The organism is Streptomyces sp. OR43 (assembly GCF_008042275.1).
Taxonomy (GTDB): Bacteria; Actinomycetota; Actinomycetes; order Streptomycetales; family Streptomycetaceae; genus Streptomyces.
Window position 1 is genome coordinate 607,426 of the sequence record NZ_RDBK01000043.1, and the last position, 56,497, is coordinate 663,922.

At 70.5% G+C, this 56,497-nt stretch carries 54 protein-coding genes, 2 tRNA genes, 1 pseudogene and 1 riboswitch (1 of these 58 cut by a window edge); of the genes and pseudogenes, 20 read left to right on the forward strand and 37 right to left on the reverse strand.

Translation table 11 applies throughout. From position 1 onward, the window contains the following. Positions 1-223, forward strand: a 223-nt coding sequence (locus tag EAO72_RS42095) for a hypothetical protein (RefSeq protein ID WP_187285160.1), incomplete at its 5' end; no start/stop codon positions are given. A 22-nt stretch (positions 224-245) separates the two neighbouring features. Here EAO72_RS42095 and EAO72_RS21075 read toward each other — a convergent pair. The 3 genes from EAO72_RS21075 to EAO72_RS21085 form a co-directional block, all read right to left on the reverse strand. Continuing rightward, positions 246-566, reverse strand: a complete 321-nt coding sequence (locus tag EAO72_RS21075; RefSeq protein ID WP_018555875.1) for a DMT family transporter — start codon at positions 564-566, stop codon at positions 246-248. A 37-nt stretch (positions 567-603) separates the two neighbouring features. After that, positions 604-669: riboswitch (guanidine-III (ykkC-III) riboswitch) on the reverse strand. A gap of 53 nt (positions 670-722) precedes the next feature. Beyond that, a complete protein-coding gene (locus EAO72_RS21080) occupies positions 723-1,061 on the reverse strand; it encodes a GroES family chaperonin (protein WP_136325477.1) in 339 nt (112 codons plus the stop codon). A gap of 46 nt (positions 1,062-1,107) precedes the next feature. Beyond that, positions 1,108-1,428: a DUF3618 domain-containing protein gene (locus EAO72_RS21085; RefSeq protein WP_148018874.1), complete on the reverse strand. Its 321-nt coding sequence runs from the start codon at positions 1,426-1,428 to the stop codon at positions 1,108-1,110. A 127-nt stretch (positions 1,429-1,555) separates the two neighbouring features. Here EAO72_RS21085 and bcp point away from each other — a divergent pair, with 127 nt between their 5' ends. From bcp to EAO72_RS21110, 5 genes are all read left to right on the forward strand, one after another. Further along, positions 1,556-2,023: a thioredoxin-dependent thiol peroxidase gene (gene bcp / locus EAO72_RS21090; RefSeq protein WP_148018875.1), complete on the forward strand. Its 468-nt coding sequence runs from the start codon at positions 1,556-1,558 to the stop codon at positions 2,021-2,023. Positions 2,024-2,176: 153 nt separating this feature from the next. After that, positions 2,177-3,673, forward strand: coding sequence for a glycine betaine/L-proline transporter ProP (gene proP / locus EAO72_RS21095; RefSeq protein ID WP_148018876.1), 1,497 nt, complete (start codon positions 2,177-2,179; stop codon positions 3,671-3,673). Between the two features lie 170 nt (positions 3,674-3,843). Then, positions 3,844-4,470, forward strand: a complete 627-nt coding sequence (locus EAO72_RS21100) for an HNH endonuclease signature motif containing protein (RefSeq protein ID WP_148018877.1) — start codon at positions 3,844-3,846, stop codon at positions 4,468-4,470. After that, positions 4,467-5,300: an HNH endonuclease signature motif containing protein gene (locus EAO72_RS21105; RefSeq protein ID WP_148018878.1), complete on the forward strand. Its 834-nt coding sequence runs from the start codon at positions 4,467-4,469 to the stop codon at positions 5,298-5,300. Before EAO72_RS21100 ends, EAO72_RS21105 begins: the two co-directional genes overlap by 4 nt. A gap of 12 nt (positions 5,301-5,312) precedes the next feature. Further along, a tRNA-Leu gene (locus EAO72_RS21110) sits at positions 5,313-5,387 on the forward strand. A gap of 52 nt (positions 5,388-5,439) precedes the next feature. On the opposite strand, the gene rdgB is transcribed toward EAO72_RS21110, so the two are convergent. From rdgB to EAO72_RS21130, 4 genes are all read right to left on the reverse strand, one after another. Beyond that, entirely contained in the window at positions 5,440-6,042 is a 603-nt protein-coding gene (gene rdgB, locus EAO72_RS21115; RefSeq protein ID WP_148018879.1) for an RdgB/HAM1 family non-canonical purine NTP pyrophosphatase, read from the reverse strand. 32 nt (positions 6,043-6,074) lie between these two features. Then, positions 6,075-6,470: a hypothetical protein gene (locus EAO72_RS21120; RefSeq protein ID WP_148018880.1), complete on the reverse strand. Its 396-nt coding sequence runs from the start codon at positions 6,468-6,470 to the stop codon at positions 6,075-6,077. 110 nt (positions 6,471-6,580) lie between these two features. Then, a complete protein-coding gene (gene rph / locus EAO72_RS21125) occupies positions 6,581-7,318 on the reverse strand; it encodes a ribonuclease PH (protein WP_148018881.1) in 738 nt (245 codons plus the stop codon). 131 nt (positions 7,319-7,449) lie between these two features. Next, positions 7,450-7,683: a glucose PTS transporter subunit EIIB gene (locus EAO72_RS21130; RefSeq protein WP_018517946.1), complete on the reverse strand. Its 234-nt coding sequence runs from the start codon at positions 7,681-7,683 to the stop codon at positions 7,450-7,452. Positions 7,684-7,905: 222 nt separating this feature from the next. On the opposite strand from EAO72_RS21130, the gene EAO72_RS21135 reads away from it, so the two are divergent. Both EAO72_RS21135 and EAO72_RS21140 read left to right on the forward strand, forming a co-directional pair. After that, positions 7,906-9,216, forward strand: coding sequence for a PTS transporter subunit EIIC (locus EAO72_RS21135; protein ID WP_148018882.1), 1,311 nt, complete (start codon positions 7,906-7,908; stop codon positions 9,214-9,216). Between the two features lie 264 nt (positions 9,217-9,480). Then, on the forward strand, positions 9,481-10,731 hold the full coding sequence (locus EAO72_RS21140) for a PTS transporter subunit EIIC (protein WP_148018883.1): 1,251 nt from the start codon (positions 9,481-9,483) through the stop codon (positions 10,729-10,731). Positions 10,732-10,814: 83 nt separating this feature from the next. Here EAO72_RS21140 and EAO72_RS21145 read toward each other — a convergent pair whose 3' ends face one another. The 8 genes from EAO72_RS21145 to clpS all read right to left on the reverse strand — a co-directional run bounded on the left by EAO72_RS21145 (position 10,815) and on the right by clpS (position 16,744). Then, the gene (locus tag EAO72_RS21145; RefSeq protein WP_148018884.1) at positions 10,815-11,567 is read right to left on the reverse strand and encodes an MBL fold metallo-hydrolase; all 753 of its coding nucleotides are present in this window, start codon (positions 11,565-11,567) and stop codon (positions 10,815-10,817) included. 331 nt (positions 11,568-11,898) lie between these two features. Continuing rightward, positions 11,899-12,849 carry a PLP-dependent cysteine synthase family protein gene (locus EAO72_RS21160; protein WP_148018886.1) on the reverse strand — a complete coding sequence of 317 codons (951 nt, stop codon included), beginning with the start codon at positions 12,847-12,849 and terminating at the stop codon, positions 11,899-11,901. Further along, positions 12,849-13,127 (reverse strand): MoaD family protein, encoded by a 279-nt coding sequence (locus EAO72_RS21165; protein WP_148018887.1) that lies wholly within the window; start codon positions 13,125-13,127, stop codon positions 12,849-12,851. Before EAO72_RS21165 ends, EAO72_RS21160 begins: the two co-directional genes overlap by 1 nt. Before the next feature lie 122 nt (positions 13,128-13,249). Further along, a complete protein-coding gene (locus tag EAO72_RS43195) occupies positions 13,250-13,375 on the reverse strand; it encodes a putative leader peptide (protein WP_261991849.1) in 126 nt (41 codons plus the stop codon). A 132-nt stretch (positions 13,376-13,507) separates the two neighbouring features. Beyond that, a complete protein-coding gene (locus tag EAO72_RS21175) occupies positions 13,508-13,939 on the reverse strand; it encodes a M67 family metallopeptidase (protein WP_148018889.1) in 432 nt (143 codons plus the stop codon). 90 nt (positions 13,940-14,029) lie between these two features. Further along, positions 14,030-15,466, reverse strand: coding sequence for an amino acid permease (locus EAO72_RS21180; protein ID WP_148018890.1), 1,437 nt, complete (start codon positions 15,464-15,466; stop codon positions 14,030-14,032). 334 nt (positions 15,467-15,800) lie between these two features. Then, positions 15,801-16,385, reverse strand: a complete 585-nt coding sequence (locus EAO72_RS21185; protein WP_148018891.1) for a DUF2017 domain-containing protein — start codon at positions 16,383-16,385, stop codon at positions 15,801-15,803. 44 nt (positions 16,386-16,429) lie between these two features. Next, positions 16,430-16,744 carry an ATP-dependent Clp protease adapter ClpS gene (clpS, locus tag EAO72_RS21190; RefSeq protein WP_148018892.1) on the reverse strand — a complete coding sequence of 105 codons (315 nt, stop codon included), beginning with the start codon at positions 16,742-16,744 and terminating at the stop codon, positions 16,430-16,432. Positions 16,745-16,846: 102 nt separating this feature from the next. Between clpS and EAO72_RS21195 the strand changes: the two genes are divergently transcribed. Both EAO72_RS21195 and EAO72_RS21200 read left to right on the forward strand, forming a co-directional pair. Continuing rightward, complete coding sequence (locus EAO72_RS21195; protein WP_148018893.1) at positions 16,847-18,181, forward strand: nicotinate phosphoribosyltransferase; 1,335 nt, start codon at positions 16,847-16,849, stop codon at positions 18,179-18,181. Positions 18,182-18,429: 248 nt separating this feature from the next. Then, a complete protein-coding gene (locus EAO72_RS21200) occupies positions 18,430-19,017 on the forward strand; it encodes an isochorismatase family protein (protein WP_148018894.1) in 588 nt (195 codons plus the stop codon). Between the two features lie 4 nt (positions 19,018-19,021). Here the strand turns inward: EAO72_RS21200 and EAO72_RS21205 are convergent, their stop codons facing one another. Continuing rightward, positions 19,022-19,354 (reverse strand): hypothetical protein, encoded by a 333-nt coding sequence (locus tag EAO72_RS21205; protein ID WP_187285161.1) that lies wholly within the window; start codon positions 19,352-19,354, stop codon positions 19,022-19,024. Positions 19,355-19,480: 126 nt separating this feature from the next. Further along, on the reverse strand, positions 19,481-21,877 hold the full coding sequence (locus EAO72_RS21210; protein WP_187285162.1) for an immune inhibitor A domain-containing protein: 2,397 nt from the start codon (positions 21,875-21,877) through the stop codon (positions 19,481-19,483). A gap of 370 nt (positions 21,878-22,247) precedes the next feature. On the opposite strand from EAO72_RS21210, the gene EAO72_RS21215 reads away from it, so the two are divergent. Further along, complete coding sequence (locus EAO72_RS21215) at positions 22,248-22,589, forward strand: hypothetical protein (RefSeq protein WP_148018895.1); 342 nt, start codon at positions 22,248-22,250, stop codon at positions 22,587-22,589. A gap of 45 nt (positions 22,590-22,634) precedes the next feature. Here EAO72_RS21215 and EAO72_RS21220 read toward each other — a convergent pair whose 3' ends face one another. Both EAO72_RS21220 and EAO72_RS21225 read right to left on the reverse strand, forming a co-directional pair. Then, positions 22,635-23,297: an RDD family protein gene (locus tag EAO72_RS21220; protein ID WP_148018896.1), complete on the reverse strand. Its 663-nt coding sequence runs from the start codon at positions 23,295-23,297 to the stop codon at positions 22,635-22,637. 133 nt (positions 23,298-23,430) lie between these two features. Then, positions 23,431-24,373, reverse strand: a pseudogene (locus EAO72_RS21225) (RDD family protein). A 245-nt stretch (positions 24,374-24,618) separates the two neighbouring features. Here EAO72_RS21225 and EAO72_RS21230 point away from each other — a divergent pair. Next, entirely contained in the window at positions 24,619-25,095 is a 477-nt protein-coding gene (locus EAO72_RS21230; RefSeq protein WP_148018897.1) for an SsgA family sporulation/cell division regulator, read from the forward strand. A gap of 24 nt (positions 25,096-25,119) precedes the next feature. Here EAO72_RS21230 and EAO72_RS21235 read toward each other — a convergent pair whose 3' ends face one another. Next, positions 25,120-26,487 (reverse strand): FAD-binding oxidoreductase, encoded by a 1,368-nt coding sequence (locus EAO72_RS21235; protein ID WP_148018898.1) that lies wholly within the window; start codon positions 26,485-26,487, stop codon positions 25,120-25,122. Positions 26,488-26,584: 97 nt separating this feature from the next. Here EAO72_RS21235 and EAO72_RS21240 point away from each other — a divergent pair, with 97 nt between their 5' ends. Further along, a complete protein-coding gene (locus EAO72_RS21240; protein ID WP_148018899.1) occupies positions 26,585-28,321 on the forward strand; it encodes a tetratricopeptide repeat protein in 1,737 nt (578 codons plus the stop codon). A gap of 71 nt (positions 28,322-28,392) precedes the next feature. Here the strand turns inward: EAO72_RS21240 and hppD are convergent, their stop codons facing one another. Further along, positions 28,393-29,538, reverse strand: coding sequence for a 4-hydroxyphenylpyruvate dioxygenase (gene hppD, locus EAO72_RS21245; protein WP_148018900.1), 1,146 nt, complete (start codon positions 29,536-29,538; stop codon positions 28,393-28,395). 133 nt (positions 29,539-29,671) lie between these two features. On the opposite strand from hppD, the gene EAO72_RS21250 reads away from it, so the two are divergent. From EAO72_RS21250 to EAO72_RS21270, 5 genes are read left to right on the forward strand one after another with little or no spacing between them, the layout of a single operon-like run. After that, positions 29,672-30,145: an Lrp/AsnC family transcriptional regulator gene (locus EAO72_RS21250; RefSeq protein ID WP_026241547.1), complete on the forward strand. Its 474-nt coding sequence runs from the start codon at positions 29,672-29,674 to the stop codon at positions 30,143-30,145. 15 nt (positions 30,146-30,160) lie between these two features. Next, positions 30,161-30,808, forward strand: coding sequence for an ABC transporter permease (locus tag EAO72_RS21255; RefSeq protein WP_148018901.1), 648 nt, complete (start codon positions 30,161-30,163; stop codon positions 30,806-30,808). Continuing rightward, positions 30,801-32,063 (forward strand): ABC transporter ATP-binding protein, encoded by a 1,263-nt coding sequence (locus tag EAO72_RS21260; RefSeq protein WP_148018902.1) that lies wholly within the window; start codon positions 30,801-30,803, stop codon positions 32,061-32,063. The genes EAO72_RS21255 and EAO72_RS21260 overlap by 8 nt, the downstream gene beginning before the upstream one ends. Continuing rightward, positions 32,060-32,944: an ABC transporter permease gene (locus tag EAO72_RS21265; protein ID WP_148018903.1), complete on the forward strand. Its 885-nt coding sequence runs from the start codon at positions 32,060-32,062 to the stop codon at positions 32,942-32,944. The genes EAO72_RS21260 and EAO72_RS21265 overlap by 4 nt, the downstream gene beginning before the upstream one ends. Continuing rightward, complete coding sequence (locus EAO72_RS21270; protein ID WP_148018904.1) at positions 32,941-33,921, forward strand: glycine betaine ABC transporter substrate-binding protein; 981 nt, start codon at positions 32,941-32,943, stop codon at positions 33,919-33,921. Before EAO72_RS21265 ends, EAO72_RS21270 begins: the two co-directional genes overlap by 4 nt. Before the next feature lie 41 nt (positions 33,922-33,962). Here EAO72_RS21270 and EAO72_RS21275 read toward each other — a convergent pair whose 3' ends face one another. The 4 genes from EAO72_RS21275 to EAO72_RS21290 all read right to left on the reverse strand — a co-directional run bounded on the left by EAO72_RS21275 (position 33,963) and on the right by EAO72_RS21290 (position 39,913). After that, positions 33,963-34,751: a S16 family serine protease gene (locus tag EAO72_RS21275; RefSeq protein ID WP_148018905.1), complete on the reverse strand. Its 789-nt coding sequence runs from the start codon at positions 34,749-34,751 to the stop codon at positions 33,963-33,965. Positions 34,752-35,170: 419 nt separating this feature from the next. After that, positions 35,171-35,812: an IclR family transcriptional regulator gene (locus EAO72_RS21280; RefSeq protein ID WP_148018906.1), complete on the reverse strand. Its 642-nt coding sequence runs from the start codon at positions 35,810-35,812 to the stop codon at positions 35,171-35,173. Positions 35,813-36,148: 336 nt separating this feature from the next. Next, positions 36,149-38,161, reverse strand: coding sequence for a hypothetical protein (locus tag EAO72_RS21285; protein WP_148018907.1), 2,013 nt, complete (start codon positions 38,159-38,161; stop codon positions 36,149-36,151). A gap of 120 nt (positions 38,162-38,281) precedes the next feature. Continuing rightward, a complete protein-coding gene (locus EAO72_RS21290) occupies positions 38,282-39,913 on the reverse strand; it encodes a WxL domain-containing protein (RefSeq protein WP_148018908.1) in 1,632 nt (543 codons plus the stop codon). A 292-nt stretch (positions 39,914-40,205) separates the two neighbouring features. Here EAO72_RS21290 and EAO72_RS21295 point away from each other — a divergent pair, with 292 nt between their 5' ends. Next, positions 40,206-40,757 (forward strand): hypothetical protein, encoded by a 552-nt coding sequence (locus tag EAO72_RS21295; RefSeq protein WP_261991592.1) that lies wholly within the window; start codon positions 40,206-40,208, stop codon positions 40,755-40,757. An 81-nt stretch (positions 40,758-40,838) separates the two neighbouring features. Here EAO72_RS21295 and EAO72_RS21300 read toward each other — a convergent pair whose 3' ends face one another. From EAO72_RS21300 to EAO72_RS21315, 4 genes are all read right to left on the reverse strand, one after another. Next, positions 40,839-42,620, reverse strand: coding sequence for a DEAD/DEAH box helicase (locus EAO72_RS21300; RefSeq protein WP_148018909.1), 1,782 nt, complete (start codon positions 42,618-42,620; stop codon positions 40,839-40,841). 151 nt (positions 42,621-42,771) lie between these two features. Next, complete coding sequence (locus EAO72_RS21305; protein ID WP_148018910.1) at positions 42,772-43,161, reverse strand: type II toxin-antitoxin system death-on-curing family toxin; 390 nt, start codon at positions 43,159-43,161, stop codon at positions 42,772-42,774. Then, complete coding sequence (locus EAO72_RS21310) at positions 43,158-43,358, reverse strand: ribbon-helix-helix protein, CopG family (protein WP_026290595.1); 201 nt, start codon at positions 43,356-43,358, stop codon at positions 43,158-43,160. Before EAO72_RS21310 ends, EAO72_RS21305 begins: the two co-directional genes overlap by 4 nt. A gap of 40 nt (positions 43,359-43,398) precedes the next feature. Then, entirely contained in the window at positions 43,399-44,928 is a 1,530-nt protein-coding gene (locus EAO72_RS21315; RefSeq protein ID WP_148018911.1) for an MFS transporter, read from the reverse strand. Positions 44,929-45,125: 197 nt separating this feature from the next. Here EAO72_RS21315 and EAO72_RS21320 point away from each other — a divergent pair. Further along, positions 45,126-45,197, forward strand: a tRNA-Cys gene (locus EAO72_RS21320). A gap of 58 nt (positions 45,198-45,255) precedes the next feature. Here the strand turns inward: EAO72_RS21320 and EAO72_RS21325 are convergent. The 8 genes from EAO72_RS21325 to EAO72_RS21360 form a co-directional block, all read right to left on the reverse strand. After that, on the reverse strand, positions 45,256-46,707 hold the full coding sequence (locus EAO72_RS21325; protein WP_222724116.1) for an amino acid permease: 1,452 nt from the start codon (positions 46,705-46,707) through the stop codon (positions 45,256-45,258). Positions 46,708-46,819: 112 nt separating this feature from the next. Beyond that, positions 46,820-47,653 carry a M55 family metallopeptidase gene (locus tag EAO72_RS21330; protein WP_148018912.1) on the reverse strand — a complete coding sequence of 278 codons (834 nt, stop codon included), beginning with the start codon at positions 47,651-47,653 and terminating at the stop codon, positions 46,820-46,822. After that, positions 47,650-49,017, reverse strand: a complete 1,368-nt coding sequence (locus EAO72_RS21335; protein ID WP_148018913.1) for a type III PLP-dependent enzyme domain-containing protein — start codon at positions 49,015-49,017, stop codon at positions 47,650-47,652. Before EAO72_RS21335 ends, EAO72_RS21330 begins: the two co-directional genes overlap by 4 nt. Before the next feature lie 180 nt (positions 49,018-49,197). After that, on the reverse strand, positions 49,198-50,844 hold the full coding sequence (locus EAO72_RS21340; RefSeq protein ID WP_148018914.1) for a PucR family transcriptional regulator: 1,647 nt from the start codon (positions 50,842-50,844) through the stop codon (positions 49,198-49,200). Positions 50,845-50,912: 68 nt separating this feature from the next. Continuing rightward, the gene (locus EAO72_RS21345; protein WP_148018915.1) at positions 50,913-53,258 is read right to left on the reverse strand and encodes a xanthine dehydrogenase family protein molybdopterin-binding subunit; all 2,346 of its coding nucleotides are present in this window, start codon (positions 53,256-53,258) and stop codon (positions 50,913-50,915) included. After that, entirely contained in the window at positions 53,255-54,910 is a 1,656-nt protein-coding gene (locus tag EAO72_RS21350) for a 2Fe-2S iron-sulfur cluster-binding protein (protein ID WP_148018916.1), read from the reverse strand. Before EAO72_RS21350 ends, EAO72_RS21345 begins: the two co-directional genes overlap by 4 nt. Then, the gene (locus EAO72_RS21355) at positions 54,907-55,803 is read right to left on the reverse strand and encodes an FAD binding domain-containing protein (RefSeq protein ID WP_148018917.1); all 897 of its coding nucleotides are present in this window, start codon (positions 55,801-55,803) and stop codon (positions 54,907-54,909) included. Before EAO72_RS21355 ends, EAO72_RS21350 begins: the two co-directional genes overlap by 4 nt. Before the next feature lie 323 nt (positions 55,804-56,126). Further along, positions 56,127-56,497 carry the final stretch of a beta-N-acetylhexosaminidase gene (locus EAO72_RS21360; protein WP_148018918.1) on the reverse strand. The gene runs 1,261 nt beyond the window's last position, so only the last 371 of its 1,632 coding nucleotides appear in the window; its start codon lies off the right edge, out of view — the gene reads right to left on this strand; it ends in the stop codon at positions 56,127-56,129.

Here is a 56,497-nt window from a genome sequence, read left to right on the forward strand (position 1 = left end):
CTTCGGTGCCGCCCCCGAGACCACGCCCGGCACCACCGACAATCCCATCGGCGGCTTCACGAACGGCGGCACGGACAGCGGAGGCGGCGACGGGGGCGGCACCGAAGGCGGCACAGGCGGCGGGGACGACGGCGGCGGGAACAACGGCGGAAACGACAACGGCGGCGGAGGCATCCTCGAAGGCGCCCGCGGCACCCGCGCCCCCGCCGCCGTCCGCCCCTGACCTCAACAGGGGCCGGCGGGCCTCAGTGGCCCGAGGTCGCCTTCAGCCCCACCACGGCCACCAACAACAGACACACGAAGAAGATCCGGGCCGCCGTCACCGGCTCATGCAGCACCACCATGCCCAGCACCGCCGCACCCGCCGCGCCGATACCGACCCACACCCCGTACGCCGTACCGATCGGCAGCGTCCGCGCCGCATGCGACAGCAACAGCATGCTCGCCACGATCCCCAGCCCCGTGAACACACTCGGCCACAGCCGCGTGAACCCCTCGGTGTACTTCATCCCGATCGACCAGGCCACTTCCAGCAGACCCGCGACCACCAACAGAACCCACGCCATGACGGCACCTCCGACGACAGAACACACGAACAACACGGGTGCGTCGTCTTTACGGAAACCCGGTACGGCGCGTCTCGTCGGGGTCCCACCACCGTAGCAAAGAACAGGCAAAAGGCCTGGTGACCATGGTCACCAGGCCTCGCACACGCCACCTGCCTACAAATACAGACCCGTCGAATCCACCGAACCCTCGAACCGGTCCGCGGCCACCGCATGCAGATCCCGCTCCCGCATCAGCACATACGCCACGCCCCGCACCTCGACCTCGGCACGGTCCTCCGGGTCGTACAGCACCCGGTCCCCCGGCTCCACCGTCCGCACGTTCTGCCCCACCGCAACCACCACGGCCCACCCCAGCCGGCGCCCGACCGCAGCCGTCGCCGGAATCAGAATGCCGCCGCCGGAACGCCGCTCACCCTCGGGCGAATCGGACCGGACCAGCACACGGTCGTGCAGCATCCGGATGGGCAGCTTGTCGTCGCTGTTCTCACTCACGCCCCGCAACCTACCCGGCCGCGAGGCGCGCGCACGCCCTCGGGGGTCAACGCTTCCTGCGCCGCCCCGACACGACGACCAGACCCACCACACCCACCGCGAGCAACGCCACCGGAATCACCCGCTCCAGACGCGGCGCACCGTCCTCCGACACGAACTGCGCCTTCACATCCGACACCGTCCGGTTCACCGCGACGAACGCCCGCCCGGCCGTCCGGTCCACGGCCTCGGCAGCCTTCGCCTTCGCGTCACCGATGATCGTCTTCGGGTGCACCCGCACCCCGATCTCATCGAGCACCACCGCGAGCTGCTCGCGCCTGCTGATGATGTCCGCCTCGATCTGCGCAGGGCTCCTGGCATCCGACACTGCGCCGCCTCCGTGGTCCTCGTCCGGTAAACCTTCATCGACAGTCTGTCAGCTCGACCGCTCCCGCACCCGGCGGCACCCCTATTACCCTCGGTCCCGTACACCCCACGTACCAACGAGGAGAACCATGAGCGAGCGACTCAAGCCCGGCGACACCGCCCCCGCCTTCACCCTCCCCGACGCCGACGGGAACGACGTCTCGCTCGCGGACCACAAGGGCCGCAAGGTCATCGTCTACTTCTACCCGCGCGCCCTCACCCCCGGCTGCACCAAGCAGGCCTGCGACTTCACCGACAACCTCGACCTCCTGGCCGCCGCCGGATACGACGTCATCGGCGTCTCCCCCGACAAGCCCGAGAAGCTCGCGAAGTTCCGCGACGAGGAGAACCTCAAGGTCACCCTGGTCGGCGACCCCGCCAAGGAGACCCTGGAGGCCTACGGCGCCTTCGGCGAGAAGCAGAACTACGGCAAAACGGTGATGGGCGTCATCCGCTCCACGATCGTCGTCGACGAGAACGGCAAGGTCGAACACGCCTTCTACAACGTGCGCGCCACCGGCCACGTCGCCAAGATCATCAAGGACCTCGGCATCTGACCGCAGACCAAATCGGCCGGAAAGCACCCACGGATTGGGCCGAACGGCCGAAAACATGTGATGGACATCCCAATCCCCGGCCGATTCGGTTTGCACCCGCCATGTCCGCGCAGAAGCCTTTCCTGGAACACCCACCGAGGAAAGGACACGGCCATGGCGGCCTCCGACCCCCACCAGGCGGCCGACCCCGAAGCGGTCAAACGCCACCCGGCCCTCTTCCGTGCCATCCGAAAGCGCCAGAACCCCAAGCTGCGCCGGACGGACATCACCATCACGGACGACCAGGCGGTCAAGCGCGCCGTCAAGGCGGCGTCGCTCGGTAACGCCATGGAGTGGTTCGACTTCGGCATCTACTCCTACCTGGCGGCCACCCTGGGCCATGTCTTCTTCCCGTCCGGGAACGACACCACCCAGCTCCTCTCCTCCTTCGCCACCTTCGCCGTCGCCTTCCTCGTACGCCCCCTCGGCGGCATGTTCTTCGGCCCCATGGGCGACAAGATCGGCCGCAAGAAGGTCCTCGCCCTCACCATGATCCTGATGGCGGTCGGCACCTTCGCCATCGGCGTCATCCCCTCCCACGACACCATCGGCGTCGGCGCCCCCATCCTCCTCATCCTCTTCCGGATGCTCCAGGGCTTCTCCACCGGCGGCGAGTACGGCGGCGCGTCCACCTTCATCGCCGAATACGCCCCCGACAAGCGACGCGGCTACTTCGGCAGCTTCCTCGAATTCGGCACCCTCGCCGGCTACGTCGGCGCCGCCGGCCTCGTCACCGCGCTCTACGCCCTCCTCAACGACACCCAGATGGAGGCCTGGGGCTGGCGCATCCCGTTCCTCGTCGCCGGCCCGCTCGGCCTCGTCGGCCTCTACCTGCGACTGCGCCTCGACGAGACGCCCGCCTTCCAGAAACTGGAGGGCGGCACCGCGCACGCCACCGAGGCGGCGGACGGCGTCGAGACCACCGCCAAGGGCGACCTCGGCAAGATCTTCCGCGACTACTGGCCGACGCTGATCCTCTGCATCTGCCTGGTCGGCGCGTACAACATCACCGACTACATGCTGCTGTCGTACATGCCGACGTACCTCTCCGACGAACTCGGCTACAGCGAGACCCACGGCCTGCTGATCCTGCTCGCGGTGATGGTCTTCCTGATGGTGATCATCAGCCAGGTCGGCAAACTCTCCGACCGCTTCGGCCGCAAGCCCCTCCTCATGACGGGCATGCTCGGCTTCCTGATCTTCTCCCTCCCCGCCTTCCTCCTGATCCGCCAGGGCAGCATCCCCGCCATCACAATCGGCATGCTGATGCTCGGCCTCTCCCTGGTCTGCATGCTCGGCACGATGTCCGCGGCGCTCCCGGCCCTGTTCCCGACGAACGTCCGCTACGGGTCCCTGTCGGTGGGCTACAACCTGTCGGCGTCGATCTTCGGCGGTACGACCCCGCTCGTCATCACGGCCCTGATCAGCTGGTCGGGCAGCAACCTGATGCCGGCGTACTACGCGATGGCGGCGGCCCTGGTCGGCGTGATCGCGGTGGCCTGCATGAAGGAGACCGCCAACAAGCCGCTGGCGGGCTCGCCCCCGTCGGTGGAGACGAGCGCGGAGGCGGAGGAACTGGTCGCGGCCCAGACGCCGGACCCGAAGTTCTGACCCGTCTCGTCCTGTCCTGTCCTGTACAGGGAATGGCCCTTCCCGCTTCGGTTGCCGCCAAAGCGGGGCGGGCCATTCCGCATCTTGTCGGATATCGGACGTGACTCTCCGATAAACGGTTCGTTACTCCGTACGAGGCCGCGAACGGGCGGCCGGATACGGAGGGGAACGTGCCGGTTCGATATACGCGAGATCTGCTCGAAGAGGCAGCGCGCGAGACGACGAACGTCAATGATGCTGTGCGGTGGTGCGGCGGGACACCTACGCCGGGGAGCCGGAGCTACCTGCGGAAGAAGGTGGCGGAGTGGGGCGTGGACGTGTCGCATTTCGTCGACACGCGGGTGCGCCATACCGAAGAGAAGCTGCGCGATCTGGTCGCCCGTTCCACGAGTGTGGCCGAGGTCGTACGTCGTCTGGGCATCAATCCGGTGGGCGGAAATCACGCGCATATCAGCCGCCGCATTACCAGCCTCCGGATCGACACATCGCACTTCGTACGCACACCGCCGCATCGCCCCAAGGGTGCGCTGGGGAACCGCCTGGTTCTCGGCAGCTCAGCAGACGGCAGGATTCCTGGCGAGCGGCTACGCAGAGAGCTCACGCACCACGGGGTTGAGGATGCGTGTGCCGAATGCGGCAACAAGGGTGAGTGGCAGAACCAGCCGCTCCGACTCGAAGTCGATCACATCAACGGCAACTGGTGGGACAACCGCCCTGAGAATCTCCGCATCCTGTGTCCCAACTGCCATGCAGCAACCGACACTTATCGCGGGCGCAAACGCGGCAGGACGCGATGAGCGGCAAGTACCCTCGCGACCGGCTCGAACGAACCGCAGCGACTGCAACCAGCCTCGTCGACGTCCTCCGTCGGCTCGGTGCACCACTGGGCAGCAGAACGTGCCGATACGTGGGAGAACGACTCAAGCACTACGACATCGACACGTCCCACTTCGTCGATGAGGCCCTGCCGGTTCGAGCGCACTACGCCTACCCGCAGGAGCTACTTGCCGAGGCGGCAGCCCATTCATGCAGCATCCGAGAGATGTTCGAGTACATGGGCCTCCATCCAGGCGACAGCCCGTACGGATACGTTCGCAGGAAGCTCGATCGACTCGGGATAGATACGTCCCACTTCACCAGTGGGCGCAGGTACGGGCCTCCTTCCACGCCGCGCCACGAACTGGCCGCCGCAGTGGCCGAGTCACGAAGTCTCGCCGGCGTGCTGAATGCGCTGGGGCAGGTCGACAATGGCGGCGCTCGCGCCCGCCTGAAGCGGGATATCGAGGCGTATCACTTATCAACCGGCCATTTCACCGGCCAGGGCCATTCGGTCGGCACGCGCTCTTCGCACCGCAAAGCCGCCGCCGATATCCTCGTCCGCCTGGAGGACGGGACATACCGAACGCGCACAGCCCTCCTGAGACGAGCACTCGACGATGTCGGGGTTCCTCGGGAGTGTGCGAGATGCGGAACCGGCGAGACGTGGCGGGGAAACCGCCTTGTCCTGGAGGTCGATCACATCGATGGGGACCGACTGAACAATCGTCGGCAGAACCTGCGATACCTGTGCCCGTCCTGCCACAGCCAGACCGAAACCTTCTCGAAGCGCCGCAACGTCGCACAGTAGAGTGGGGCGGGCGGGTCCGTACCCCAGCTGGCTAGAGGGCGCCGGTTTAGGTCCGGTGTGTCGTGGGTTCGAATCCCACCGGGCCCACAGGCAGAGAGAGGCCGCTACCTTCGTTTCAAAGGTAGCGGCCTCTTGCGTGTCACCCCACCAACTCCCGCACCACCGGCACCAACGCCCGGAACGCCTTCCCCCGGTGGCTGATCGCGTTCTTCTCCGCTGCCGTCAGCTCCGCACACGTGCGGGTCTCGCCCTCAGGCTGGAGGATCGGGTCGTAGCCGAAGCCGCCCGTGCCGGACGGGGTGTGGCGCAGGGTGCCCAGCAGGCGGCCCTCGACCACGCGTTCCGTGCCGTCGGGGAGGGCGAGCGCGGCGGCGCAGGCGAAGTGGGCGGCGCGGTGCGGGGCGTCGATGTCGGAGAGCTGGGCCAGGAGCAGGTCCAGGTTGGCCCGGTCGTTGCCGTGGGTGCCGGACCAGCGGGCCGAGAAGATGCCGGGGGCGCCGCCGAGTACGTCGACGCAGAGGCCCGAGTCGTCGGCGATGGCGGGGTGGCCGGTGGCCTTGGCGAGGGCGTGGGCCTTGAGGAGGGCGTTCTCGGCGAAGGTGACGCCGGTTTCCTTGACGTCGGGGATCTCCGGGTACGCGTCCGCGCCGACGAGCTCGTGGGTGAGGCCTGCGTCGGCGAGGATCGCGTGGAGTTCGGTGATCTTCCCGGCGTTGCGGGTGGCGAGGATGAGGCGGGTCATGGGTCGATTATCGCCGCGCCGGGGTCAGGGCGTTACGGGGTGCAGACCTTGCCGATCTCCGTTGCCGCGTCGGTGACGGGCTTGATGTCGGGGGTGGCGTCGCCCTTGTCGATGGAGTCGCGGACGTTGGCGACGCCGGCCTGGAGGTTGTCGACGGCCTTGGTGAGGTCGGCGTCGTCGGTCTTGTCGCCGAGGTTGCCGAGTTCCTTCTCGATCTCGTCGAGTGATTCGGAGGCCTGGGTGGGGTCGCTGGAGGCGTTGGCGACGGCCTGCTGGAGGTTGTCGACGCTGGTGGCGATCGCATCGGCGGTGCGGACGCAGTCGAGGGTCTTGTCGAGGGCGCTGCAGCCTGCCGCGGCGGTGACGGTGAGCAGCGTGGCGGTGATGGCCAGTGCGGTGCGTCGGTGGTGTCGGTGGCGCGTGGCCATGGTGGGTCCCTCCCCTGGTGCGGACACGTGGACGGGCGCACGGTTCGACCCGTGCGCCCGTATGCGTATCGACGCTGTGCGGGGGGACTTGGTTGCTTCTTTACCCGGATCTACTCGCCGAGGGTGCGGGCGAGGGCGTCGTTCTGGAACTGGGTGAGGTCGACGCAGCCGGCGGTGGCGAGGTCGAGGAGGGCGTTGAGTTCCTTGCGGTCGAAGGGCTCCGCCTCCGCTGTGCCCTGGACTTCGACGAAGCGGCCGTCGCCGGTGCAGACGACGTTCATGTCGGTCTCGGCGCGGACGTCTTCCTCGTAGCAGAGGTCGAGGAGGGGGGTGCCGTCGACGATGCCGACGCTGATGGCGGAGACGGTGCCGGTCAGCGGCTTGCGGCCGTGCTTGATGATCTTCTTGGTCTGGGCCCAGGTGATGGCGTCGGCGAGGGCGACGTAGGCGCCGGTGATGGCGGCGGTGCGGGTGCCGCCGTCGGCCTGGAGGACGTCGCAGTCGAGGACGACGGTGTTCTCGCCGAGGGCCTTGTAGTCGATGACCGCGCGCAGGGAGCGGCCGATGAGGCGGCTGATCTCGTGGGTGCGGCCGCCGATCTTGCCGCGTACGGATTCGCGGTCGCCGCGGGTGTTGGTGGAGCGGGGGAGCATGGAGTATTCGGCGGTGACCCAGCCTTCGCCGCTGCCCTTGCGCCAGCGGGGGACGCCTTCGGTGACGGAGGCGGTGCAGAAGACCTTGGTGTCGCCGAAGGAGATGAGTACGGATCCTTCGGCGTGCTTGCTCCATCCGCGTTCGATGGTGACGGGGCGGAGCTGTTCGGGGGTGCGGCCGTCGATACGAGACATGGCGTCGACTTTATCGGGTGCGGGGTGTGGGCCGTTCCGGTGCCGGTGGGGCTTCGGGTACGCCGCAGGCCCCGTCCTGGCGGGCGGGGCCTGCGGGGGCCGGGCCGGGGGCCCGGTGGTTCAGCGGTGGGTCACATCATGTCTTCGATGTCGGCGGCGATGGGGTCGGCGTCGGTGCCGATGACGACCTGGATCGCGGTGCCCATCTTGACGACGCCGTGGGCTCCGGCGGCCTTGAGCGCGGCTTCGTCGACCTTGCTCGGGTCGATGACCTCGGTGCGGAGGCGGGTGATGCAGCCTTCGACCTCTTCGATGTTCTCGATTCCGCCGAGCCCGGCGACGATCTTCTCAGCCTTGCTGGCCATGGCCTTCTCCCTGGTTCTTCACGTACATGCGACGGCCCACCCTGGGTCCGTTTCGTCACGGTAACGCACGGTTGGCCCAACTTCGCGAGCGAGTAGCCGATCCATCACCAAAGATGACGATCACCGGCGCCCTGTCTTCCGGGCGGGCTCCGCACCGTACCGCAACTGGTCTACACCAGTTTGCAACACCCGCCAAACGTGGCCTGTTCCGGGAGGACGCCGATGAGCTCAAGCAGCGCAGCGATCCCACAGAAGAAGTGGTGGAACGGCCTCTTCCAGGGCCTGCAGAAGATGGGGCGCAGCCTGCAGCTCCCGATCGCCGTTCTGCCGGCGGCAGGCATTCTGAACCGGCTCGGTCAGCCGGATGTGTTCGGCGACGAGGGTCTCGGCTGGGACAACATCGCCAAGGTGTTCGCGGCCGCCGGTGGCGCGCTGCTGGATTCGGGGCTCGGCCTGCCGCTGCTGTTCTGCGTGGGTGTCGCGATCGGCATGGCGAAGAAGGCCGACGGCTCGACGGCGCTGGCCGCGGTGACGGGGTTCCTCGTCTACTACGCGGTGCTGCACGCGTTCCCGGTGGACTGTGACAGCGGGTCGACGTTCGTCTCGGGCGGCACCTGGTTCGGTACGTGTGTCACGGGCGACGCGCAGGTGACGGCGGCCGAGTACCAGAACCCGGGGGTGTTCGGCGGCATCGTGATGGGCCTGATGTCGGCGTGGTTCTGGCAGCGGTACCACCGGGTGAAGCTGGTGGACTGGCTGGGGTTCTTCAACGGGCGACGGCTCGTGCCGATCATCATGGCGTTCGTGGGGCTGCTCTTCGCGGCGCTGTGCGCGTGGCTGTGGCAGCCGGTGGGTGACGCGCTGACCAGCTTCTCCGAGTGGCTGGTGGACCTGAACTGGCTGGGCTCCGGCGTCTTCGGCCTGGCCAACCGCGCCTTGCTCGTGTTCGGGCTCCACCAGTTCCTGAACACCTTCGTCTGGTTCCAGTTCGGCGACTACACGAAGTCGGACGGCACGGTCGTGCACGGTGACATCAACCGGTTCCTGGCGGGCGACCCCACGGCCGGCCAGTTCACGACGGGCTTCTTCCCGATCATGATGTTCGCCCTCCCGGCCGCCGCGCTGGCGATCTATCACTGCGCGAAGCCCCATCGCCGCAAGGCCGTCGGCGGCCTGATGATCTCGGTCGGCCTGACATCGTTCGTGACGGGAATCACGGAGCCGATCGAGTACTCGTTCCTCTTCGTCGCGCCCTTGCTGTACGCGATCCACGCGGTGCTCACGGGTGTGTCGATGGCGGTGACGTGGGCGCTCGGGGTGAAGGACGGCTTCAGCTTCTCGGCGGGTCTCATCGACTACGTCATCAACTGGAGTCTGGCGACGAAACCCTGGCTGATCATCCCGATCGGGCTGGCGTTCGGCGTCGTGTATTACGTGATCTTCCGGTTCGCGATCACCAGGTTCAACCTCCAGACGCCGGGCCGTGAGCCCGACGAGGTGGAGGAGGAGATCGAGAAGAACCTCACGAAGTAGCTGTTCGGCGGGGGTGTGCCCCGCTCGGCCAAGGCCCTCGGACCCTACGGTCCGGGGGCCTTCGGCATGTCACTGAGCGTATGTGATGGCTACTGCGAAGTAGTCGGAAATTGCAGGTTCCTTATCTAACCCTCACCGTGCTACAACTGGTCTACACCACTCAGTGGTCCAGACCACGCGCCGCGCAGCGGCGCGTTTCTCGAGTCGTCGCCCACCCCCAGAACACCCTGTCCCTGGCGGCGCCTTGCCTACTGGAGGAAGTTGATGAGTACGGCCACCGCTACGGCGGCCCCCGCGAAGAAGCGGGGCTCCGGCCTGTTCCAGGGCCTGCAAAAGGTGGGGCGCAGCCTTCAGCTGCCGATCGCCGTGCTGCCGGCCGCGGGCATTCTGCTCCGCCTCGGCCAGCCCGACGTCTTCGGTGACGACGGTCTCGGCTGGCACAAGGTCGCCTCCGTGTTCGCCACCGCCGGCGGCGCGGTCTTCGACAACCTCCCGATGCTGTTCTGCATCGGTGTCGCCATCGGGTTCGCCAAGAAGTCGGACGGCTCCACCGCGCTGGCGGCGCTCGTGGGCTTCCTGGTCTACAGCAACGTGCTCAAGGCCTTCCCGGTCACCGAAGCGGTGATCCAGAAGGGCGCGGACACCGCGGCGACGTACAACAACCCCGGTGTCCTCGGCGGCATCCTGATGGGTCTCGTCACGGCGATCCTGTGGCAGAAGTTCCACCGCACCAAGCTGGTCGACTGGCTCGGCTTCTTCAACGGCCGCCGCCTCGTCCCGATCATCATGGCCTTCGTCGGTGTGCTCTTCGGTGTCTTCTTCGGCCTGGTCTGGGAGCCCATCGGTGAGGGCATATCCAACTTCGGCGAGTGGATGACCGGCCTCGGTTCCGTCGGCGCCGGCCTCTTCGGCCTGATCAACCGCGCGCTGATCCCGGTCGGCATGCACCAGTTCGTCAACACGGTCTCCTGGTTCCAGCTGGGTGACTTCACCGACGCCACGGGCGCCGTCGTGCACGGCGACCTGAACCGCTTCTTCGCCGGTGACCCGACCTCGGGCCAGTTCATGTCGGGCTTCTTCCCGATCATGATGTTCGGCCTCCCGGCGGCCGCCATCGCCATCGCCCACGCCGCTCGCCCCGAGCGCCGCAAGGCCGTGATGGGCATGATGGTCTCCCTCGCGCTGACCTCGTTCGTCACCGGTGTGACCGAGCCGATCGAGTTCTCGTTCATGTTCATCGCGCCGGTCCTCTACGCGATCCACGCGGTGCTGACCGCCCTGTCGATGGCCATTACCTGGGCGCTGGGCGTGCACGCCGGGTTCACCTTCTCCGCGGGCTTCATCGACTACGCGCTGAACTGGAACCTGGCGACGAAGCCGTGGCTGATCATCCCGATCGGCCTCGTCTTCGGAGTGGTCTACTACGTGCTCTTCCGCTTCGCGATCACGAAGTTCAACCTCACCACCCCGGGCCGTGAGCCCGAGGAGGAGATCGAGGACCTGACCAAGGCGTAAGCCGGGTCCGTACCGCGACAGCTCGAAGCCCTCACCTTCCCGGCGGAAGGTGAGGGCTTCGTCGTGCGTGGGGCGTCTGCGCGCTAGATGTCGTAGACCGCGCCCGGGACCGCGAGCTCCGTCGGGCCGTCGAAGACCTCGCGGGCGTCGGCGAGGTTGCGGTCGGCGTCGGTCCACGGCGGGATGTGGGTGAGCACCAGGCGGCCCACCTGTGCCCGGGCGGCGAGTTCGCCCGCCTCGCGGCCGTTGAGGTGGAGGTCCGGGATGTCCTCCTTGCCGTGCACGAACGACGCCTCGCAGAGGAGGAGGTCGGCGCCTTCCGCGAGCTCGTCCAGGGCCTCGCAGGTGCCGGTGTCACCGGAGTACGTGAGCGAGCTGCCGCCGTGCTCGATGCGGATGCCGAACGTGTCGACGGGGTGGCAGAGCTTCTCCGTACGGACCGAGAAGGGGCCGATGTCGAAGGAGCCGGGCTTCAGCGTGTGGAAGTCGAAGACCTCGCTCATCGCGTGGTCGGACGGGGTGTCGGCGTGGGCGGTGGTGAGCCGCTGCTCCGTGCCGTCGGGGCCGTAGACCGGGATGCGGGCCGGCCGTCCGCCGTCGGGCGGGTAGTACCGGACGACGAAGTACGCGCACATGTCGATGCAGTGGTCGGCATGGAGGTGGCTGAGGAAGATGGCGTCGAGGTCATAGAGACCGACGTGGCGCTGCAGCTCGCCGAGGGCGCCGTTGCCCATGTCGAGGAGCAGCCTGAAGCCGTCGGCCTCTACGAGGTAGCTCGAGCATGCCGATCCCGCGGACGGGAACGAGCCGGAGCAGCCGACGACGGTGAGCTTCATGGAGCGTGAACCTCCGAGACGTGGGAACGGGGAGGGTTCGTGCGGTTCGTTGAGCGTAAGGCGCGAAAGAGGTGGTCGCTCCTTCGGAGTGTGCCGTTGTGGGGGAACTCACCTGTGCTGTCACCGGTTCGATGGAAGCGGGGCGCGGCTGGGGGTGCGCCCGGGAGGGGTGTGCCTGCGGCGCGCTTGTTCCCCTCCCCGCCCCTTCCCGTAACCGGGGCTCCGCCCCGGACCCCGCGCCTCAAACGCCGGCGAGGCTGAATCTCGAGAGCGGGGGTGTGGGGGCGGAGCCCCCGAAACGGAGGACGCCGGGKGGCCAAAGCGCGGGGCGCTACGCCCAGAGCTGGCCCTGCAGGGTGGCGATCGCCGCCTCCGTCGTGGGTGCGGTGTAGACGCCCGTCGACAGGTACTTCCAGCCGCCGTCCGCGACGACGAAGACGATGTCGGCGCTCTCCCCCGCCTTGACCGCCTTGTTGCCGACGCCGATCGCGGCGTGGAGCGCGGCGCCGGTGGAGACGCCCGCGAAGATGCCCTCCTGCTGGAGGAGTTCGCGGGTGCGGGTGACGGCGTCGGCGGAGCCGACGGAGAAGCGGGTGGTGAGGACCGAGGCGTCGTAGAGCTCGGGGACGAAGCCCTCGTCGAGGTTGCGCAGGCCGTAGACGAGGTCGTCGTAGCGCGGTTCGGCGGCGACGATCTTGATGCCGTCGACGTGTTCGCGCAGGTAGCGGCCGACGCCCATGAGGGTGCCGGTGGTGCCGAGGCCGGCCACGAAGTGGGTGATGGAGGGGAGGTCCGTGAGGATCTCCGGGCCGGTGGTGGCGTAGTGGGCGCCGGCGTTGTCGGGGTTGCCGTACTGGTAGAGCATCACCCAGTCGGGGTGCTCCGCCGACAGTTCCTTGGCGACGCGGACGGCGGTGTTGGAGCCGCCCGCCGCCGGGGAGGAGATGATCTCGGCGCCCCACATGGCGAGGAGGTCGCGCCGCTCCTGGGAGGTGTTCTCCGGCATCACGCAGACGATGCGGTAGCCCTTGAGCTTGGCCGCCATGGCCAGGGAGATGCCGGTGTTGCCGCTGGTGGGTTCGAGGATGGTGCAGCCGGGGGTGAGCCGGCCGTCCTTCTCGGCCTGCTCGACCATGTGGAGCGCGGGGCGGTCCTTGATCGAGCCGGTGGGGTTGCGGTCCTCCAGCTTGGCCCAGATGCGGACGTCGTCCGACGGTGACAGCCGCGGCAGGCGGACGAGCGGGGTGTTGCCCACTGCGGCGAGCGGGCTGTCATAGCGCATCAGTTCATGCCGCCGGCGACGGCCGGGAGGATGGTGATGTTGTCGCCGTCGCTGAGCTTCGTGGAGATGCCGTCAAGGAACCGGACGTCCTCGTCGTTGAGGTAGACGTTCACGAAGCGGCGGAGCTGCTCGCCGTCGACGATGCGCTCCCGGATGCCGGTGTGGCGGGTCTCCAGGTCCGTGAGGAGGTCGGCGAGGGTGTCCCCGTTGCCTTCGACGGCCTTGGCGCCGTCGGTGTAGGTGCGGAGGATGGTCGGGATGCGGACCTCGATGGCCATGGCGTGGGCTCCTGTCGAAGCTGAGTGGTGGCGGTGGGCGTGGGGCGCGCGGCTCTGCCCCCGCGCGGGGGTGGTGCGTGAAGCGTGGCGTCCGGTGGGGCGGCGCCGGGCCTGGGCCCGGCTCAGGCCTCGCGGCCGGCGGTCCGGTGGTTCGTACAGATCGCGCTGGCGAGTCGGCACAGGTCGACGTGCAGGCGCGCCACGAGCAGTGTGCCCGGCGTCTTGTCGCTCACGTCATGGGGAACCATGCGCTCATCGTATCGATTCCCGGTCCGGGATCCGGAATGTGATCTCACCTGGTGGATGGTTGGCGTTCGACAGGCGGACAGGGCCGGGCGGGCGGCCCTGTCCGGGCGCTGCGGCGGGTGCCGGTGCCGAGGTCAGGAGGCGGCGTACGCCTCGACGACCTGGACGTCCTCCTCGGTGATCTCGCCGTCCACGATGCGGTACGAGCGGAACTGGAAGGGTCCGGCCTCGTCGGCGTCGGCGGTGGAGACGAGGACGTAGTGGGCGCCGGGCTCGTTGGCGTACGTGACGTCGGTGCGGGAGGGGTAGGCCTCGGTCGCGGTGTGCGAGTGGTAAACGATCACGGGTTCCTCGTCGCGGTCGTCCATGTCGCGGTAGAGCTTGAGGAGGTCGGCCGAGTCGAATTCGTAGAACGTGGGCGAGCGGGCCGCGTTGAGCATGGGGATGAAGCGTTCGGGGCGGTCGGTTCCGGCGGGCCCGGCGACCACGCCGCACGCCTCGTCGGGGTGGTCGGCGCGGGAGTGCGCGACGATCTGGTCGTACAGCGCCTGGGTGATGGTCAGCATGGCGCCCAGGATAGGACGACGGGCCCCCGCGTACCGAGGAGTGGTACGCGAGGGCCCGCATCGTGGACTCGGTCTGTGCGAGGCCTGGGTTCAGCGGCCGGCGAAGGCCTTGTTTTCGGGGTTGCGGGCCTTGAGGACCAGGTAGGAGACGCCCAGGATCAGGGCCCACAGCGGGGCGCAGTAGAGCGAGATCCTGGTGTCCTTGTCGATGCCCATCATGATGATGACGACGCCGATGAAGGCGAGGGCGAAGACGCTGGTGTACGGGGCTCCGGGGGCCCGGAAGGTGGACTGCGGGAGCTCGCCGCGGTCGGCGAGGCGGCGGTAGCGCAGCTGGCTGATGAGGATCATGATCCAGGCCCACATGCCGGAGATGGTGGCGAAGGAGACGACGTAGGTGAAGGCGTCGCCGGGCCACTGGTAGTTGATCCAGACGCCGACGAGCATGAGGGCGGCGGAGAACGTGGTGCCGACCAGCGGGGTGCCGCTCCTGGTCAGACGGGTGAAGAACTTCGGGCCCTGGCCGTTGAGCGCGAGGTCGCGCAGCATGCGGCCGGTGGAGTACATCCCGGAGTTGCAGGAGGAGAGCGCGGCGGTCAGGACGACGAAGTTGACGATGCCCGCGCCGACGCCGAGGCCCATCTTCTTGAACGCTTCGACGAACGGGGAGACATCCGGTGAGAACTCGGTCCAGGGGACGACCGAGAGGATCATGATGAGGGCGCCGACATAGAAGACGGCGATGCGCCACGGCACGGTGTTGATGGCCTTGGGCAGGACGGTCTTGGGGTCCTTGGACTCGCCCGCGGTGACGCCGACGAGTTCGACGGCGAGGAAGGCGAACATCACGATCTGCAGCGTCATCAGGGTGCCCTTGATGCCGTGCGGGAAGAATCCGCCGTCGGCCCAGAGGTGGCTGACGGACGCGGTGTCACCGGCGTCGGAGAAGCCGAGGGTGAGGATTCCGGCGCAGATGAGGATCATGCCGACGATGGCGGTGACCTTGACCATCGAGAACCAGAATTCGAGTTCGCCGAACAGCTTCACGGAGATCAGGTTCACGCCGTACAGGATGACCGTGAAGATCAGTGCGGACACCCATTGCGGAATGTCGAACCAGAACGTCATGTACTGGGCCGCCGCGGTGACTTCGGTGATTCCGGTGACGACCCAGAACAGCCAGTAGGTCCAGCCGGTGACGAATCCCGCGAAGGGGCCGATGAATTCGCGGGCGTACTCCGAGAAGGAGCCCGAGACCGGGCGGTACATGAGGAGTTCGCCGAGCGCCCTCATGATGAAGAAGATCACCAGGCCCGCGATGGCGTACGCCAGGATGAGGCTGGGTCCGGCCTTGGCGATGGCTTTGCCCGCGCCGAGGAAGAGGCCGGTGCCGATGGCCCCGCCGATCGCGATCATCTGGATCTGGCGGGCGCCGAGTGCCCGCTGATAGCCCTCGGCGGACGTGGTGGCGTCCGCGGCTGCGGCGTGCGGGCCCTGTCCCTTGTCGTCGACCTGCGCCGATGTCATGTGCTGCGCCTTTCTCCACGCTGATCCGAGCCTTGCGGCTGCGGATCAGGTCCTGATCCCCCCGGAAATGGATGGAGTGCTGCCGGTGGTTGCCGGACTCGTCGCGCCTACCCGGGAACAGGGGTGGCGTCCCCGAGTGGTCGTGAAGATTTATCACGGGCACATCGGTGATCCGGCGGACATTATGTGGCGCACGCCACAGGAAAAAGCGGACAACGGTGTCCAGGCGCTGCAAAAAAGACCGATCAGGTGACGCGATCGTTATTCGGATTTGAGCGTCCGTTGAGCGAACACCCGAACCCCCGAATGCCCGTACACCCGATGGCCCGGTCTCTTACGGCATCAGTGTTTCGACCAGCGTTTCCTGGAGCGCGCCCAGCCAGAGATAGGCCATGACCATGGGCTTGCGCGGATCGCTGTCCGGCAGGCGGTAGAGGGAGCCGTCCTCGCCGCCGTCCTCGTCGGAGACCTCCAGGCGGGTGCCGATGGTGAGGCGGAGGTCGTTGAGTGAGCCCAGCCAGTTGCGGCACTCGTCGGCGGTGAGCTTCAGTACGGCGGCGCGGTCCCCGGCGGGCGTGAGCGCGTCCAGGGTGCGGACGACGACGAGGGCGTCGTCGCGCTTGCGGGTGCGCAGGTCGTTCTCGGTGAAGCGGCGGAACTCGGCGGACGCGGCGCGCAGTTCGGTGTCGTCGTCGCCGTAGGCCTCGGGGAAGAGGCGGGCGAGGGCCGGGTCGGAGGGCGGTTCGCTGGGGCCCTCGGCGAAGAGGGCGGCGAGCGGGTCCTCGCCCTCGGCGGGTTCGTCGCCCGGTCCGATGAGTTCGAGCAGCTGGACGGCGAGGGAGCGCAGGATCGCGATCTCCACCTCGTCGAGCGCGACGGCCGCGCCGCCGCCGGGGGTGGCCTCGAAGTGGCCGGCCATGGTTTGACTCCGATGGTGGTCGGGCGGGGCGGGGGCGGGACGTACTAGTTGCGGTCCTGGGTGAGGGTGGCCCACAGTCCGTAGCCGTGCATGGCCTGGACGTCGCGTTCCATCTCTTCGCGGCTGCCGCTGGAGACGACGGCGCGGCCCTTCTGGTGGACGTCCAGCATCAGCTTGTGGGCCTTGTCCTTGGAGTAGCCGAAGTAGGCCTGGAAGACATAGGTCACGTAGCTCATGAGGTTGACCGGGTCGTTGTGGACCAGCGTCACCCAGGGGACGTCGGGCTCGGGGACAACGAGGTTCTCCTCGGCCGATTCGGGACGTTCGATCTCTACGGGGGCGACGCTCACCCCACCCATGCTGCCACTCGGGAGGGCCCATCGCACAAACGGGGCCGGTGGCGAGGCGGGCGCGACACCCCCATCTCGTCACTTTGACGAAATAGGGGTAGCATCCCCGGCATGAACTCAGCGGACCTTGGGCGGCGGGTCGGTGTGCCGTCGACCGCACTCTTCACCGACCAGTACGAGCTCACGATGGTGCAGGCCGCGCTGAAGGCCGGCACCGCCGGCCGGCGCTCGGTCTTCGAGGCGTTCACCCGCCGGCTGCCCGAGGGGCGGCGCTACGGCGTCGTCGCCGGCATCGGGCGGGTCCTGGACGCGGTGGAGAACTTCCACTTCGACGACGAGATGCTCGGCTTCCTGCGTGACCAGAACGTGGTCGACTCGCCCACCCTCGACTATCTGGCCGACTACCGCTTCAGCGGCGACATCTGGGGCTACCCGGAGGGCGAGGTGTACTTCCCGGGCTCGCCGATCCTGCGGGTCGAGGGCTCCTTCGCCGAGTGCGTGCTGCTGGAGACGGTGATCCTGTCGATCCTCAACCACGACTCGGCGATCGCCGCGGCGGCCTCGCGGATGTCGGCGGCGGCGGGCGGGCGCGGGCTGATCGAGATGGGTGCCCGGCGCACGCACGAACTGTCGGCGGTGGCCTCGGCCCGTGCCGCGTACATCGGCGGCTTCGACACCACGTCCGACCTGGCCGCGGGCTTCCGCTACAACATCCCGACGGTCGGCACGAGCGCCCACGCGTTCACTCTGCTGCACGACTCCGAGCGTGACGCGTTCCGGGCGCAGGTCGACTCGCTGGGACGGGACACGACGCTGCTGGTCGACACGTACGACGTCACCGCGGCGGTCCGTACGGCGGTCGAGGTGGCCGGTACGGAGCTGGGCGCGGTGCGGATCGACTCGGGCGACCTGCTGCTCGTGGCGCACCGGGTGCGCCAGCAGCTGGACGAGCTGGGCGCGACGGGCACGAAGATCGTGGTGACGTCGGACCTGGACGAGTACGCCATCGCCTCGCTGGCCGCCGCGCCGGTGGACGCGTACGGGGTGGGCACCCAACTGGTGACCGGCAGCGGGCACCCCACCTGCTCGATGGTCTACAAGCTGGTCGCCCGCGCCGCCTCGGCGGACCCGGCGGACGAGCTGCGGCCGGTGGCGAAGAAGTCGATGGGCGCGAAGTCCTCGAAGGGCGGTCGCAAGTGGGCGGCCCGCCGGCTGGACGAGGACGGGGTGGCCGAGGCCGAGGTGATCGGCACGGGCCCGGTCCCGGCGGAGCTGGCCGGACGGCAGCTGCTGGTGGAGCTGGTCAGGGGCGGCGAGGTGGTCGAGGCCGCGCGGGAGCCGCTGGACGCGGCCCGGGAGCGGCACATCGCGGCGCGGGCGGGGCTGCCGATGTCGGCGATGCAGTTGTCCCGGGGGGAGCCGGTGCTGCCCACGGAGTACGTGTGAGGGGACGGGGTGCGGTGCGGGGTGCCCGGGGGGGCGCCCGGGAGTCGCTTTGTCCTCAATCGCCGGACGGGCTTGATTTGCCTGGCCGAGCCCGCCCCCTCCCTGCGGGTCGCTTTGTCCTCAATCGCCGGACGGGCTTGATATGCCCTGCGGGCTTGATTGTCCGCCCCGAGTCTCTAGGCTCGGGGCCACCCCCGTAACCCGTAATCCCGAAACCGCCGCCACTCCCCCACCGAAGGACACCCGTCATGCACCGCGCCTTGATCGTCGTGGACGTCCAGAACGACTTCTGCGAAGGCGGGAGCCTCGCGGTCGCCGGGGGCGCCGATGTCGCCGCCGCCATCACCGATCTGATCGGTGAGGCCCAGCCGGGTTACCGGCACGTGGTGGCCACCCGTGACCACCACGTCGACCCGGGTGACCACTTCTCCGCGACGCCCGACTTCGAGCACTCCTGGCCCGAGCACTGCGTCGCCGGTACGGAGGGCGTGGGCTTCCACCCCAATTTCGCACCCGCGGTCGCCTCCGGGGCGATCGACACCGTCTTCGACAAGGGTGCGTACGCCGCCGCGTACAGCGGCTTCGAGGGGCAGGACGAGAACGGGACGGGGCTGGCCGCGTGGCTGCGCGAGCGCGGGGTCACCGAGGTCGACGTGGTCGGTATCGCGACCGACCACTGCGTCCGGGCCACCGCGCTCGACGCCGTCCGTGAGGGCTTCGCCACGCACGTACTGCTGGATCTGACCGCGGGCGTCGCCGAGGCGACGACGGACCGGGCGCTGGCCGAGCTGCGGGACGCCGGCGTGGTGCTCTCCGGCAAGCCGGCGGTCGGCTGAGGGCTCAGCTCTGCCGGGCCGGCAGGGCGGGCCGCAGGAGAGCGCGTATCGGGTGCCAGAGCTCCTGGGCCCGCTCGGGTCTCGCGCGCCACAGGAGGCCGTCGGGGTGGTGCAGGACGGCGGTGATCTCGTCCGGCGTGGGCGGCTCCGCGTTGCCGCGGAGGTAGACCGCGCGCAGGCCCAGATTGCGTAGCCGGGTCAGGGCCCGGGCCCGGTTCGCCGCGTGGACCAGGACGCGTACCGGAGTGTCCGGTCCCACGCCCTCCGCCGGGCTCGGCAGTGTGATCGCGACGACCACACTGCCGTTCGGCAATTTGCTGAATCCTCCGCCTGCCATGCTCCGCGCTCCCCCGTGAGACGTCGTGTGTCAATAAGAAACTGAACAAGAGGCACCTAAACACGATCGGCCGCCGCCCGCTAGAGGGCGACGGCCGATCATGCTTTGACCTGCGGTTTTACCGAATTACTTGTGCGAGGGACCCACCTTGACGGTGACCGTCGAGCCGCTGAGCGGCTCGCTGACGATCGAGATCCGGGTGTTGGTGTCAGTTACCTGCACGCTTCCGGTCTTGTTCTCCTTGTACCAGTAGGTGCCCTTGTGGTCGTCGAAGACCGGAACGCCGAGCTGCGGCTTGATCTTCGTGGCCACGTCACCGTTGTGCAGCGTGAAGCCGTCGGTGGGGTACCAGCTGAACGGAGCGTCGAAGGGCTGGATCTTGTTGCGGATGACCGTGCCGTCCGACCACTTCAGCGGCTTGGCGTGCGCGTCGATCGGCAGGATCAGGCCCTGACCCGGGTGGGTCGAGACGTTGTTGTCCTTCTGGGAGGTGTCCCACAGCCAGATGAGCAGGCCGTTCTGGTACGGGTAGTGCTCGACCCAGTCCGGACGGGTGGTGGAGAAGCCGAAGTTGTACGGGCCGACCTTGAGGGTCTGGTCGTACGAGACGTACTGGCGGTTCTCCGCGATGTAGCGCTGCGGGTAGTCCTTGGTGAAGGACGAGCCCACGCGCGAGAAGCCCTTGGCGGTCCAGCCGTTGTCGTCGCCCTCGGCGTTGTCCGTGAAGAGCGCGGCGCCGTCGGCGTTGACCGCGATGGTGTCGGCCGCGAAGCCGATGCCGCCCGCGCCACCGTCGGTGGTGTAGCGGAAGCGGATGTCGATCTTCTTGCCCGCGTAGGCGTCCAGCGAGTACGAGAGCTTCTTGTACTTGCCGGAGACGTCGGTCAGGGCCGGCTTGTCGCTGGCGTCGCGCGGGATGGCCACGCCGTCGGCGGTGCCGTCGATCGCGGTCCAGCTCGCGCCGCCGTTTTCCGACACCTCGGTGTAGAGGTAGTCGTAGTCGGCCTCGATGTCCCACCAGCCCGCGAGGTCCAGGGACGCCTTGGACTTGCCGGTCAGGTCGACCGGACGGGACAGGGTGTTGCCGAGGTTGTCACCCATGTCGCTCCACCACTGCTTGGCGCCCTCTGCGGGCGTCGTGACGGCGGTGGTGACGGCCTTGTCGGGCAGCTCGACGACGAGTGCCTGCTTGTTGCTGGTGTTGTACTCGGACACACCCAGCTTGTGGGTGGACTTCGTCGCGGCCTTGGCCACGTCGTAGTCCAGCCAGCCGAGCTGGAGCTTGTCCCAGGCGGTCATGTCGCCGGGCAGGTCACCGATGCTGTTCTTACCGGTGCCGAGCCAGGAACCGGCCGACATCAGCGACCAGAAACCGACCGAGTTCTCGGCGGTGTTGGTCGTGTCGTAGAGGTCCGGCAGACCGAGGTCGTGGCCGTACTCGTGGGCGAAGACGCCCAGGCCGCCGTTCTCGGGCTGTGCGGTGTAGTCGCCGACCCAGATGCCGGTGTCACCGATCTGGGTGCCGCCGGCCTTGTTCTCGGCCGGGCCGGTCGCGCCGGCGTTGGTGCCGTAGGCGTACCAGCGGTGCGCCCAGATGGCGTTGGTGCCCTCGGCGCCGCCGCCCGCGGACTCGTCCTCGCCGGCGTGCACGATCTGGAAGTGATCGATGTAGCCGTCGGGCTCGTTGAAGTTGCCGTCACCGTCGAAGTCGTAACGGTCCCACTGGTCGTACTGGGCGAGATCGGCCTTGATCTGCTCGGGCGTACGGCCCTTGGCCTTCTGGTCGGCGGCCCACGCGTTGACGCCGTCCTTGATCATGTCCCAGGCGTTGGCGCAGTTGGTCGAACCGCAGTAGTTCGAGCCGTAGCGAGCCTCGTTGTACGGGACCTTGACCCAGTCGGAGACCTCGCCCTCGACCGAGTAGCGCCCGGAGGACGTCTTCTCGTAGTACGTCTTGAGCGAGTTCTTGCCGGCACCCTCGCCGAAGTACAGGTCCTGGAAGTGGGCCTGGTTGTAGTCGGCCTGCCAGGCGGTGCTGTTGTCCTTCGCGGGGTCCGGCTTGGCTATCTTGTTGTGCGCCGGGCCGGGCTTGCCGCCGTACTTCGGGACGGCGGGCTTGGGGCCGGCGCCGTCCGGGTCGAACATGGTCGTGTTGTCGACCTGGTCGCCGAACTCCACCAGGACGGTGAAGATCTTGTCGGTCTTCTCGCGGCCGAGCTCGACGTACTTCTTGTCGTCGAGCTTGACCACCTTCGAACCGCTGCGCTCCGACACCTTCTTGTCGCCGGATATGACCTGCTCGAGAGCGGCCTGACGCTGGGCGTCCTGCTGCTTGCTGAACGGGCCTTCGAGGTCGTGCGCGTTGCCCTTGGCCGACCCCGGGTCCCGGCGGTCTATGGCGGTGGCGCTACTTGACGCCTGGTCATCTGCCTGAGCGGTGGCGAAGGCGGATGCGGTGGCGGCGGTTGCGGCCATGGCCACGACAACCGCCCCGGTGCGAAGCGCCCGTCTTTTAATGATCACGTGATGCAGTCCTCCCCGACGCCCGCGGCAGCGGCCTTGGAGGTGTGAAGGGGCCGCGCGCGGAAACGCGTCACAAGTGACGACATTCGACCGGAGTTACGGAAGAAAAGACAGACCTTGACTTGAACAGGCCAAGTGCACTATGCAGGAGCCCATTTCCGCTATCCGGACGATCGCTCCGCGCCGGACCGGCGCGCCAAAGCCCCCCAGGGGCGTGCGACATGACTCCATGCGCCCCCCGTGCACCGGTACCGTGGGTTAGGTGACGCTTACTACCCGTTCCGCTCGGGCATTCACCGTCGTAGAGTCACTTGACAGCGAAACCGTGTCGAGAGACTGCCCATCCGACGTCCCGAGGACGGATACCGCCATGCCGCGTCCCACTGCTGCACAGCTCTCCTACGGTTCGGTGACCGTCGTCTTCTCGACCCTCGCCATGCTGCTGCTGTCCCGTACCGAATCGGGCATCGGCATCGCCGTCATCTGCACGGCCGCGCTCGCGCTCGGTCTGCTGGTGGCCGTCACCGTTCCGCTTCCGGCGCGCAGGAACACAGCGAAAGCGGCGAGGACGAGGGCCGCGGTGTCCGTACACCGCGACCCCGTCCCCGCCGCTGCCGAACCCGAGGGCCGCACCCTCGACCCCGTACAGAGCAGGATCCCGGCCGCACGCGCCTCGTCCGAGCGGGTGGGCGAGCACTCGCTGAGGCGCTGACGTCCGACGCGGCCGGGAGGGTGCCGACGTCCTCCCGGCCGTCCGTCAGTTGGTGACCACCACCACGGTCTTGGCCGCCTTGTCCTGGAGCCCCTGTTTGTACGGCTTGTCCGTGAACATCAGCACGATGTTGATCAGCCACCACAGGCACGGGCAGCACAGCAGCGCCGGCAGCCACAGCACCACGGCCCGCAGGAACGCGCTGCCGGTGTCCGGCACCCTGCCGTCGTTGAGCATCGCGACCCGCAGCTTCAGCAGCCGCTTGCCCAGGGTGCGGCCGTCCTTGTGCGTGAAGTACGTGTCGTACGCGACGTAGACCGCCAGGGCGATCAGCGACCAGAGCAGCTGATGCCCGCTGTAGGTCTGCGCGAAGACATCGCTGACGTCGTCGTCGTTGCCGCCGTCCGACATCTCGACCGCGCCGCCCCAGGGCAGCGAGATCAGGTAGAGCGGGATCGAGATGATCAGGAAGTCGATCAGCCGGGCCAGGATGCGCTTGCCGGGTTCGGCGAGCGGCGGCATGCCCGCCAGGGGATCCGTTCCGCCGTACGGACCGCCGCCGTAAGGACCCGGATCGTGCGGGGGCGGGGGCGGCGGCGCGCTGCCGTAGGGCGAGCCCGAGGACGGCGGCGGCTGGGACCCGGGCGGCTTCTTGGAGAACGGGTCGTCCTCGGGCGGCTGACCGGACGTCGGCTGATCGTTGCTCATGCGGGCAGTGCACCCCGCCCCAAGGGCGCCCGCAACGGCTCAGGTGCGTTCGGGGGAACAGAATCCGTCCGACGGCCCTCACCCGAAGGGCCGTCAGCCGTGCGGGTCGCTCCCCCGGTCTCCCGGCCGGTTCTCAGCCCGCGACGAAGGTGCGGGCCGCCTTGTCGTGCCAGCACTGGCGCCACGGCCGGTCGACCAGGCACCAGCACACGTTGACCACGCCGATCACCAGGAGCCCCAGCACCCCGTAGACCAGCCAGCGGCGCAGGGCGGCACCGAAGCCGGGCGCGTCGTGGGACTCGATGTCGCGTACGTCCAGACCGCACAGCTTCTTGCCGAGCGTACGGCCCCACTTCGCGGTCGGCAGCGCCTCCAGGAGGATGCCCAGCACCAGGAAGGCGCCGAGGACCGCGCCGGCCAGCGAGGCCGTGGTGGAGTCCACCAGCCAGACCGTGACCGTCTCGCCCGACAGCTTCGCCGCGTCGATCTTCTCGTTGACGTGGTCCGCGGCCCGGGACAGCAGCGGTACGGCGACGGCGCCGACGAGGGCGCCGAGCACCACCGTGTCGATGAGCCGGGCGGCGAACCGTTTGCCGAGCGCCGCCGGGCGGGCCGCTGTCCGGGCCGCGGCGAGCTGCTGGAAGTGGTCGTCGACCGGGGGCTTCCAGGGCACGACGGGCTGGTCGGGCTGCGGTGCCTGCTGGGACTGCTGCGGGAACGCGGGCCGTTGCTGCGGTGCGGGCGCCTGCGGCCGGGAGACCGGGGGAGCGACCCGCACGGCTGACGGCCCTTCGGGTGAGGGCCGTCGGACGGATTCTGTTCCCCCGAACGCACCTGAGCCGTTGCGGGCGCCCTTGGGGCGCCCTGCGCAGCGTCGTGCGCAACGAGGCGGGCGGCGGGCCTCGCTCCCCGGCGGGTGCGGCGGGCATGGGTTCGCCCTGCTGCGGGGCGGGCCGGCTGGTGCCGGGCACCCAGGAAGCGCCGTTCCAGTACCGGACGTATCCGGGAATGGACGGGTCGGGGTAGTACCCCTCGCGGGGTCGGTCGTCACCGGGTGCCGGGGTTGGGGCGCTCATCACCGTGGTCCCGTATCTCTTCGAGGCCTGGGACCGGCCGGCGATGGGGGAACAGCCGGTCCTCATACAAGGGTCCACATCTACCAGACAGCCGCCTGTCACCGGGCCGGTCCCGGTGTTTGGACCACTTTCCGGTCTCTCCGAAATATTTTTCCCGAAGTCGCGTAATGAATGGCGGGGAGGGCGCTCTCTCCCTGTGCGGGCGGTCGTGCGACCGGCCCACAGGCATCGAAAGGACGCACCTCATGAACACCGTCGTGGAACGAGAGCTGGAGCTGAAGCTCGTCCTGTCGCCCGAGCGCAGCATCCCCGTGCCCGCCCGGCTGTCGTATCGCACCGGGGACCCCTACGCCGTGCACATCACCTTCCACATCGGATCCGACGCCCCCGTGCACTGGACGTTCGCCCGCGATCTGCTGGTCGAGGGCGTGTTCCGGCCGTGCGGGCACGGGGACGTGCGGATCTGGCCCACCAAGGTCGACGGGCGCAGCGTCATCTGCGTGGCGCTGACCTCGCCGGACGGCAACGCCCTGCTGGAGGTGCCGTCCGCCGCGGTGGCCACCTGGGTGGAGCGGACGCTGCACGCCGTCGCGCCGGGTACGGAGTCCGAGCTGCTCGGGATCGACGAGGCGCTGGCCGAGCTGCTCGCGCCGCTGCCGGCCGACGACCTGTGGATGAGTGACCCGTGGCCGTCGGACGAGTCGCAGGACGGGGAGGGTTGAGAGGGCGGGGGGTGCCGGGGGGTGTCAGAAGACCTTGCCCGGGTTGAGGAGGCCGAGCGGGTCGAAGGCCTGCTTGATGCCCCGGTGCAGTTCCACGCTCACTTCGCCGAGTTCCCGGGCGAGCCACTCCTTCTTGAGCACGCCCACGCCGTGTTCGCCGGTGATCGTGCCGCCGAGTTCGAGGCCGAGCGCCATGATCTCGTCGAAGGACTCGCGGGCCCGCCGGGACTCGTCGGCGTCGGTGTGGTCGAAGCAGACGACGGGGTGGGTGTTGCCGTCGCCTGCGTGCGCGCAGACGCCGATGGTGAGGTCGTACTTCTCGGCGACGGCCGCGGTGCCTTCGAGCATGGCGCCGAGCTGCGAGCGCGGTACGCACACGTCGTCGATCATGGTCGCGGACTTGACGGTCTCCAGCGCGGTGAGCGACATGCGCCGGGCCTGGAGCAGCATTTCGGACTCGGCGGCGTCCTCGGCGGGGACGACCTCGGTGGCTCCGGCTGCGGTGCACAGGGCAGCGACGGCGGCGAGGTCGGCGGACGGGTCCGGGGTGTCGAAGGCGGCGAGCAGGAGGGCCTCGGTGGAGTCGGGGAGGCCCATGTTCGCCATCTTGTTGACCGCTTGGACTGTTGTACGGTCCATCAGTTCGAGGAGTGACGGGGTGTGGCCGCGTTCCATGATGCGGCAGATGGCGTCGCAGGCGCTCGCGGCGCTGGGGAACTCGGCGGCCAGGACGAGCTGCTGGGGCGGCTGGGGTTTGAGCGCGAGCACGGCCTTGACGACGATGCCGAGGCTGCCTTCGGAGCCGACGAAGAGCCGGGTGAGGTCGTATCCGGCGACGCCCTTGGCGGTGCGGCGGCCGGTGGTGAGCAGGCGCCCGTCGGCGAGGACGATGTCGAGGCCCAGGACGTATTCGGCGGTGACCCCGTACTTCACGCAGCACAGGCCGCCGGAGGCGGTGCCGATGTTGCCGCCGATGGTGCACATCTCCCAGCTGGAGGGGTCCGGCGGGTAGTACAGCCCGTGCTCGTTGACCGCGCGGGACAGGACGGCGTTGATGACGCCCGGCTCCACCACGGCGATGCGGTCGACGGGACTGATCTCCAGGATCCGGTCCATCTTGACCAGGGAGAGCACGATGCAGCCGTCCGAGGCGTTGGCCGCGCCGGACAGGCCGGTGCGGGCGCCCTGGGGGACGACCGGGACGCGCAGCGCGGTGGCGGTGCGCATGATGTGCTGGACCTGCTCGACGGTACGGGGGAGCGTGACGACGGCGGGTGTGCCCGCTTCGCAGAAGCTCGCCATGTCGTTGGCGTAGGAGGCGGTGATGTCCGGATCGGTGATCAGGGCCTCGGCCGGCAGACCCGCGCGCAGTAGTTCGAGAAGATCGTCCATGATCCAAGACTGGCACCCGGGCCCATTGGTGTGAACCCGTATGCGGCAGCGTTCGCAAGGCGCGGTGTGATCTTCGTACTGACGCAGAGTGATCGTCATGGACGACACGTCACGGCAGACCCCGACGGCCCCCGGGCCGGACCATGACCTCGGAACTCCTCCGCTCCCGCCCCGCACGCCCCCGCCGGACCCCGTGCTGCTCGCCGAGCCGCCGCCCGCCTCGTTGCGCACGACGCTGCGCAGGGCCGCGTTCGGTGTGGTGGCGGGGGCGGTGCTGGTGACCGGTGCGGTGGTCGCGGTGCCCGACGACGACCAGGACGCGGCGCCGCCGCTGCCCGGCCCGGTCTCGCGGGCGATGAGCGCGACGGCCGCCGGCTCCCCGGCCTCGCTCTCCGATCTGACGGCGCTCATCGGGGACCGGCAGAAGTGGGTCGGCACCCATCCCTCGGACGCGCGGTCGTGGGCGGTGCTCGGGTCGGCGTACGTGGAGCGGGGGCGGCGGGCCTCGGACGCGGCGTACTACACCCGGGCCGAGCAGGCGCTGAAGCGGTCGCTGGACGTGCAGCCGGGTGAGCGCGGCAACGAGGCGGCCTGGGTGGGCCTCGCCTCGCTCGCCAACGCCCGGCACGACTACGTCACGGCGAAGAAGTGGGGCGAGACCGTACGGGCGCGGGCGCCCAAACAGTGGGCCGTGTACCCGGAGCTGATCGACGCGTACAACGGCCTCGGCGACTACACCTCGGCGACGAAGGCCGTGGAGAAGTACGCGGCGCTGCGGTCCGGTGTCCCGTCGCTGGGTCTGACGGCGGAGATGTACCGGGACCGGGGCTGGCGCGAGGACGCGCTGGCCACCGCGCAGGACGCCGCGAACCGGGCGAAGACCCCGGCGGAGAAGGCGGCCTGTCTGTCCCGGCTGGGCGAGCTGGCGTGGGAGCGGGGTGAGCCGGAGGAGGCGGTGGCCCAGTACGGGGCCGCGCTGCGCACCGATCCCGCCGATCACGCGTCCCTCGCCGGCCGGGCCCGTGCGCTGGCGGCCCTCGGCCGCACGGACGAGGCGCAGCGCGACTACCAGGCCGCGCTGAAGAGGTCGCCGCGTCCGGCCTATCTGCTGGAGCTGGGCGAGCTGTACGAGTCGCTCGGCCTGGACGGTGACTCGGTCGACCAGTACACGAAGCTGCGCGCGGCCCTGGCCCGCGGCACGGCGCGGGGCGTGGACGAGTCGCTGCTTTTGGGCCGTTTCGAGGCCGCCCACGGGGACGCGGCCGCAGCGGTGGAGCTGCTGCGGGCGGAGTGGGACCGCGGCCACCACAGCGCGGCGGTGGCCGATGCGCTGGGCTGGGCGCTGCATCGTTCGGGCGATCCGGACGCGGCGCTGGAGTACGCGGAGCAGGCGGTCGACTCGGGCGGCCGGAACGCGTCGTACGCGTACCACCTGGGCATGGTCCAGCGGGCGTTGCGGGACTTCGGTCCGGCCCGCCGCCATCTGGAGGAGGCGCTGCGCACGAACCCGCAGTTCTCGCCGCTGGACGCGCCTCGGGCGCAGGAGGCGCTGGACACGCTGGGGCTGCCTCCGGCGGGTGGCCCGCAGGACATGCGGCCGGCCGCGCCGCCGGCGCCCGAGCCGGCGCCCGAGCCGTCACCGGCCACGGAGCCGGAGCCCGCTCCGGTGGCGCCCGAGCCACCGGCCGGGGAGGCCGCGCAGGCTCCGGGTGAGGCCCCGGCCCCGGCGGCCGGGCCGCCCGGGAAGAAGGCCGGGCCGGGCACGCCGAAGACCGGGAGCGGCGGTGCGCGTCCCCCGAAGCCGTCGGCCCCGCAGTCGCCCGCGGCCCGCTGACGCCCGTGGCGCGGAGCGGGACGGGGGCGGGCCGGTGATCCGGCCCGCCCCCGTGCGGTGTCCCCCGTGGCTCAGAGGTTGCCGCGCTTCTCCTGCTCGCGCTCGATCGCCTCGAACAGGGCCTTGAAGTTGCCCTTGCCGAAGCCCATCGAGCCGTGGCGCTCGATCATCTCGAAGAAGACGGTCGGCCGGTCCTGGACCGGCTTGGTGAAGATCTGCAGCAGATAGCCGTCCTCGTCGCGGTCGACGAGGATCTTCAGCTCGCGCAGGGTCTCCACGGGCACCCGGGTCTCGCCCGCCCACTCGCCGAGGGTGTCGTAGTACGAGTCCGGGGTGTCGAGGAACTGGACGCCGGCCGCGCGCATCGCCTTCACGGAGGCGACGATGTCGTTCGTGGCGAGCGCGATGTGCTGGACGCCGGCGCCGCCGTAGAACTCCAGGTACTCGTCGATCTGCGACTTCTTCTTGGCGACGGCCGGCTCGTTGATCGGGAACTTGACCTTGAGCGTGCCGTCGGCGACGACCTTGGACATGAGCGCGGAGTACTCGGTGGCGATGTCGTCGCCCACGAACTCCTTCATGTTGGTGAAGCCCATGACCTGGTTGTAGAAGCCGACCCACTCGTTCATCCGGCCGAGCTCGACGTTGCCGACGCAGTGGTCGACGGCCTGGAAGGTCCGCTTGGCCGGGGGCTCGACGATCGGGTCGGCGGCGGCGAAGCCCGGGAGGTAGGGGCCTTCGTAGCCGGTGCGCTCGACGAGGGTGTGGCGGGTCTTGCCGTACGTGGCGATGGCGGCCAGGACGACCGTGCCGTGCTCGTCCTTCACCTCGTGCGGCTCGGCGAGGCCGAGGGCGCCGTGCTCGACCGCGTAGGCGTACGCGGCGCGGGCGTCGGGGACCTCGATGGCCAGGTCGACGACGCCGTCGCCGTGCTCGGCCACGTGGTCGGCGAGGAAGCGGCCGTGGTCCGTGGACGCCTTGATGACGGAGGTGAAGACGAAGCGGGCGGAGCCGTTGGTCAGGACGTAACTGGCGGTCTCGCGGCTGCCGTTCTCCGGTCCGGAGTAGGCGACCAGCTTCATGCCGAAGGCCGTCGAGTAGTAGTGCGCGGCCTGCTTGGCGTTGCCGACGGCGAAGACGACCGCGTCCATTCCCTTGACCGGGAAGGGATCGGCCTGCCGCGCTGTCTCGGGGGTGCTGTGCATCGTCTCAGTCATGTCCGAAGGTTCTCGCCGCTTCGCAAGGTGCGCAACAGTTCGTGAATTCACTGGGCAATCTGCCCACCACATGGCCATGATGGGCGGGCGATCTGTACATGATGACCATCACAGGACCCCTCGGAGGCCGGCCGTGGCAATCGATCATCTGGACGGGCGGCTGATCGTGCTGCTGGCCCGCGAACCCCGGATAGGCGTCCTGGAGGCCTCGCGCCGGCTCGGCGTGGCGCGCGGCACGGTGCAGGCGCGGCTGGACCGTCTTCAGTCGAATGGCGTCATCCGCGGCTTCGGCCCGGACGTCGACCCGGCGGCGCTCGGCTATCCGGTGACCGCGTTCGCGACGCTGGAGATCAAGCAGGGCCAAGGCGCCGACGTACGGGCCCACTTGGGCGGCGTACCGGAGGTTCTGGAGCTGCACACCACCACCGGGCACGGTGACATGTTCTGCCGGCTGGTGGCCCGCTCCAACGCCGATCTCCAGCGGGTGATCGACCGGGTTGTCGGATTTGATGGCATTGTCCGGGCCTCCACGGCGATCGTCATGGAGAACCCCGTACCGCTGCGCATCATCCCGCTCGTCGAACAGGCGGCGCAGGACACCGACTGAGCCGAGGAGTGACGTGTGAGCTTCTGGGAGTACCTCGGAAACCGGCACCAGCAGTTGCTCACCGACGCGTTCCAGCACGCCAGTGCCGTCTTCCAGTGCATGGTCATCGCCACCGTCCTCGGCGTCCTGATCGGGGTGGTCAGCTACCGCAGCGGATGGGGTTCCTCGGTCGCGATCACCTCGACGGCGACCGTCCTGACCATTCCGTCGCTCGCCGCGATCGGTCTGCTGATCCCGCTGGTCGGACTCGGGGTCGCGCCGACGGTGATCACCCTGACGCTGTACGGGCTGCTGCCCATCGTCCGCAACTCCATCGTCGGCCTGCGCGGCGTCGACCCTTCGCTCGTGGACGCGGCGAAGGGCATCGGGATGTCGCGGATCACCCGGCTCCGCAAGGTGGAACTTCCGCTCGCCTGGCCGCCGATCCTCACCGGCATCCGGGTCTCCACCCAGATGCTGATGGGGATCGCCGCCATCGCCGCGTACGCCTCCGGGCCCGGCCTCGGCAACGAGATCTTCCGCGGGATCGCCTCGCTGGGCAGCGCCAACGCCATCAACTCGGTGCTCGCGGGCACGCTCGGCATCGTCGTCCTCGCCCTGCTCTTCGACGCCGCGTACGTGCTGCTGGGGCGGCTCACCATCCCGAGGGGGATCCGTGTCTGAGACCGTCGAGGCGACCGGACCGGAGCCGGCCGTCCACGCCACCTCCGGCGCGACCATCCAGCTGGAGGACCTGAGCAAGATCTATCCGGGCAACCCCAGTCCGGCCGTGGACAACGTGTCGATGGACATCAAGGCCGGGGAGACCGTCATCTTCGTGGGCCCGTCCGGCTGCGGGAAGTCGACCACCCTGAAGATGATCAACCGGCTGATCGAGCCGACCTCCGGCCGGATCAGGATCGGCGACGAGGACGTCACCGACATTGATCCAGTGAAGCTGCGCCGGAAGATCGGGTACGCGATCCAGTCGTCCGGGCTCTTCCCGCACATGACGGTCGCCGAGAACATCGCCCTCGTCCCGAGGATGGTGGGCTGGTCGAAGTCGAAGGTGAAGGACCGGGTCGAGGAGATGCTCGACCTGGTCGGACTCGACCCGCGCGAGTTCCACGGCCGCTATCCGCGCGCGCTCTCCGGTGGTCAGCAGCAACGCGTGGGCGTGGCACGGGCGCTGGCCGCCGATCCGCCGGTGCTGCTGATGGACGAACCGTTCGGCGCGGTGGACCCGATCACCCGCGACCACCTCCAGGACGAACTGATCCGGCTCCAGCACGAACTCCACAAGACGATCGTCTTCGTCACCCACGACTTCGACGAGGCGATCAAGCTGGGCGACCGGATCGCCGTGCTCCGCGAGCACTCGCACATCGCGCAGTTCGACACCCCGGAGGCCATCCTCACCAATCCGACGGACGACTTCGTCTCCGGATTCGTCGGGGCGGGCGCCGCGCTGAAGCGGCTCAACCTCACGCGCGTACGGGATGTGGAGATCGCCGAGTTCCCGACGGTGACGGTCGACGACCCGCTCCAGTCGATCTTCAACAAGCTGCGCAGCGGCCCGCACAACGAGCTGCTGATGCTGGACCGCAGGAACCGCCCGTACAAGTGGCTGCGGCGCGGCGACCTGATGCGGGCCCGCGGTTCGCTGGCGCGGGCCGGGCAGCTGGTGCACGACACGGTGACCAGGGACGCGACGCTGCACGACGCGCTGGAGGCGGTGCTGATCGACAGCGGCGGACGGGTCGCGGTGACCGGGCGGCGCGGCGAGTTCATCGGCGTCGTCGACATGCACACCCTGATGAACTCCGTGCACGAACTCCTGGAGGCCGACCGGCTGACCGCCATCGAGCACCAGCACGACCTGGAGGAGCTGCGCACCCACCAGACCGTCCAGGAGCTGGAGGGCGGTGCGGGCACATGACTCCCGACTCCCCGCCCGGCCCCCGCTCCCCCGGACCGGCCGCCGCGTCCGGCCGGGATCGTCCGCCGGGCGAGCACGACGTCAAGGGCCTGGCCTTCCACGACGCGGAGGAGGAACCGTCCCCGCCACCGGCCGGACCGCCGCGCCGCTTCACCTGGCGCAAGCTGGTGATCGTGCCGGCCGCGCTCGCGGTGGTGCTGGTCATCACGTACGTGTGGATCACGAACGTGGAGCTCGACTCGATCGCGGAGAACTCCCTGGCCGGTGACACGGTCCAGCTGCGGTGGTGGCAGCACGTCAGGCTGACGGCCATCTCGACGTTCTGGGTGCTGATCATCGCCATTCCGCTGGGCATCGCACTGACCCGGCGCGGTCTGAGCAAGGCCGCGCCGCTGGTCACCGCGCTCGCCAACATCGGGCAGGCGACCCCGGCGATCGGTCTGCTGGCGCTGCTGGTGATCTGGCTGGGCATCGGCCCGTCGACCGCCATCACCGGCATGGTGATCTACGCGGTCCTGCCGGTGCTCTCCAACACGGTGGCCGGCCTGAAGGCGATCGAACCGACCCTGGTGGAGGCCTCGCGCGGCATCGGCATGTCGGCGATGGGGACGCTCAGGAAGGTCGAACTCCCGCTCGCCGTCCCGCTGATCCTGGCCGGTGTGCGGACCGCGCTGGTGCTGAACGTGGGCACGGCGACCCTGGCCACGTTCGGCGGTGGCGGCGGGCTCGGTGACCTGATCACGTCCGGCATCCAGACCCAGCGCATGCCGGTGCTGGTGCTCGGCTCCGTACTGACGGTGGTGCTGGCCCTGCTGGTGGACTGGCTGGCGTCCCTGGTCGAGGTGGCGCTGACGCCGCGCGGACTCGAGGTGGGGCGATGAGGACGAGGCGCGTGCGGACGGCCCTGGCGGGCGCGGCCGCCCTGGCCCTGGTGATGGCGGGGTGCGGACTGAAGAGCGGCTCCCCGATGGTGGACGACGTGGTGCCCGGGTCGGCCGGGCTCGGGCAGCCGCTGGACGGCGCCTCACTGACCGTCACCTCGAAGAACTTCAGCGAGAACATCATCCTGGGCCAGATGATCGGCCTCATCTTCAAGGCCGCGGGGGCGGAGGTCCTGGACCGGACGAACCTGCCGGGCTCCATCAGCGCCCGCGAGGCGATCGTGCAGGGCGACGCCGACGCGATGTACGAGTACACGGGCACCGGCTGGATCACGTACCTGGGCCACGCGAAGCCGATCACCAACCCGCTGGAGCAGTGGAAGGCGGTACGCGACGCGGACCGGAAGAACGGGGTGACGTGGCTGCCGCAGTCCACCCTGAACAACACCTACGCCCTCGCCATCAGCAAGAAGAACAACGCGAAGTACCACCTCAAGACGCTCTCCGACGTCGCCGCGCTGGCGAAGAAGAAGCCCTCGGCGGTGACGATCTGCGTGGAGAACGAGTTCGCCTCCCGCAATGACGGGCTGCCCGGGATGGAGAAGACGTACGGGATGTCGATCCCGGCCGCCAACATCAAGAAGATGGACGCGGGCATCGTCTACACCCAGGTGTCGAAGTCCGACTCCTGTCTGCTGGGCGAGGTGTTCACCACGGACGGGCGCATCAAGGCGATGAACCTGGACGTGCTGACGGACAACAAGCACTTCTTCCCGAACTACAACGCGGCGCCCGTCATCCACACCGCGACGTTCGACAAGTACCCGGTGATCGCGGCCCTCCTGGACCCGCTCAGCGCCCGGCTGACGACGGAGGTCGCACAGGTGCTGAACGCCAAGGTGGACGTGGAGGGCGAGGACCCGCACGAGGTGGCGAAGGACTGGCTGATCGAGGAGGGGTTCATCAAGGCGGGCTGACGGGCGGGATGGCCGCGGCCGGCCCCGGCCGGCCCCGGGTGTCAGCAGGCCGGGATCTTGCCTCCGTGGTCCAGCGCCCGCAGCGAGTCCACCGCGCCCTTGAGGGTCGTGACCGGGATGAGCCGGAGCCCCTTCGGCAGTTCGGACTTCGCCTCCTTGCACTCGGCCTTCGGTACGAGGAAGACGGTCGCCCCGTCCCGCCGGGCCGCCTGCGTCTTGAGCGAGACTCCGCCGACCGCGCCGACGTCGCCGTCCGCCTCGATGGTGCCCGTACCGGCGATGGTGCGGCCGCCGGTGAGATCGCCGCCGGAGCCGTCGCCGTCGAGCTTGTCCACGATGCCGAGCGCGAAGAACAGTCCGGCGCTGGGGCCGCCCACGTCGGCCAGGTGCAGGGTCACGTCGACCGAGCCGGGCTTCTTGCCGAGATAGGTCAGGGCGGCGTCGACCGCGGAGTCCTGCGACTGGGCCATGTCGTCGAGGTTGTGCTTCTCGATCTCCTTCTCGGAGCCGCCCGACGGATAGACGGAGTCGCGCGGCATGACCGCCCGGTCCGTGCGGAACCAGCTGTCGATCACGTCACCGATCCCGACGTCGGCGGTGGGCCCGGTGGCCACGATCGTCGTCATCCGCAGCTGGCCCTCGGTGGGCCGGGTCGGGGTGCCCTTGATGCTGATCACGGGGGTGCCGTGGTCGTCGCCGAGCACGTTCGCCGTCGTCCCCGGCTGCGCGAGAGTGAACGGCAGCGGCGCGAAGGCGGCGACACCGAAGAGGGCGAGGACCGGGAGGGCGCACAGGGCGAGGGTGCGGGGGCGCGAGTGGCGTGTGAACACCCACCCAATCTAACGGGCCGCGCGGTGCACCCGGCCCATCCAGCCCGYCCGGCGYTTGAGGGCGCCTTTCAGCCCGYCCGGCCCCATCCAGCCTGCCCGGCGTTTGAGGRCGGAACCGTCGCGCCGGGTGGCCGGCAGTCCCGGGAAGCAGGGACCACCCCTGACCGGTTCCGTCCTCAAACGCCGGACGGGCTGGGTCTGGCGGATTCGGGCGGAACCGTCGCGCCGGATGGCCGGCACTCCCCGGGAGCAGGGACCACCCCTGACCGGTTCCGTCCTCAAACGCCGGACGGGCTGGGTCTGGCGGATTCGGGCGGAACCGTCCCGCCGGGTGGCCGGCACTCCCCGGGAGCAGGGGCCACCTGACCGGTTCCGTCCTCAAACGCCGGACGGGCTGGGTCTGCGCACCCCGCCCCGCGCTAGCGAAGCGCGTCCGCGACCTCGCGTGCCGCGTCCACCACTCGGGGGCCCACCCGTTCCGGGACCGCGTCCGTGAGCATCACCACGCCGACGCTGCCCTCGACCCCCGTCACCCCCATCAGCGCGGCCGCGGCCCCGCTCGCCCCCGCTTCGAGCTCTCCCTGCGTGAGCGTGAACGCCGTCTCGCCCACCGGCTTCGCCCGGGCGGCGAGGATCGCCCGGCCCGCGGCACCCCGGTCGAGCGGGTGGCGGAAGCCGGCCCGGTAGGCCACGTGGTAGTCCGTCCAGGTCGGTTCGACGACCGCGACGGCCAGGGCGTCCGTGCCGTCGACCAGCGTGAGGTGCGCGGTGGCCCCGATGTCCTCGGCCAGCGAGCGCAGCGCGGGCAGCGCGGCCTCCCGGACGAGCGGATGCACCTGACGGCCCAGGCGCAGCACGCCCAGCCCGACGCGCGCCCGGCCGCCCAGATCCCTGCGTATCAGAGTGTGCTGCTCCAGTGTGGCGAGCAGACGGTAGACCACGGTGCGGTTCACGCCGAGTTTGTTGGACAACTCGGTGACCGTCAGGCCGTGGTCGGTGTCGGCGAGCAGTTTGAGGACACGCAGTCCTCGGTCGAGCGTCTGGGAGGTCTCCGCGGTCACGACGCCCTCTCCTCTTTGGTGAGCGGCGGCGGCTGTTCCCACGGGTTGTGCGCCACCGGTCCCAGCGGCGACGCACGGAGAGGCCGCCGGCCTGGCCAAGGCACCGGCTGCGCTCCGCGGCGGCACTGCCACGGGGCGTTCACATTTTTGGGACAGTAGCGAGCCAGTCCGCTCAGCGGAAGACCTCGTCCAGAATCCGGGCGTTCAAACGGAGGTGCTTGCGCCGGAAACACATAAGTGCCGGTCAGCGGGGCGCCGGCCGAACGGCGCGCATCTACGCGCGTCCATGTCGGCCGACTCCCTCGCGACGCTCCGTACACCGGACGTGAACCGGCGTTAACTCACCGTGAACAATTGCTGCACAGTTTTTCCGTTCACGAGTACCTCGCAGGCCCTGATCGCCTTCGTCGCCGGGTCCCGGACGGTGAAGTTGAGGGCGAACGTGCCGTCCAGCCCGATGACCCGGGTGACGTAGGAGTCGGCGGTCTGCTTGCCGTCCGCGGTGCGTCCGGTGACGGAGACCGTGGCGACGGGCGCGAAGCCCCGGCCGGTCACCTGGACCACCGTGCCGGGCGGCCCCTCGGGCGGCGAGAGCGCGAAGGAGGCCCCGGCCGGGACCGTGCCGTCCTGGACGGTGAAGGCGGCGGTTTCCGTACGCGGGTTGACGAGGACCTCACGGACGCGGAGGGCGACGGTGTCGGCCGCGTTGACGGTGAACGTCTGCGAGAACGCGCCGTCGAGGCCGACCACCTTGGTGCGTACGGCGTCGGAGGTCTTCGAACCGTCCGCCCGCAGCCCGGTGATGGACACGGTCGCCACCTTCGCGAAGCCCTGGCCGAGGACGGTGACCGCGGTGCCCTTCGGTCCGGACGCCGGGGTCAGGACGATGAAGGTCGGGGCGACGGTCAGCTCGGTGAGGGCCTGCTGCCCGCCCGCGGTGACCTGGAGTGCGTAGACGCCCCGCGCGGTGGATCCGGCGGCCGTGACGGTGCCGGCGAGGGTGCCGTCGGCGGCGATCCGCAGGGTGGAGCCGCTGATGCCGGCGGCGTTGCAGCCGGTTCCGTCGGCGGCGCACAGGGCGGCGGCGGGCGTGACGCCGGACGGCCAGCCGTCACCGGAGACGGCGATCGAGCCGCCCGGCTTGACCTTGGCCGTGCCCGCGGAGAGCGTGGCGGTGGCCTCGGTGACGGTGAACGGCGTGGTCAGCACGGTCGCCGGGTCGTTGCCCTCGTCGACCTGGATCGCGGCGATCGCCGGGTCCGAGACGGTGAAGTCGACGGAGAACGTGCCGTCGGGCCGGCTCTTCACATAGACGGCCGTGTCGTCGAGCGTCGCACCACCGGCGTCGAGACCGACGGTGTTGATCCACCTGTCCTGGTAGTAGTCGCTGCCGGTGACGGTGATGACGCTGCCGACGGGTCCACTGCCGCGGGAGAGGGCGATGGCTCGGGGGCCGTCGGGCACGAAGGCCCGGACGGTCAGGGGCGCGGTCGCCTCCTTCGTACCGTCGCCGACCTTCACGAGGTACGAGCCGTCCGGCACCGCGCCGGCCGCGGCGAGCACGGCGCTGCCGGTCAGCTGTCCGGAGGCGTTGATCGCGAGGGAGCTGCTCGCGAACTTCCCGGCGTCGCAGCCGCCGCCGTCCGCCGCGCACAGCGACGGTACGGGGGTGGCGCCCGCCGTCCAGCGGCTGCCCGACAGGGCGACCGCGGTGGACGGCCTGACCGCCGCGGTGGGGGCGATGAGGGTGGCCGGCTGACCGGCGCTGCCCTCGGCCGTCACGGTGCCGATGGAGCCGCCGCCCGCGGTGATCTCACAGGTGGTCGTGTAGTTGGAGCCGAGCACCTTCGTGCGGGTGATGTTGCGCAACGGGGTGAAGGTGATCGGGCCGCTCGCGTTGGCCGGGATGAGGAAGTCCCCTTCGTAGGGCGGGATCTCGATCGGTTTCCCGGACGGGACGTCGAGGCTGACCTCGGGTCCGGTGACGGTGACCGTGCCGGTGGCGCCGCCCGACATGGCGAGGTCGACGCTCGGGGTGGTGGGCACGTCGCTGAGGCCGATTCCGCTGGTGGCGGGGGACGGGCCGAGCGTCACCTTGGCGTGCACCTTGCCGCCCGGGTCGACGACGTCGGGGGTCAGCTCGATGCCGAACTGCTGCGGACCGGTCGCCTCGCCCTGGCCGGCGGGCAGGACGCAGTGGACGGTCGGGGTGATCGTGCCGGCGTGGGCGAGGGGGGCGAGCGCGACGGTTCCGCCGGTCCAGGCGAGTACGGCTCCGGCGCCGAGGGCGACGGCGCGGCGCCATGCCGGGCTGCCCGGTCTTCCGGTGGGTCTGCGATGCGCGAACATGCGGCTCCTCCAAAGGAAACGGAATGCGACTGATCCGAATGCGGAATGGACGACGCCCGCCTGCTCCCTTGCCGTACGGAACAGACGGGCGTCCTCGGTGCGTGCTTTTCCCGCGACCCTTTACAGCAGGGTCAGCGTGAGCGTGGCGCTGTAATCTCCGGGCCGGGTGAATTCGGGAACCGTGAGGGCGAGCCCCGCCTCGGCGTCGAACTTCCCGCCGGTGAACGGACGTGATCCGTCCGGATTCATCCGGCAGAGGCTCGCCGCCTCGCTCCCGAGCACGGTGGGCGATCCGGCGACCGGCGCCCCCACGCTCCCGTCCTGTGCCGTGCAGGCCGGCGCCCACCGCACCGCTCCGGCCGGGATGGTGTTCCCGTCGGCGCTCGTGAAGCCGGTGAGGGTGGCGGTCAGGGACCAGCCGCTGTTCACGCCGCGGGCGTCCTGCACCTCCACCCGGTTGAGGTGGGCCCGCTGCACGCCGCTGTCCCCGCCCAGGACCGTCTCACCGAAGTCGACGGTGTCACCGTCCTGGGTCATGGACAGCGTCCCCGCCCTGACCTGGGTGGACAGCTGCTGCTCGGCCGTGCTGCCGTCCCCGCCGCCACCGGTGGTCACGGTGAACGGGGCGGTGCGTACGGTCGCCGGGTCGTTGCCCTCGTCGGCCTGGACGGCGGCGACGGCGTCGGAGATGACGGTGAACTCGACGGCGAAGGTGCCGTCCGCGCCGCTCTTGGCGTAGACCGCGCTGTCGTCGAGCGTGCTGCCCGCGGCGTCGAGGCCGATGACGTTGATCCAGCGGTCCGGGTTGTAGTTCCGGCCGCTGACGGTGATCACGCTGCCGACCGGGCCGCTGTCCGCCGACAGCTCGATCTCCCGGTTGCCGGCCGCGACGGCCTTGACGGTGAGGGGGGCGGTGGCCTCCTTCGTCCCGTCGTTGACCTTCACCTCGTAGCTGCCGTCGGGTACCGCTCCGGCCTCGCCGAGGGTCGCGGTGCCGGTGAGCGTGCCGTAGGAGTCGATCCTGAGGGCGTGGGCGACGAACTTCAGCGGGTCGCAGCCCCCGCCGCCCACCGCGCACAGGGACGGCACCGGAGAGGCGTCCGGGGTCCATCCCGAACCGCCCAGCTTCACGGCGGTGTTCGGGCGTACCGGGTCGGCGGGCGCGGTCAGGGTGGCGGGCTCCGCCGCGGAGCCCTCCGCGGTGACCGTGCCGATGGAGCCGCCGCCGTCGACGATGTCGCAGGGTGTCTCGAAGACCGATCCGAACACCTTCGTCTGCGTCAGCGTGCGGATCGGAGCCAGCGAGATCTCGCCCGAGGCGTCCGCCGGAAGCAGGAAGTCACCTTCGAACGGGGGGAACTCCATGGGCGTGTCGACCGGGACGTTCATGCTGAACTCGGCGCCCCGCACCGTGACGGTGCCCGTGGCCCCGCCGGACATCGCCAGGTCGAGGCTGATGGTGGTCGGCACGTTCTCCAGGGCGATCTGGCTGGTGGCCGGGGACGGGCCCAGTGTCACCTTCGCGTGCACCTTGCCGCCCGGTTCGACGACGGCCGGCGACAGGTCGACGGTCATCTCCTGCGGCCCGGTCGCCTCGCCCTGGCCCGCGGGCAGGACGCAGTGCACGGTCGGGGTCACCGTGCCGGCGGCGGCCGCGGCCGCTGCGGCCGGAACGTCCGGTGGGGACGGTGCGGCCGTCGCCCCGACGCAGCCCAGTGACAGTACGAAGCAGGCCGCGAGCAGACCGGTCACACCGGGTCTTCGTCGTCGGATCACCTGACACCCTTTCATGGACCATTGATTGCGCACATTGAGGAGGTCACGTGCAGAGAAGTCAAGAGAGAGCCGATTGATCCTTTCGGAAATGCCCTAAAGGGATTTTGGAAGACGTTCCTCACATACCTGTTGACTTCTTCGAAGATCACCGTTTCACTGCTGCCGACATGCCGGGCCCGGCACGCAGATCCGTACGTACAGCGAAATGCACCGAGTGCAGCGAGACGGCGGATCTACGGAATTCAAACCGGAAGGAGTTCCACCCGTCATGTCGATCTCATCCACCCGCACACCTGCCCGAAGACGCCTGCCGCTGGTCCTGGCGGCGGCGTGTTCGGCCGGCGCCCTGCTCGCCCTGTCGTCACCGACCGCCTCCGCGGTGGCCCCGCTCTCCGCGACGGCCACCTTCGACTGCGGCTCGTGGGGCAACGGTCTCGCCACCCTGACCGCCGCCGACAACGGCACGACCAAGTCGATCAAGCTCACGTCCTCGGCGATCACGATGCCGGCCGGCTCAAGTGCCGACCCGAACAGCATCACGACGACGCTCAAGGTCTCCAAGACCTCGGGCGGAGTCACCAGTCAGGTCCAGTTCTCCGCCAAGGCCAACCCGGGCATGAGCTATCCGAACCCGATCACCCTCGGGCCGCTGAAGCTCAGCTCCGGCACCCTGGCGGCCGGCGACAGCACCAACTCCGTGGTGCTGTCGGCTCCCGCGACCGCCACCAACTGGTCACTGCGGATCGTGACCTCGTCCCCGACGTCCGCCACCGTGTACTGCGTGGCGACGTCCGTACAGTCCGCTCCGTTCGTCTGGTAGCGGCCCCGGCATGACGCCGGCCCGGGGCGGGGAACCGCTGTTCCCCGCCCCGGGCCGGTGCGTCGCTGTGCCGCCGCGGACTCACGTCATGCGGGTGGCCCACTCCTGGACCTTCTTGATCCGCTGCTCGATCTGTCCGGCCGTGGCCTCCGCGCTCGGCGGCCCGCCGCACACCCGGCGCAGCTCGGTGTGGATGACCCCGTGCGGCTTGCCGCTCTGGTGCGTGTAGGCGGACACCATCGTGTTCAGCTGCTTGCGCAGCCCCAGCAGCTGCTTGTGCGTGACCACCGGCCGGTCCTCGGCCGGCTTCTCCAGCAGGTCGGCCTCCGAGGCGGGCTTCTGCCGGCTGTGCGCGATCTGCCGGGTCTGGCGCTTCTGGAGCAGCAGCTGCACCTGGTCGGGTTCGAGCAGCCCGGGGATGCCTAGGTAGTCCTGCTCCTCCTCGCTGCCCGGGTGCGCCTGCATGCCGAACTCGGCACCGTCGTACAGCACCCGGTCGAAGACCGCGTCGGACTCCAGCGCCTCGAAGGGCAGCTGCTCCTCGGTCTCCTCGTCCTCCAGCTTCTCGGCGTCGGCGAGGAGCTTGTCCTCCTCGGAGAACGGGTTCTCCTCGTCGCTGCCCTTCTTGGGCTTGTCGAGGACGTGGTCCCGTTCGACCTCCATCTCGTTGGCGAAGTCGAGGAGCATCGGAATCGTCGGTACGAAGACGGAGGCGGTCTCGCCGCGCCTGCGGGAGCGCACGAAGCGGCCGACGGCCTGGGCGAAGAAGAGGGGCGTCGAGATGGTGGTGGCGTACACACCGACGGCCAGGCGCGGCACGTCGACGCCCTCCGACACCATGCGGACGGCGACCATCCAGCGCGATCCGTCCTCGGTGAACGCGTCGATCTTCTTCGACGCGGCCTTCTCGTCGGAGAGGACGACGGTGGGCTTCTCGCCGGTCACCTTCTTGAGGATCTTGGCGTACTCGCGCGCCGACTCCTGGTCGGTGGCGATGACGAGCCCGCCCGCGTCCGGGATGCCCTTGCGGACCTCGGTGAGCCGCTTGTCGGCGGCGCTGAGGACGTTGGGGATCCAGTCGCCGGTGGGCGAGAGCGCGGTGCGCCAGGCCTGCCCGATGGCGTCCTTGGTCATCGGCTCGCCGAGCCGGGCGGCGATCTCGTCACCGGCCTTGGTGCGCCAGCGCATGTTGCCGCTGTAGCTGAGGAAGATCACGGGGCGGACGACGCCGTCGGCGAGCGCGTTGCCGTAGCCGTAGGTGTAGTCGGCCGAGGAACGCCGGATCCCGTCGTTGCCCTCCTCGTACGCGACGAAGGGGATCGGGTTGGTGTCCGAGCGGAACGGCGTGCCGGTGAGGGCGAGCCGGCGGGTCGCCGGGTCGAACGCCTCCTGGCAGGCCTCGCCCCAGGACTTCGAGTCACCGGCGTGGTGGATCTCGTCGAGGATGACCAGGGTCTTGCGCTGCTCGCACCGGTTGCGGTGCAGCATCGGGCGGACCCCGACACCCGCGTACGTGACCGCGACCCCGTGGTACTCCTTGCTCACGGGGCCCGCGCTGTACTCGGGGTCGAGCTTGATCCCTATCCGGGCGGCCGCCTCCGCCCACTGCTTCTTCAGGTGCTCGGTGGGCGCGACGACGGTGATCTGCTGCACGACGTGGTGGTGGAGCAGCCATGAGGCGAGGGTCAGCGCGAAGGTGGTCTTCCCGGCGCCGGGGGTCGCGACGGCGAGGAAGTCGCGCGGCTGCTCCTGGATGTACCTCTCGAGGGCGCCCTGCTGCCAGGCTCGCAGCTTTCCGGCCGTGCCCCAGGGGGCGCGGCCGGGAAAGGCGGGTGAGAGGTGGTGGGAGGCGGTAGTAGTCACGGTCTCCGGTTCGGGTCTCTCGGGTACGTGGGGTGCTGTCCGCACGGACCGGGACGGGCCCGTACGCGATACGACAACCGGGCCACCTTACCGGGGGGCGGGGTGCGATCCGCCTCGGACTGCGCCGCTCCGGACGTAATTGCGACCGCTCTCACACCGTGTCGACGACCAGTTCGCGCAGCCCCTGCGAGATGGCTTTGACCTCGTCCATGTCGCCGGTGGCGACTGCGATGACCAGGCGTTCCGCCGCGTCGATGTCGGGGAGGAGATCGACGCCGTTCATCGCCAGGAAGGTCACGCACGACAGCCAGGCGGTGCGCTTGTTCCCGTCGAAGAGCGGGTGGTTGATCGCCAAGGACTGCAGAAGTGCGGCTGCCTTGTCGATGACGTCCGGATACGCCTCCTCGCCGAACATGGCAGCGGACGGCCGATGGGCGGCAGACTCCAGGAGCCCGGCGTCGCGGACCACGATCTGCATGTCGGGGCAGGCGTGCTCGGCGATGACGAGAATGTCTTCGGCCGCCAGATAGACGCAGCTCACTTGAGCCGCTCCATGAGCTCGCTCCACTTGGCCGCCTGCTCCTTCGCCGTCTTGCGGACGATGGCCTGCTGAGCGGTTCTGGCCAGATAGTCGTCCACGGCCTGGAGCAGTATGGCGTGCATGCTCGTGCCCTCCTGCTCGGCGCGCTGCTTGAGGGCTTCCGTCTGGTCGTCACGAAGACGCAGGTTCATGGCCATACCAGAACGGTACCACCGCATGGGGCCAAACCGGTACCAGCTAAGAAGCCCGCACCCGCGCAGCCACCCAGGCCCCCGCCAGCGCCACCCCCGCCATCGGCAGGAACACCACCGCGAACGCCCCCGGGTGCGTCGGGTTGGACTCTCGCTCGCCGCCGGCGGCGGGACGTGGGCGCTCGGCTCGTACGTACAGTCCCGGCCCCGCATGGAACCGCACCGCGCCCACCGCTCCCCCGCCGAGCGCCGCGAACGCCGCGCCGCCCGCGGCCAGCAGCAGGACGTTGGAGAGGCCGTCGGAGATCTGGAGGGCCGCGGAGTTCGCGCCCGCCTCCTCCGGCGCGGACAGCTTCAGCAGCAGCACGCTCGTCGAGGCGATCACCATGCCCATGCCGAAGCAGCCGAAGGCCCAGGCCACGGCGACCGTCCAGACCGGCACCCCGTCGATCAGCACGGCGGTCGCCGCCGCGATCGCCGCGGCGACCAGCACCATGCTGCCCACCATCAGCCGGTCGCGGTGCGGTTCCATGCGGGGCCGGGACTGTACGTACGAGCCGAGCGCCCACGTCCCGCCGCCGGCGGCGAGCGAGAGTCCGGCCATCGTCGGGGACATCCCGCGCTGGGTGACGAGCATCAGCGGGACGAACGACTCGGCGGCGATGAACGACCCGGCCGCCACCCCGCGCAGCAGCACCACCGAGGGCAGCCCGCGGGCTGCGCGACCCGTGCCCGGGGGCAGCAGGCCGCGGATCGCCGGGACGAGCAGGGCGATACCGGCGGCGGCCGGCAACAGGGAGAACCAGTTCCGCTCCTGCCCGGCGTACTGGAGCAGACCGGCGCCGAGCGAGATGCCCAGCGCGAGCGCGATGCGCCGGCGGTCGTACAGCTCCACCGGCGCCGCCGGGTCCGCGGGCCCGGACGCCGTCCGCCGGATCGCGGGCAGCGCGAGCGCCAGCGGGAAGACCACCAGGACCGGAATGCCGACGAAGACCCAGCGCCAGCCCAGGTGCTCGGTCACGCTTCCGGAGGCCAGCGGCCCGACGACGGACGGGATCACCCAGCTCGCGGCGAACGCGGCCAGGATCGACGGCCGCAGGTGCTCCGGATAGGCCCGGCTGATCACCACGTACAGCGCGACGATCACCAGCCCGCCGCCGAGCCCCTGCACGGCCCGGCCCGCGATGAACATCCACATGGTGCCCGCGGTCCCGGACAGCAGCAGCCCCGCCCCGAAGGCGCTGATCCCCGTCGCGAGCGGGGCGAGCGGCCCGCGCCGGTCGGCCCACTGGCCGGAGAGCACCATGGCGAAGAGGCTGGTGGTGAAGTACGCCGAGAACGCGAACGCGTACAGCGGGATGCCGTGCAGCTCACGGGCGGCGACCGGCATCGCGGTCCCGACCGCCGTCGCCTCGAACGCGATCAGGAAGACGACGGAGACGATGCCGATGCTGAGCGCCCGGTAGGTGCGTCCGAGGACGCCTTCGGGCGCCGTGGCGACCGCTGTCCCCGGTATGTCGTCGGTGTCTTCGGTGCGGGGCGAGACATCGGCGTCACGCGGTTCCAGGGCGGTCATGAACCCAAGAGTAAGGGGCGAAATCCGGCATGGGACCTGTCGTGGGTCGCCCCGGTTCTCGTCCGTTGGTCGTAGGACCGGGACGGGCGGGACCGCCGGTGATCGTGAACGCCGTATGGCAGTCGCGTTGCACGGCGGGAGGCGCCCTTGTCCGCCGTACCGGCCGGGGCCTACGGTCGGGATGTCACCACAACCCCGACCGTGTGCCCGAGAGGCTCAGGGGCTCGACTGCAACTCGAGTTACACCGGTTCGAATCCGGTCACGGTCTCCGCACCGGACCGCCCGCCCCTCACACCGAGGGGCGGGCGGTCCGTCGTTCTGCCAGGTCAGCGGCCGGACACCGCGTCCGGCTCCCGGTCGCCCGCGACGGCCGGCCCCGCGGGCTCCGGGCTCCGGCCCCGCGCCCTGCGCACCGCGTACGCGACGAGGACGACGGCCAGACTGCCGAGGCTCGTCAGCAGCTGGGTGCGCTGGTCGGCGATGACGGCCATGGCCACCAGCACCGCCGCGAATCCGGCCATCACCACCCACGTGAGGTACGGGAAGAGCCACATCCGCAGGGTCAGCCGCTCGGGCTCCTCGCGCTCCAGCCGGCGGCGCATGCGCAGCTGGGACGCGCCGATCATGAGGTACATGAAGATGGCGATGGCGCCCGAGGAGTTCACCAGGTACGTGAACACGGTGTCCGGGGACAGGTAGGCCAGCAGCACCGAGATCCAGCCGACCACGGTTCCGGCGAGGATCGCGCGGGCCGGGACCTGACGCTTGTTCGTCGCCACCAGCCAGGTGGGGGCGTCGCCGTGGGTGGCCAGCGCCCGCAGCATCCGCGAGGAGACGTACACCGAGGAGTTGAGCACGCTCAGCACGGCCGTCAGGATCACGACGTCCATCACGACACCGGCGCCCGGCAGCCCGATGATCTTCCAGGCCGCGACGTACGGACTGGCCAGGACCTGGGCGCTGTCCCACGGCACGATCGTGACGACGAGGACGATGGAGCCGACGTAGAAGAGGATGATCCGCCAGATGATCCCGGTGGTGGCGCGGGCCACCGAACGCTCGGGCTCCTTGCTCTCGGCGGCGGCGATGGTGACGATCTCCGCTCCGCCGAACGCGAAGATGACCACGACGATCGCGGAGAAGATCGCGGTGAATCCGTTGGGCGTGAAGCCGCCGTGCGCGGTCAGGTTGGAGAAGTCGAAGGACGAGTCCGGCCAGCCGCCGAAGACGTAGAGACCGCCGACGATCAGGAAGGCCACGATGGCCGCGACCTTGACGGAGGAGAACCAGAACTCGAACTCGCCGAACGACTTCACGGAGAGCAGGTTGGTCGCGGTCATCACGACCATCAGACCCATGGCCAGCACCCAGAGCGGCAGGTCGAGCCACGCGTGCAGGATCGCGGCGCCCGCGACGGCCTCCACGGCCACGATGATGACGTAGTAGTACCAGTACAGCCATCCGATGGTGAATCCCGCCCAGGGCCCGATGGCGGTGCGGGCGTAGTCGGCGAAGGAGCCCGAGGACGGCTTCGCCACGACCATCTCGCCGAGCATCCGCATCGTGCACAGCACGAGGGCGCCGGCCAGGCAGTAGGACACGATCGCGGCGGGGCCCGCGGTCTTGATCACCGAGCCGCTGCCGACGAACAGCCCGGCGCCGATCGCGCCGCCGATCGCGATCATCGACATGTGGCGGTTGCGCAGCGAGCGGCTGAGTTCCGGTTGCGGCTTCCGCGGTTCCTTCTGCGGTTCCTTCTGCGGTACGGGGGAAGTCATGGCAGCTCCAGTCAGGGGCAACGTCGTACAAGGGGGCGGGGAAACCCCTCGGGCGGGTGCGGGCGCGCCGTCGGGAAGCGGCGGCCGGGCGGGGGTCCCGGCCGCGGTGGCGTCAGGTCCAGTCGCCCTCGCGGCCGCCGCCGATCACCCAGCTGAGCGACCGGAAGCGGCGCAACGCCGTCACGGCGTCGCGGGTCTGGATGCGCACGGTCCGGGGGCCGGAGAGTGCCACTCCGGACAGTGCGCTCGCGCGGTCCGCGAGGTGCGGGCTGTCCACGTCGACCTCCACCACGTGCGGCGCGGGGCGCGCGGCGGGCCGTGGCGGGGGCGAGGAGAGCGCTGCCGCGGCCTCGCGGCGGATGTCGGCCGCCGTGACGGCCGGGGTGCGGCAGACGGCCGCGTGCCGGGAGATCGCCTTCTTCACGGTGACGGTCCGGCAGCCGGGGGCGTACGCGGCGGCTTCGCGGCAGGTCACGTCGTCGCCGGTGACGAGGACGACCGGGACGCCGGCCTCGGCGGCGACCAGTGCGTTGAACCCGCCCTCGCCGACGGGCTCGCCGTCGATACGGACGCCGAGGATGCTGTGCGAGAGGTAGGTGTGCGCGAGGACGCCCTGTTCGCCGGCACCGGTGTGGTAGCCGACGAACGCGACGGCGTCGATGCCCTCCTCCAGTCCTTCCAGCATCCCGAGCGGCTTGTGCCGGCCGACGATCAGGACGGCGCGGGGGTCGAGTTCCTCGATGAGGACGTTGTCCATGCCGCAGTGCGCGTCGTTGACGACGATCTCGTCCGCTCCGGCGTCGGCGAACCCGGCGACGGCGGCGTTGACGTCCTGGGTGAGCAGCCGGCGGAAACGTTCGTAGCGCGGTGTCCCGGTGGTGACGTCCGCCGGGGAGACGGTGCCCGTCGCCCCTTCCATATCGGCGGATATGAGGACGCGCTTCATGCCGTGACCTCCTGCTCCGCTCCGTCCGCGCACAGCGCCACGAGGGCGTCCGCGTGGGTCAGGCCGCTCTCCTCGACGACTTCGCGGATGCTCTGGGCCTCGCGGACCAGGGCGAGGCGGACCTGTCCGGCCGCGTCCGTGCGATAGCCGTACACGGCCGGTCTGGGCAGGGAGTTGTACGAGAAGTGCGAGGAGAAGTAGTACGCGCCGGTGTCGTACAGCGCCACCACGTCACCGGGCTCGACGGCCGGGAGTTCGCGGGCGGTCGCGGTCAGGTCCCCGGCGAAGCAGCACGGTCCAGCGATGTCCACGATCCGGAGCGGTCCGTCCTTGGGGCGGCCCGCGGCGTCGAACACGCCGACGCGCAGGGGCCAGGCGTCCGGCATGAACACGGTGCGGGTGGCCACCTGGGCTCCGGCGTGGGTGACGGCGATGTGCCGGCCGCCGGACGACTTGGTGTACTCGACGACCGAGGCGATGGTGCCGCTCTTGGCCAGCAGGGAGCGGCCGAACTCGGTGACGAGGGTGTAGCGGCCGTCGAAGAGCCCGGGGGCGGCGGTGCGCAGCTCGGCGACGTAGTCCGAGTAGGTGGGCCGGTCGTCCTCGGTGTCGAAGTTGACGGGCAGGCCGCCGCCGATGTCCAGGCCGGTGATCTGTGCGCGCCCCAGCTGCTCGTTGATCCGCTCCGCGAGCTCGTACGCGGCGCTGACGCCCTGGGCGATGAGCGGCAGCGGGCAGCCCTGGGAGCCGACGTGGGCGTGCAGGCGGTTGAGCCAGGGGCGCCGGGTGAAGGCGTCGATCACGGCGTCCACGGCGCCCGGATCGCGGAGCGCGACGCCGAACTTGGAGGTCGCGGTGGCGGTGCTCATCGCGCCGATGGCACCGGCGCCGACCTGGGGGTTGACGCGCAGTCCGATGGGTCCGGCGGGCTCGCGGCCGGCCAGCAGACGGTCGACGCGCTCCAGCTCCTGGAAGTTGTCCAGGTTGATCGCGATGCCGTGCTCCAGCGCGAACTCCAGCTCCTCGACCGTCTTCGCGGGGCTGTCGAAGACCAGCCGGCCGGGGGTGAAGCCGGCGGCGAGGGCCTGCTCCAGCTCGCCGGGCGAGGCGACCTCGCAGCCCATGCCGGCCTCGGCGAGCAGCCGCAGCACCGGTACCAGTCCGCACGCCTTGGCCGCGAACGTGTGGTGGACCGCGGCCGGTCCCTCGAACGCCTCGTTCAGCGCGCCCACCGCGGCCAGCACCCCGTCGACGTCGAGGAGGCCGATCAGGGGCGCGCCGGGGCCGAGCAGGCCGTCCTCGACGGCATGCGCGAGCGCCGCCTCGCGGGCCCGCTTGCGCTGGGGGGCCGAACCGGATGTCACCTGAACCACACTCCTGAGGGATCGCTCGTGCGCCGCGCTCGTCCTGCCGCGGGCCGTTGTGCCCAGCTTCGGTGCGCGAGGCCCGGCATGTCTTCGTCGGCCACGACGATGCCTGGCCGGCCGGTCCGTCCGGAGCGACAATGAAATGATCATGAGAGGCGGTGCGGTCTCCGCTCCGCCTCAGGCGGTGCGCCTGTCCAGGCGCAGTCCCACGTCCGCCAGGAGCCGTACGGCCGGGTCCGCCAGGTCGACGCCGAACAGGTCTCTGGCCCGGCGCAGCCGGTACCGCAGCGTGTTGGGGTGCACATTGAGGCGCCGTGCCGCGGCGGCCGTGTCGCCGAAGGCGTCGAGGTGCGCGGCGACCGATTCGCCGTACCGCGAGCCGTGTGCCCGGTCGTGCGCGGTCATCGCGTGCACCGGCCCCTCCGTCGCTCCCCACAGCGGCTCCACCCGGTCCAGCAGCCGCAGCACCGCCGCCTCGGCCGCCACCTCCGCGTACGACGCCACCGCCGACCCGGTTCCGCCGGCGGGCAGGCGTGCGGCCCGCTCCCTCAGCACCCGTACCACCAGCTCTGCCGCGTCACGGGAGCCGGGCAGTTCCGACAGGTCCGCCACCACGGGCCCGGCGCCGGCGAAGACCACGCCGCGCTCCACGCCGCGGGCCGTCGCCAGCAGGGTGCGCGCGGGGTCCGTCTCTCCGTCCACGGCCGGCACCAGGGCATACAGCCGCTGCCCCGACCGCGCGGTGACACACCCGGGGCGGTACGCGGCGGCCTGCAACGCGAGGACGTCCAGCACCCGTTGCCCCACGTCGCCCGGCGCGGGCTCGGGGCCGTCGTGCGCCTCCGCCACCATCACGGCGTACGGCCGGCCCCGTACGATCCCGATGTCGTGCGCGGCCTGCGCGCTGCCCGCCAGGAGCGCGTGCACCGCGCCCTCGCGCGCCCAGGCCGCGGCCCGGCCCCACGTCCGGTGGTGCGACAGATGCGGGACCGCCGCGCGGCCCGCCGTCCGCAGCGCGGCGACCGCGTCCTCGGCCAGCGGGCGCCCGTCCGTGGCGGCCCAGATCGAGCCGAGGACCTCGGACCCGTGCCGCACCGCGACGGCCAGCCGCTCGGCGTACCGGTCGTCGGCGGGGAGCCGCACCACGTCGTCGGTGTTCCACAGGGCCTGGAAGAAGCCGCTCTCCCGCAGTTCGACGACGCGCCAGCGGGGCACTTCCTGGCCCAGGATCGTGAGCCTGCGCATCGGGTCGGGCTCGTGGTCCATGCGTGAGTACGCCAGCACCCGGGACTGCGGGTCCTCGATGGTGATCGCCCCGCCGACGAGGTCCGCCACGGTGTTGGCCAGGCCCGACAGATCGCCGAGCCGCAGGCCGTCCACCCCTGCCGCGCCCCCGGACCGGTCGGGGATGCTGTGCACCAGCGCCGTCCGCAGCCGGCCGAGCACCTCGGTCCAGCCCTGTTCCGGCCGCCGGGTCAGCAAGGCCGTACGCCCCCGCTCAGCCGCCTCCAGCAGAGCCGTCCGAGGCCCCCGGGTGCCGCGCCGCATCACGACGGCCGCGGCCCCGGCGCGGTCCGCCGCGCGCAGTACGTCGACCGCCTCGGGCGAGGCGACCTCCACGCCGACGGCCAGCAGGACCATGCCGGTGGCCGCCCACGTCTCCTCGTCGCGTTCCTCGCCCGGGTCGTGGAGCACCACGTCACTGACGCGCACACCGGTGCCGAGCGGTGCCACGGCGACATCGAGCGTCCCGGCGGCGATCAGCGCGAGGAGCTGCGCCAGGGTGGGGCCGCTTTCGGACCGGTCGGCTTCAAAGGGGTGCATCCGCACATAGTGGCCCGGACCGGCCCGGCGCGGCCATGCCCTGGGTCACTGCCGCGCCGGGGCCGGGATCAGGACGTGGGAGCGGCGACGGCCGCCTGCGGTCTGATCGGGAGGCGGTTGACGGGGCGGCCGGTGGCCGAGCGGACCGCGGCGGCCACCGCGGCCGGCGAGGTCACGACCGGGACCGCCGAGGCGGGCTTGGCGCCGAAGGGGGCCACCACGTCGCGTTCCTCGACGAGCTTGACGATGCGGATGTCCGGAGCGTCCAGGGCCGTCGGCAGCGCGTAGCCCGTCAGGTCGGGGTGGCGGACGAGACCGCGGGCGCTGCGGAGGTTCTCCGTCAGAGCGGCCCCGATGCCCTGCGTGACGCCCGCCTCGATCCGGGTCGCCAGCTGGGACGGATTGAGGACCCGGCCGACGTCCTGGGCGACGGCCATCTCCACGACGCGGACCGAGCCGAGCTCGATGTCGACGTCCACGACCGCGCGGATCGCGCAGAACGCGAGGCCGACGAAGGCGTCGCCCTGGCCGGACTCGTCGAGCGGTTCGGTGGGGTGCGGGCGGCACTGGGCGGTGGCCCAGAGTTCCTTGCCGTCCATCGCCTCGGTGACGGTCGTGGAGAGCACGCCGTCGTAACTGGTGATCTTGCCGTCGGCGATCTGGAGCAGCTCGGTGGACATGCCGAACTTGTGGGCCAGCGGCTGGAGCAGCTGGGTGCGGACCATCTTCGCCGCGCGTTCGACCGCTCCGGCGGAGACCCAGGTGTGGCGGCCGTGCGTCGCAGGACCGGCCGGGGGCTGGTCGGTGTCGACGGACGCGACGTGCACCTCTTCGATGCCGAGCGTCTCCTGCACGACCTGACGGGCCAGCGTGGTGAAGCCCTGCCCGGTCTCGACGGCGGCGCAGATGACGGTGGCGACGCCGTCGTGGACCCGGACGGTGGCCGTGGAGACCTCGTCGGCGCCCTCGGCGCCGAGCATGTGGACCATGCCGAGCGCGTACCCGACCCCGCGCCGCACCGCGCCGGGTTCGCCCGCGCCCTCGGGGCCACCGGGCAGCAGCCAGTCGTCCTCCGGGGAGTCCTTGGGCAGCGAGGGCAGCGGGAAGTCCCGGACGGAACGCAGGAGCTCCGCGACCGGGGCGGGGCAGGTGACCGTCTGCCCGGTGGGCAGGATGTCGCCGGTGGACAGGACGTTGCGCATCCGCAGCTCGGCCGGTTCGATGCCGAGCTTGGCCGCGAGCTTGTCCATCTGGCCCTCGTACGCGGCGCAGACCTGCATCGCGCCCTCGCCCCGGACGTGGCCGGAGGGCGGGTTGTTCGTCCGGACCGCCCAGCCCTCGATGAAGGCGTGCGGCACGACGTACGGACCGCAGGCGAAGGCGACCGCGGCGGCCAGGGACTCCGACGAGGCGTCGGCGTAGGCGCCCGCGTCCAGGAGGATCTGGGCCTCGACCTTGACCAGGCGGCCCTCGGCGTCCGCGTGGTGGCGGTAGCGGAGCAGCGTGGGGTGGCGGTGCGCGTGGCCGAGGAAGGACTCCTCGCGGGTGGCGGCCAGCTTGACCGGGCAGCCGGTGCGCAGGGCGAGCAGGCCGAGCGGGAGCTGGAAGCCGGGGTCCTCGCGGTCGCCGGTGGCGCCGGGCACTCCGGTGACGACGACCTTCACCCGGTCGGGTTCCAGGCCGAAGCAGGCGGCGGCGAGGTCCCGGTCGGTGTGCGGGTCGGTGGACGCGGTGTAGATCTCCACACCGCCGTCGGGGCGGGGCACGGCGAGTCCGGCCTCGGCGCCGATGGGTGCCGGGTCCTGCCGGCCGATGCGGTAGAGGCCCTCGACGATGACCTCGCCGGTGATCTCGGGGTCGCCGTAGCGCAGCGGGATGTGGCGGATCAGGTTGCCGTCGGGGTGCAGCGGCTCGGCGGCGAAGGCCTTCTCCGGGTCGGTGACCGGTTCCAGCACCTCGTACTCGACGGTGATCGCGGCGGCGGCGAGCCGGGCGGTGTCCGGGTGGTCGGCGGCGACGGCGGCGATCGGTTCGCCGTGGTGGCGGACCAGGTCGGAAGCGAAGACGGGGCGGTCGACGACGCGACGGCCGTAGGCGCTGTCGCCGGGGACGTCCTCGTGGGTGACGACCGCGCGCACCCCGGGCATCCCGGCGGCGGCCGAGGTGTCGATCGACAGGATGCGGGCGTGCGGGTGCGGGGAGCGGAGCACGGCCGCCCAGAGCAGTCCCTCGGCCCACAGGTCGGCGGCGTACGGGAACGTGCCCTCGGTCTTGGCACGGGCGTCGGCGGGCGGCAGGGAGGCGCCGAGGCCGAGCAGCGGCTGCTCGGTTCCGGGGCCGCCCGGGCCGTCCAGTGACGGGATGCTGATCGCCGTGTGGGTAGCGCCCGCCGCGGTGGCCGCGTCGTTGCTCACGCCATGCCTCCGTCCTGGAGATGGGCCTGCACACTACCCGCGCCCGGCGCCGCCTGGTGCGGGATGCGGGCCTCGTCCGCCTCGGCGGATTCCTGCGCGGGCGCCGAGGCCGCCTCGGAGGCGGCCTCCCGGCCCGCGATGACGTCGTTCACGGCGTCGAGCACGCCGCGGTAGCCGGAGCAGCGGCAGAGGTTGCCGCAGAGCGCCTGGCGGGTCTCCAGCTCGCTGGGGGCGTGGTTGCCCTCCAGCAGGTCGTGGACGGTCATGGCCATGCCGGGGATGCAGAAGCCGCACTGGACGGCGCCGCACTCGGCCAGGGCGCGCTGGACGTCGGACGGCTCACCGTCGACTGCCAGGCCCTCGACCGTACGGACCTCGCTGCCCGCCGCCGTGGCCGCGGGGACCAGGCAGGAGGCCACGAGACGGCCGTCCACCTGGACGTTGCAGGCACCGCACTCGCCCTGCGAGCAGCCGTCCTTGGCGCCGGCGAGGCCGAGGCGCTCGCGCAGCACGTAGAGCAGCGACTCACCGATCCAGGCGTCGGTGACGGGCCGGTCGGTGCCGTTCACATGCAGGACGTAGGAGGTGGCGGGGTGCTCGCTGGGCAGGTCGAGCGCGGGGGCCGGCGGGGCGTCCGGGACCGCGTCCTCCAGGACCACGTCCTCGGGCGCCGCGCCGTCCTGGACCGGGCCGTCCGGAGCCGCGTCGTCCGGCAGTGCGTCGTCCGGGGCCGCCGCATCGGGCTGCTCCGGGCCGGCCGCCTGTCGCGCGTCCTCGGGCCCGGTTGCCGCGTCGGCGTCCGGCGCGTCCGGGGAGCCGGCCTCGGTGCCGTCGGCGGCCGGGTCCGTGCCGGGCTCGTCCGCCGGGTCGTCGGCCGGCGTCTCGGCGGCGGGCTCCGGCAGCGGGCCGAGGTCCGTGCCCAGCGCCGGGGTGTCTCCGGCACCGGGGCGCGGTTCCTGCGTCGCCCAGGGCGCGGGCGCACCGCCCGGCAGCGTGGCCGGCGGGGTGCGGTCCGCGTACCAGCCGGCGGCCAGCGCGGAGGCCGAGAACTCGCCGGACTCCTCCGGGAGATCGCCGTCGGCGACCGGGATCGTCCACTGTCCGGTGTGACCGGCCGCCTCGGCGGGGCCGGTCACGGACTCGGTCTCGGCGAAGTTCCACTGGCCGGTGGCGGCCGCGGTCCCGGGGTACTGGTCCGGGTACGTCCGGTCCGGGTACGTCCGGTCCGGGTACTCCTGAGCCGCCTGCGGGCCGGGCTGCGGATATCCGTACGGCGTCTGCTGCTGGTTCGGGTCCGGCCAGTGCACCGCGGCGGGCGCGGGCTCCGCACCGGGCTCCTGGCCGTCGGGCAGGCCGTGCCGGTCCTGCTGGTCCTGCGGGTCCGGTCCCTGCCGGTTCTGCTGGTCCTGCTGGTCCTGCTGGTTCGGTGTCTGGACGACCCAGCTGCCGGTGGCCGCCGGGTCGAGGCCGGCGGCGGGGGTCAGCGGCAGGATCATCGGCGGCACGTAGCCCTGGCCGGGCGCGGCCAGCGGCACGTTCGCCAGGTCCTCGGGCGGCAGATGGACGAAGGCGGTCGCCTCGGCGTCGTACTCACCGCCCTGCGGGGTCGGTTCCCAGCCCCCGTGCCGGTCGGCGTGGTCCTCGTTGCTCATGACAGTGCCCTCCCCAGCGCGCGTCGGGCCAGCGCGGCGACGGTGCGCCGCAGGTGCAGTACGGCGGGGGGCAGCGGTGGCGCCTCTTCCCCGTCGGCAGGTGGTGCCTGGTCCGGGATGCAGGCCGCGGCGACGTACTCGCCGAAGGCGGCCAGCGCGTCGGGGGCCAGGCCCCGTTCGCCGTCCCAGTCGATCAGCGAGGCGATCCAGCGCTCGGCCTCCAGCGGCCGCAGCGGCATCGGCGCGATGGCGCCGACCGCGCAGCGCACTCCTCGCCTGGCCGGGTCGAGCACGATCGCGACGGAGGCGGTGGCACGGCCGGGGCCGGTCCGTCCGGTCGCCTTGAGGAAGACCTGCGGGGCGTGCAGCAGCGGGACCCGGACGAAGCCGATCAGCTCGGCGGGCTCCAGCATCTCGCGGCCCGCCAGCAGGTGCGAGACCGGGATCTCGCGGCGTGCGCCGCCGGGGCCGGCGATGACGAGCTCGGCCTCCAGGGCGGCGAGCACCGGCAGGGCGTCGCCGGTCGGAGCGGCGGTGGCGATGTTGCCGCCCAGCGTTCCGGCGTTGCGGATCTGGGGCGGGCCGGCCGCGCGCGCGGACGCGGCGAGCGCGGGGATGAGGGCGGCGAAGTCGGGCCGCCCCATGCGTGCGTGGGTGAGACCGGCGCCCAGCAGGGCGTGGCCGTCCTGGTAGTGCCAGCCGCGGAGCTCGCTGATCCTGCCGAGGCCGACCAGCGCGGAGGGGCGCAGGAGCCCCTTGTTGACGGCCGCCATCAGGTCCGTGCCGCCTGCCACGGGGACGGCGGCGGGCATGGCGCCGAGTGCCGCCACGGCCTCGTCCAGCGAGGCAGGCAGCGTGACGGACTGCGTCGCCTGCGGTGCGTGCGTGGTCAACCCAGCTGCCCCTTCCCGGTGTCCCGGCGTCCGGCCTGTTTCGCCGTACGGTACGTGCTCAGAGCCCGGACGTGGCAACTCTGGCACATCTTCGGACCGCTCCGACGCGAGGGTCCACGAAGGGCATATCCGTCCCCGGTCAGGGGAATGGTCCCTTTTCGCACCTCTTCGGCACAGAGCCTGAATTGCCGCTGTTCCACGCGCTTGTACGACTTGTCCGCTCCGGTGGGCGACGGCTCCGGCGAGGAGATCCACCGCCGCGAACGGCACCGCCACCACGGTCCCWGGGACCGTGGTGGCGGTGACCGGACCGGCGTCCGCTCTCACACGTTCGGGGGTGTTCCCTCGATCGGGCGTCCGAGGATCCCGGGGCGCCGCTGCCACGGCAACGGGCCGTCCTGCGGCCGGTAGCCGACACCGAGCGCGTCAAGTCGCGCGTAGTGCGTGGCCATACGGCGCCCGAAGTCCGCGAAGTCCCGCTCCGCGGGGGCGGGCAGGGCCGACCAGGCGACCTCGGCGAAGGCCGCGAGGCGGGGGAAGACCTGGTAGTCGACACGGGCCCGGTTCTGCATGACCTCGGTCCACACGTTGGCCTGGGTGCCGAGCACATGCCGGGCCGCCTCCTCGGAGAGGGCCGGCGGTACGGGTTCGAAGCGGTACACGTCCTCCAGCGTGCGGACGTACCCGATGGGCA

Coding starts and splice junctions, on each gene's coding strand:
- EAO72_RS21075 (WP_018555875.1), bottom strand. CDS start 566: ATGGCGTGGGTTCTGTTGGTGGTCGCGGGTCTGCTGGAAGTGGCCTGG.
- bcp (WP_148018875.1), top strand. CDS start 1,556: ATGAGCGAGCGACTCAAGCCCGGCGACACCGCCCCCGCCTTCACCCTC.
- proP (WP_148018876.1), top strand. CDS start 2,177: ATGGCGGCCTCCGACCCCCACCAGGCGGCCGACCCCGAAGCGGTCAAA.
- EAO72_RS21105 (WP_148018878.1), top strand. CDS start 4,467: ATGAGCGGCAAGTACCCTCGCGACCGGCTCGAACGAACCGCAGCGACT.
- rdgB (WP_148018879.1), bottom strand. CDS start 6,042: ATGACCCGCCTCATCCTCGCCACCCGCAACGCCGGGAAGATCACCGAA.
- EAO72_RS21120 (WP_148018880.1), bottom strand. CDS start 6,470: ATGGCCACGCGCCACCGACACCACCGACGCACCGCACTGGCCATCACC.
- rph (WP_148018881.1), bottom strand. CDS start 7,318: ATGTCTCGTATCGACGGCCGCACCCCCGAACAGCTCCGCCCCGTCACC.
- EAO72_RS21130 (WP_018517946.1), bottom strand. CDS start 7,683: ATGGCCAGCAAGGCTGAGAAGATCGTCGCCGGGCTCGGCGGAATCGAG.
- EAO72_RS21135 (WP_148018882.1), top strand. CDS start 7,906: ATGAGCTCAAGCAGCGCAGCGATCCCACAGAAGAAGTGGTGGAACGGC.
- EAO72_RS21140 (WP_148018883.1), top strand. CDS start 9,481: ATGAGTACGGCCACCGCTACGGCGGCCCCCGCGAAGAAGCGGGGCTCC.
- EAO72_RS21145 (WP_148018884.1), bottom strand. CDS start 11,567: ATGAAGCTCACCGTCGTCGGCTGCTCCGGCTCGTTCCCGTCCGCGGGA.
- EAO72_RS21160 (WP_148018886.1), bottom strand. CDS start 12,849: ATGCGCTATGACAGCCCGCTCGCCGCAGTGGGCAACACCCCGCTCGTC.
- EAO72_RS21165 (WP_148018887.1), bottom strand. CDS start 13,127: ATGGCCATCGAGGTCCGCATCCCGACCATCCTCCGCACCTACACCGAC.
- EAO72_RS43195 (WP_261991849.1), bottom strand. CDS start 13,375: ATGGTTCCCCATGACGTGAGCGACAAGACGCCGGGCACACTGCTCGTG.
- EAO72_RS21175 (WP_148018889.1), bottom strand. CDS start 13,939: ATGCTGACCATCACCCAGGCGCTGTACGACCAGATCGTCGCGCACTCC.
- EAO72_RS21180 (WP_148018890.1), bottom strand. CDS start 15,466: ATGACATCGGCGCAGGTCGACGACAAGGGACAGGGCCCGCACGCCGCA.
- EAO72_RS21185 (WP_148018891.1), bottom strand. CDS start 16,385: ATGGCCGGCCACTTCGAGGCCACCCCCGGCGGCGGCGCGGCCGTCGCG.
- clpS (WP_148018892.1), bottom strand. CDS start 16,744: ATGGGTGGGGTGAGCGTCGCCCCCGTAGAGATCGAACGTCCCGAATCG.
- EAO72_RS21195 (WP_148018893.1), top strand. CDS start 16,847: ATGAACTCAGCGGACCTTGGGCGGCGGGTCGGTGTGCCGTCGACCGCA.
- EAO72_RS21200 (WP_148018894.1), top strand. CDS start 18,430: ATGCACCGCGCCTTGATCGTCGTGGACGTCCAGAACGACTTCTGCGAA.
- EAO72_RS21205 (WP_187285161.1), bottom strand. CDS start 19,354: ATGGCAGGCGGAGGATTCAGCAAATTGCCGAACGGCAGTGTGGTCGTC.
- EAO72_RS21215 (WP_148018895.1), top strand. CDS start 22,248: ATGCCGCGTCCCACTGCTGCACAGCTCTCCTACGGTTCGGTGACCGTC.
- EAO72_RS21220 (WP_148018896.1), bottom strand. CDS start 23,297: ATGAGCAACGATCAGCCGACGTCCGGTCAGCCGCCCGAGGACGACCCG.
- EAO72_RS21230 (WP_148018897.1), top strand. CDS start 24,619: ATGAACACCGTCGTGGAACGAGAGCTGGAGCTGAAGCTCGTCCTGTCG.
- EAO72_RS21235 (WP_148018898.1), bottom strand. CDS start 26,487: ATGGACGATCTTCTCGAACTACTGCGCGCGGGTCTGCCGGCCGAGGCC.
- EAO72_RS21240 (WP_148018899.1), top strand. CDS start 26,585: ATGGACGACACGTCACGGCAGACCCCGACGGCCCCCGGGCCGGACCAT.
- hppD (WP_148018900.1), bottom strand. CDS start 29,538: ATGACTGAGACGATGCACAGCACCCCCGAGACAGCGCGGCAGGCCGAT.
- EAO72_RS21265 (WP_148018903.1), top strand. CDS start 32,060: ATGACTCCCGACTCCCCGCCCGGCCCCCGCTCCCCCGGACCGGCCGCC.
- EAO72_RS21270 (WP_148018904.1), top strand. CDS start 32,941: ATGAGGACGAGGCGCGTGCGGACGGCCCTGGCGGGCGCGGCCGCCCTG.
- EAO72_RS21285 (WP_148018907.1), bottom strand. CDS start 38,161: ATGTTCGCGCATCGCAGACCCACCGGAAGACCGGGCAGCCCGGCATGG.
- EAO72_RS21295 (WP_261991592.1), top strand. CDS start 40,206: ATGTCGATCTCATCCACCCGCACACCTGCCCGAAGACGCCTGCCGCTG.
- EAO72_RS21310 (WP_026290595.1), bottom strand. CDS start 43,358: ATGGCCATGAACCTGCGTCTTCGTGACGACCAGACGGAAGCCCTCAAG.
- EAO72_RS21315 (WP_148018911.1), bottom strand. CDS start 44,928: ATGACCGCCCTGGAACCGCGTGACGCCGATGTCTCGCCCCGCACCGAA.
- EAO72_RS21325 (WP_222724116.1), bottom strand. CDS start 46,707: ATGACTTCCCCCGTACCGCAGAAGGAACCGCAGAAGGAACCGCGGAAG.
- EAO72_RS21330 (WP_148018912.1), bottom strand. CDS start 47,653: ATGAAGCGCGTCCTCATATCCGCCGATATGGAAGGGGCGACGGGCACC.
- EAO72_RS21340 (WP_148018914.1), bottom strand. CDS start 50,844: ATGCACCCCTTTGAAGCCGACCGGTCCGAAAGCGGCCCCACCCTGGCG.
- EAO72_RS21350 (WP_148018916.1), bottom strand. CDS start 54,910: ATGAGCAACGAGGACCACGCCGACCGGCACGGGGGCTGGGAACCGACC.